We start from the raw sequence: 57,671 nt of genomic DNA on the forward strand, positions 1-57,671 counted from the left end.
CATTTCAACCGGGTCCTGCGGGGCAGTAAAACGCTCTAATCCTCTTTCTTTCAGCGGATTAATGGCGATTATCTTAGCGCCACGCTTAGACACCTCGCGTAATGAGGTTAGCATTCGCGGGTGGTTGGTTCCTGGATTATGGCCAATACAGATAACCAGGTCTGCTTTATCGAAGTCTTCTAACAGCACCGTACCCTTACCGATCCCTATTGCTGCGGCAAGACCCACACTTGTCGGTTCATGACACATATTCGAGCAGTCCGGGAAATTATTGGTGCCATATTCACGGGCAAAAAGCTGATAGAGAAATGCCGCCTCGTTCGAGGTTCTTCCCGAGGTATAAAATTCCACAACATTCGGATCGTCAAAACTTGCCAGTTGCTGACCAATTTGGCTAAAGGCGTCTTCCCAGCTGATTTCTTCGTAATTGTCGGTCTGCTGGTTGTACTTTAATGGATGTGTTAAGCGCCCTTCATTCTCTAAATCATAATCATTCCAGGACAGCAGTTCGGTCACCGTATGTTTCGCCAGAAACTCGGGGGTGGTTCTCTTTTTGGTGCTTTCCCACGCCATCGCCTTTGCACCATTCTCACACATGTCGAATGATGCGCTGTGCTTAGGATCAGGCCAGGCACAGCCAGGGCAGTCAAACCCTTGAGGCTTATTCATTTCGAACATGGCAATCAGATCATGCCCTTCATTCATCTGTCCGCGAATCGCTTCTGCAACGGCTTTGAGCGCTCCCCATCCCCCGGCAGGACCGGTATAGTTTTCTATTTTCTTATTCATTCTGCTTCCTTAATTTTATAATTAAGTGAGTAAACTAACGACATGCTATGTACGCAAAAATACTTCTCTGTTTAATACTATATCCAAAACCATGGGTTTTGCAGGGTAATATTTTTATTTTTGACAGAACAGGTAAATGAGATCAACTTCCCAACTGAAGATATCACTCAGGTATAATACTAAGCCGCGCAGTGATAATTAATGAGGAGCAAGCATGCTACGGATACTTATGGCAGCTATCATCGCTATGCTGACGGGTTGTCATTCCAGTGAGCGACCAAAACAGACGGAATTAACACCCTCTTGCTATAAATATCAGTTAATGATGACGGCTCCGATGCCAGAAGAGGCGATGCAAAGACTGAAACTGGAATGTGAAAACTCACATACCGATTAAAAATATCTATTTTTGTTGAGTGGAAACGGCTAAAGCCCCTAATCGTTGTGTAATTTAATATATAACGATTGGCTTTCTTGATGAGGTTCAGAATAAATTTATATAGTTTTTAGATAACAATAAAAATTATGTCGTCGATTATAGTCGTATTATTTGGGAGATTAGCGGCTGGGTACACTTGCCGAGTTGCATCAGTATGATTTGCTTCCCGCTTGCCAGAGATATGAACCAGGACGGCAGCTGCGCTTCTCTCGCAAATATCCATGTTTACAGCACCTCATAGATAATGGCGCGATCGCTCGCGCCATTATTGGATTTCACTACGTTAAGCTACAACCGGTATTCTATTTATGTTCAACGATATACATCGTCCGGCTATAGGCGATATCTTCTGGGTTGTTAATCGGGTAGCCTTTTAGCCAGGGCTTAATCAGTCGCCCATTGGTATATTGATAAATTGGCGCAATCGGTGCCTGTTCCAGCAATATTTTCTCCGCCAGATTGTAGTCTTGATTACGCGCCTTAGCGGTAGTTTCAATCGCGGCCTGGTTCAGTATTTTGTCGTAGGCGTCTGATTTAAAGCGTGAAATGTTACCGCTATGAGTCGACCCAAGCAGGGTTAAGAAAGTTGAAGGTTCGTTATAATCCCCAACCCAGGATGCCCGGATAACGTCAAAATTACCGGTATTACGGCTATCGATATAAGTTTTCCACTCCTGGTTTTGCAACTTAACGTCTACGCCCAGGTTTTTCTTCCACATTGCGGCGATGGCAATAGCTATTTTCTGATGGTTCTCTGAGGTGTTATACAGCAGAGTCAGATCCAGCGGTTTTTCCGGACCATAACCTGCGGCACGCAGCAGCATCTTCGCCTGAGAATTAAGCTCTTCCTGGCTCAAATTTTCAAAGGGTGAAGGCTCCGGTGTAAAACCGGCGGTGACTTCAGGCGTAAAGTGCCAGGCCGGTTTTTCACCCGTGCCGAGCACTTTATCCGCCATTAACCGGCGATCAATCGTCATATTTAATGCCTGACGAACCCTGACATCTGCCGTTGGCCCTTTCTCGGTATTGAACGCATAGTAATAGGTGCCGAGCTGCGGCGGGGTATACACTTCGCCAGGAATATCTTGCTTAAGTTTCTGATACATCGCTTTCGGGAACGACTCGGTAATATCGATATCCCCAGCCAGGTAGCGTTTTGTGGCAGCCGACTCCTGATTAACAGGAACAAAGGTGACTTTATTCAGTACCGTTTTATCGTTGTCCCAGTAATTAGCATTACGTACGGCCACTAATTTTTCATTAACAACGCGATCCTGCAAGGTGTAAGCCCCGTTACCCACCAGTTTTCCGGGCTTGGTCCACTCGGCGCCATACTGCTCAATCACATGGCGAGGCACAGGATAGAGAGAAGCATTGACGGTCAGACTTGGAAAGTAAGGAACCGGTTTATCAAGCTGAATTTGCAGGGTTTTATCATCAACGGCGGTCACACCCAGTTTATCCGCAGGCATTTTACCATCGATAATAGCCTGAGCATTCTGGATACCCGCAAGTGCAGCAAACCAGGCAAAGGATGACGTAGTAGCGGGGTCCACGAGCCGCTGCCAGCTATAGACAAAATCCTGTGCGGTCAGTGGGGTGCCATCAGACCAGCGCGCATCATCGCGTAAGGTGAAAATCCACGTGCGGTTATCATTGCTTTGCCAGCGTGAAGCTACACCCGGCACAATCTCCCCTTTCTCTGTTTGATTCGTCAGACCTTCAAACAAATCACGTATTACCTGAATTTCAGGCAGACCCACAATTTTAGCGGGATCAAGGCTTGCGGGTTCATCTTTAATATGGCGAACTAATTCTTGCTGTTTCGCAAGCTGGGTTCCGGGAGGAACATCTGCCGCCTGAGCTTGCTGAATAAACGCAGCCAAAGCCAGTGCACAACAACTAAACCGAAGGGTTATTTTCATCATTTTTCTATCCGTATCATAGTTATGCGCAAAAATTAAGTGTGAGTTAATGTACCGTGATTTGTTATTTTAATTCCAGGGAAACTGTCACATCTCGGAAAATAGCCAGAGTAAAACAGTATATACCCTAAATAATTCGAGTTGCTTGTAGGCGCAGAGTTCAAAGAGGTGATGAGCATAGACAAACTATGTGATTCGGCTCTTTGAACGAAGGCAACGCCCAGGCAACTTGAAGTATGACGGGTATAAATAGATTGATTTTCGGTATCCTTGACTTGCTCTCGTCACTTTTCTGGTAAAACATGATACAGATATGACACATCAGCTGGTTATCAATAAGGACGATTATGCCTCTCACCCGACCACGCCACCAACGCGGCCATTTTCATGCAGACTATAAACAGTATGGAAGCTCGGTATTAGGTGCGCCGTTACTCTATTTCCCGGCAACAGCCGTCAGCGATAATCCAGGGCTTATTATTGCCGGCACTCACGGCGATGAGAATGCAGCGATGGTGACGCTCTCTTGTGCATTACGCACGCTCAAGCCCGGCACGCCTCATCATCATGTGGTGCTGGCTGTAAATCCTGATGGCTGTCAGCTCGGGCTACGCGCCAACGCTAATGGTGTTGATCTGAATCGTAATTTCGCCAGTACTAACTGGCAGTCAGGGGAAACGGTTTACCGCTGGAATAGTCAGGCCACGGAGCGGGATGTCATTCTCTCTACCGGCCAGACACCGGCCTCCGAACCGGAGACACAAGCCCTGTGTCAGTTAATTGAAAACTTACAACCCGCATGGATTGTTTCGTTTCATGACCCTCTCGGCTGTATTGACGATCCCCGGCATTCTACGCTTGGGCAATGGCTTGCTACGAGCTTTCAGTTACCGTTGGTGACTGACGTCGGTTATGCCACACCAGGCTCCTTTGGAAGCTGGTGTGCTGAACAGGACTTACCCTGTATCACGGCCGAGTTCCCTCCAGTTTCTGCCGATGATGCCAGTGAGCGTTATCTCGATGCCATGATAGATCTGCTGCGCTGGTCAGACAGTTAAAGCGTGACCCTGCCACAGGAAAATGCCAGGCCTGGCTGTACATCATTTTTCAGCCAGGTTGGGCCATCAAGGTCGGCAAAACGCGCACTGACTGCAAGAGGCAGTACCGCATTAATTGCGCGAGAGCTACAGAGCATGCAACCGACCATAATCGTAAAACCCTGCTCGCGAGCAGCGTAGGCCAGCAGTAAGGCCTCAGTCAATCCCCCGGTTTTATCCAGCTTAATATTCACCATCTCATAGCGCCCGACCAGATCGGGGAGGCTGGCACGGGTATGGCAGCTTTCATCGGCACAAATCGGCAGTGGGTGGATAAACAGATCCAGGGCTTCGTCCTGTTGCGCAGGCAGAGGTTGTTCCAGCATGGCCACGTTTAATTCAGCCAGCCGCTGACAACGTTCCTCTAATCCTTCAGGTTCCCAGGACTCATTCGCATCCACTATCAGGGTTGCCTCAGGAACAGCTGCACGAATAGCTGTGATACGTTCGTTTACCTGATGGTTATCCAGTTTAATCTTCAGTAATGAGGCGCCTTTTTCCCATAACCGGGCTGCCGCTGAAGCCATCTGTTCCGGGCTGCCAATACTGACTGTCTGGGCGGTATTAAGCTGTGAGGGTAAATTGACGGCCAGTAACGAGGCGATATTTGTTCCCGCCTTCGCGGCTTCCAGACTCCATAACGCACTGTCTAGCGCATTACGTGCTGCACCCGCGGGCAATAGCGTTTGTAACTGTTCGCGATTCATTCCTTGTTCAAGTGCCGGAATAACGCGTTTAATCTGGTCCAGTACCCCCTGCTCGCTCTCTCCGTATCGGGGATAAGGCGTGCACTCTCCGATACCGGACAGGCCGTTTTCGGTAATTTCTACTACGACAACCCGAGCCTCATTTCTTACACCCCGAGCGATAACAAAAGGGGTATGCAGTGGAAAACCTTGCGGATAACAATTGATTGTTCTCATACGCCCTCTTTTGAGCGGAAAAAATGGCACATGGCCGAAGTTTTTATATTCATTCACTTAATCCTGGAATACACTGCCTCAGGTGTTAATTCAATGTAAAAGGAAAAGTTGACATGTCACAAACAGTTCATTTTCAAGGTAACCCGGTAAAAGTTTCTGGTCAGATCCCACAAACAGGAAGCAAAGCCGCTCCCTTTACCCTGGTCGCCAAAGATCTTTCCGACGTTGCTCTGAGCCAGTATGCCGGAAAACGTAAAGTCTTGAACATTTTCCCAAGCATTGATACCGGCGTTTGTGCGGCATCAGTACGTAAATTTAATCAGCTGGCTACCGAACTGGATAATACCATTGTTCTGTGTATTTCTGCTGACCTGCCTTTCGCTCAGTCCCGCTTCTGCGGCGCTGAAGGCCTGAGCAACGTGGTTACACTCTCGACTCTGCGCCATCCTGATTTCCAGCAGACCTACGGTGTAAGCCTGGAAGACAGCGCGCTGAAAGGCCTGACTGCTCGCGCAGTCGTGGTATTAAATGAGCAAGACGAAGTTATTTTCAGCGAGTTAGTGAATGAAATCACGACTGAGCCTGACTATGCAGCGGCTCTGGAAGCGCTGAAAGCATAAAGCAAAATGCCCCGTATTGACGGGGCATCTCATTGCTGACAAAAGGGGCGAAATTTATTTCGCCCCTTTTTGCATCATCAGTCTGTACCAAAAAACGTTAAGTATGACGGATATATTACTCTTCTGTTTTTTTCTGGCTCAGCCCATATTCACGCAATTTGTTTGCTACCGCAGTGTGTGAGACGCCTAACCGTTTTGCCAGTTTACGCGTGCTGGGATAACTGCGATAAAGCTGCGTGAGGACAGAACGTTCAAATCTGCCAATGATTTCATCCAGCGATCCTTGCACTGCCTCTTCACCAACTGCAATCTGTGCCGCATCAAAGTCAGGTAAAACAATATCCTGGGTACGTAATTCATAACCATTCAATTGAGTCAGTGCGCGATAAAGCGTGTTTTTTAACTGGCGAACGTTACCCGGCCAGCCATACTGGGTGAGCACGCTGCTCAAATCATTGGCCAGTTTAGGACGTTCAACACCTTGCTCATCGGCAAAGCGAGCCACAAAAAGCTCAGTCAGCGGCATGATATCTTGCGGACAGTCACGCAGAGGCGGTAGCACCAGCGTTAATACATTGAGTCGATAGTACAAGTCTTCACGAAATAGCCCTTTTTGCACCAACTCAACCAGATTTTTTTGCGTGGCACAAATCACGCGAACATCAACATTGACCTCATGATCTTCGCCGACGCGACGGAAGGTGCCGTCATTCAGAAAACGCAGTAATTTAGTCTGCATACGGGGTGACATTTCGCCGATTTCATCGAGCAAGACGGAACCGCCACTGGCCTGTTCAAAAAAGCCTTTTTTACCTTCAAGCGCGTTAGCATAGGCTCCCGCAGCATGACCAAACAGTTCACTTTCAATCACATCATCCGGAATGGAACCACAGTTGAGTGCCAGGAAAGGTTTTTGTGCCCGGGGGCCACTTTTGTGACAGGCATGTGCAAATAAGTCTTTTCCGGTACCGGTATCACCGATAATCAGGAGCGGTGCATTCAGCAACGCCAGTTTGCGTGCCTGCTCAACGATATGACGCATTTTTGGACTTACGGCAACGATTTGATTAAAAGCATCCATATCGTAGTGGGACAGAGTCTGAAGCTGACGCCCCATTCGCACTGTGGAACGTAGCATTACCACGGCACCTATCAATACTGGTACTCCGGCTTCGTCCTCAAGATTAACCGGGGTAATCTCCATCAGAAAATGCTGACCGTTAATTATCTGGTGTTCGGTATGAGACTCTTGCGGGGAGCTTTCCAGCCAGCGGGGAAAGTTAAAATCATGGATCAGGGTTGTTATCTGGCTACTACACAGACGCTCTTCCGACTGACCAAAAAGAGTGCAACTCGCCGGGTTAGCGCGTTCAATACGACTTTTTAAATCCAGAGATAATACTGGCTCTGGTAGTGCTTCCAGCAATGCACTCAGAGCCCGGTGTTCCAGTTCCGACGGCATCCAGGCACTGGTGCGGACATCAGTCACACCAGGAATACGGCGAATTTCAGCCATTAAACGGCTGAAAGATTCAAAATCAAGGGTCGAGAAATTAAGGTAGATACGCCCAATCGGATCAATTTCAATGCCGCGGAGATCAATACTGCGCAGCACTAACAAATCAAGTAACTCACGAGTTAAACCAAGACGATCCTGACAAAAAACTTCCAGACGCATGCAGGTGACCTTATTTCATACTAAAAATAGTTTGGATTAACTGATAATACTCCAGTTCACGCCGCGCAAAAAGCGGCGTGTCATGAATTGTTGACAGCAGACTGGAAATGAACGCATCCATTACAAAAACCTATGCTTGTTTAGCGAGGAATCTTTTCTGCTTCCACCGGTTCTTTAACCTTCGTCTTGCTAAATGTTTCTTTTATCTGCCCCAGAAGCTGTTTACGGAAATCGCCCATGCGCGGTTTATCATTTTCAAGCCAGGGTAGTGGACGGCATAGTTCCATAGCCTTGATCCCAAGACGGGCCGTTAGCAGCCCGACGCCCAGCCCCTGGGCTGCCCGGGTTGACAGCCGCGCAGTGATATCCTGGGACATCAGATCCATCCCGGCATCAGCTACAAATTCACTGGCACCGGCAACCGCAATATTTACCAGCACCATGCGGAACAAGCGAATTCGGCTGAAATAACCCAGCTCAATGCCATACAGCGCAGCGATACGATTAATCAGGCGGATATTACGCCAGGCAATAAATGCCATGTCCACCAGCGCTAACGGACTGACAGCAATCATCACCGCAGATGCCGCAGCGGAACGACTAATTTCCCTGCGAGCCTGTTCGTCAAGTACCGGCTGAACCCACTGGGCATAAAGTGTCACGACCTCACGGTCATTATGTGTTTCATGCAGAGCGCTCTGCCAGCGCTGTAAAGCCGGATGCCCCTGATCCAACCCCGCCTGCTGCGCCAGTTTTTCGCAAAACTGACGCCCTTTTCCGATCCCCTGGCTATCCAGCAGTTCACGCGCCTCGTCTCTTTCATCCGCTCGCTGACGCAAACGCCACAGTCGACGCCACTCACTGACCACTGAACCCACACCGGCAATAACGATCAGGCCGCCCGCAGCACCTGCACTCAGAGCAATCCAGTCCTGAGTCTCCCAGGCGCGGTACACCCATTGTCCACCCTGAGCGATAACACTCAGGCCAAATAATACCAGGCCACAGGCCACCAGGCGTCGCCAGAGGCTTCGTTTTGGCCGTAGTGCGTTAACAACGATGTCTTCACTCGGGTGTTTATCTGCATCTGCCTGAAGTTGTTCGGCGGTAAAATATTCTGACTCCTGCTCGCTAAATGTGCGGGCAGTTTTTCCACTTACCACTGGCTCGACATTTTGAGTCACAGGGAAGTCAATACGCGGTTTAATAGGCTGACTCATCGCAACTTATCTCCGATTAAAAATTCCAGGGCGGCATCCAGACGGATATGCGGCAACGGAGCATCCAATGCCATGGTCTGAGGGCGAAACTCCTCAAACTGGAATTGCTGAGCTTGCCAGAAGTCGGCCCCAGGCAAACGGGGGGGAACATCACCGGGATACACGGTTAATGGCATACCATCAGAGAGTCGTTCACCCCGTAATGCGGGGACTTTCTCTCCGTCGACGGTCACTATGCCACTTTGTGTTGCCTGTACCGAAGCAAGCCCCATACAATCCATGCCGATCCCTTCGAATGCCGCATGCTGTCGCGCCTCTTGTACCAGCTGCTGAAGCAGTGAAACCAGATTGCCATGCTGATCTGCGGTCACATGATCGGCCTTGGTCGCCGCAAACAGCAGTTTATCGATAACCGGTGAAAACAGGCGTCGAAACAAGGTCCGCTGGCCGTAATGAAAACTTTGCATCAACTGGCTCAATGCCAGCCGCATATCATTGAATGCCTGAGGCCCGCTGTTAAGCGGTTGCAAGCAGTCCACCAGAACAATTTGTCGGTCAAAACGGACAAAATGATCTTTATAGAATCCTTTAACCACCTTGTCGCAATAGTAATTAAAGCGGGCATTTAACATACCAAAATTAGTATTTTTATCAGCCTGGGCCAGTTTTGCTTCCCCAATCTGATCGATATCCGGCCAGGGGAAAAATTGTAGTACTGGGGCCCCGGCTAAATCACCGGGCAAAATAAACCTTCCCGGCTGAATAAAGTGCAGGCCTTCATTTTTGCAAACCTGGAGGTAATCGGTCCAGGCTTCAGCAATTGATGCCAGCAGGCCTTCATCGGCGGGCGCAAAAGGATCCAGTTTCGCACAGCGTGAACGCCACTCGGCACTCCACTCAACGCGCGCCCCCTGGATCATTTCGGTCATTTGTCGCGACCAGCTTAAATAATCCTGAGCCAGCATAGGTAAATCAAGCAGCCACTCACCGGGATAATCGACGATTTCCAGATACAGCGTTGACGTCTCTTTTATATGACGCAACATGCTGTTGGCCGAGCGATAACGTATTGCAAGCCGCATTTCACTCACACCGCGTGTGGCTGTCGGCCAGGATGGAGGGGAGCCGTAGAGCTGAGCTAATCCCTGGTCATAGGTGAAACGCTGTAAACCAAAGTCACGCTGGGCCACACGCTTGACCCCAAGCAGACGCCCTTCCCGTGCGGCACTGAGTAGTGGCAGGCGAGCGCCGGTATGGGTATTTAATAACTGGTTGACTAACGAGGTAATGAAAGCCGTTTTACCGCTACGACTTAGCCCCGTCACCGCCAGGCGTAAATGCCGGTCAACTCCACGGTTAACCCAGGCACTGAGTTCGTTTTTAATTCGGTTCATCGCTATCCTGGTTATCAAAAGAATAAATCTTCAGGTTATTAATAGTAATCAAAGCTGTGTCTGGCAACCATGAGATTAATTAAGGAGAACGAATTAAAAAGGGGCAACGCGCCAACCAGTTACGCTGACGCGCTATTTCCGGAATATTCAGAGTTTACGAAAATTACTGCGTAACGTGTAAGTGTCAGAAGTCACATAACGCTCCATCGCTCTCAGTCTCTGCTCCCCGGCAGCCAGTTCTCTGTCCGTAGCGTTTAATAAATCACGGGCACTGGGGTGACTCTTTTGCTGCTCGCTACCCGCGGGCATCGGGTCAAGTAAAAATGTCAGCGCTATGTATCCGACGATGACAAAAAACGCGAATCCGAGAAAGAAGGCCAGAATAGTAATCAGCCGTACCAGTTTTACCGGGACATCGAAATACCGGGCAATACCGGCACAGACGCCTTTAATTTTTCCCTCTTCCGGGATACGCCATAGCTTTCGGCCTTGAACGGATGTTCTCATCAATTATTCCTCCAGCCTGTATGTTCGGTATCAAGGATTTGCTCCAGGGACTGAATACGCTCCTGCATTTGGCGTGCTTCATCAGTTAACTGAGCCAGTTTTTGTCGTTCTCCGGAAGACAGCTGACTTCCGGCAGAGCGATTACTGTAATGCAGCCAGAGCCATAGAGGAGCAACAAAAAGCAAAAATATTGTCGTTGGTATCGCAAGAAAAAGCGCGGTCATAAGTACTCCTTACTTGTCAGTCTGACGGTAATGCGCGTCACCGTCAGACTGAGTGAACGGCATCATTAGTCGCGATCAGCATTCATTTTAGCTTTCAGCGCAGCTATCTGAGCACTAATTTCATCATCTGCTTTGAGTTCAGCAAACTGGGTATCCAGTGAAGTCGGTTTACCAAACCGCTGGCTTTCTGCTTCCGATTCCATCTGGTCAATACGGCGTTCAAATGATTCGAAACGGGCCATCGCCTGATCCAGTTTGCCATTGTCTAAATGACGACGCACATCGCGAGAAGAAGATGCGGCCTGGTGGCGTAAGCTTAACGCTTGCTGGCGTGCGCGTGTTTCAGTTAGTTTATTCTCAAGCTCACCAATTTCCAGTTTCATTCGCGCTAACGTTTCATCAACCTGACTGACTTCCTGTTCAAGCACGGCGATTAAATCCGTCAGTTTCTGTTTTTCAATCAGTGCGGCACGGGCCAGATCTTCCTTGTCTTTACGTAATGCCAGTTCTGCTTTGTCCTGCCACTCAAGTTGCTGAGTCAGAGCTTGTTCCACCCGGCGGACTAGCTGTTTCTTCTCAGCCAGCGCTTTGGCGGATGTGGAACGCACTTCCACTAAGGTATCTTCCATTTCCTGAATCATCAGGCGGACCAATTTTTGTGGATCTTCTGCTTTTTCCAGCAAAGTATTGATGTTGGCATTCACAATATCGGCAAAGCGAGAAAATATACCCATGGTGTTATCTCCTTAATCTGTCTTATTTATCGGTCATCAGTTCACTTATGAACTACATGACATAGATAAAGCAAAGACTGTGCCAATTTTTCATATATATGATTTTAAACAAAAAGTTAAATTTGACCCTTTTCAGGAAACTGATAGAGTAGGTCAATATAACTAACTATTGGTTAATTTAACTATGCGACAGGTAAAAGATAATCTGATAGGTGAAGCGAATAGCTTCCTGGAAGTTCTGGAGCAAGTTTCCGACCTTGCGCCACTCAATAAACCCGTACTGGTGATTGGCGAACGCGGCACCGGTAAAGAATTGATTGCCAGTCGCCTGCATTTTTTATCTTCCCGCTGGCAGGGCCCTTTTATTTCGCTCAACTGTGCCGCACTGAACGAGAATCTGCTGGATACGGAGTTATTCGGCCATGAGGCAGGCGCGTTTACCGGCGCACAAAAACGGCATCAGGGTCGTTTTGAACGCGCTGAAGGTGGCACGTTATTTCTTGATGAGCTGGCCACCGCCCCGATGCTGGTACAGGAAAAATTATTACGCGTCGTGGAGTATGGTGAGCTTGAACGGGTCGGAGGCAGCCAGCCACTCCAGGTTAATGTCCGTTTAGTCTGCGCGACCAACGCAGATCTCCCCTTACTAGCCCGGCAAGGAAAGTTTCGTGCTGATTTGCTCGACAGGCTGGCGTTCGATGTCGTTATGCTTCCTTCGCTAAGCGAACGGCGGTCAGACATTCTGTTGCTGGCAGAACATTTTGCTATTCAGATGTGCCGCGAATTAAATCTGCCGTACTTTCCTGGTTTCAGTGAACAGGCAAGCCAGACTCTGTTAAACCATTCCTGGCCCGGAAATATTCGCGAGTTAAAAAATGTGGTGGAACGTTCGGTGTACCGTCACGGGAACAGTGAAGAGGTTCTGGACAACATTATTCTTGACCCCTTTGCCAGTGTCTCCGCGCGTCTGCGTCCCCTGTTTCCGGTGCAACCGGGACAAATAGCAGATTCTCAGGATACCTCAGTGCCACAACTGCCTGTGGATTTGCGTCAGTTTCAGCATCAGCAAGAACGGGTACTATTAAAACAAAGTTTAGAGCAGGCTTTATTTAATCAGCGCCGCGCCGCTGAACTATTAGGGATCACCTATCATCAGTTACGGGCGATGATGAAAAAGCATCATTTGAATCCGGAGCAGCTTAAATAACCAGCACTTTTCAATTGATATTTAAGATTACATTGCTTTATTGACAGGAATTTTGGGAACCAGGCCAGAGTAAGATACAATTTGGCTTATCACCTGATAAAGCACAAATCCTTATGCGCGCATTACTGTCCTCTCTGTTAGTAAGTTTATGCTGTCTGCATGGCGCAGCTAAGGCTGCTGTGCCTGATGAAAAAACAGCGGATATCCGTGATAGCGGATTTATTTACTGTGTGAGTGGGCAGGTCAATACCTTTAACCCTCAGATGGCCAGTACCGGACTGACAGTGGATACTCTGGCCCCACAGCTCTATGACCGTTTACTGGATGTTGATCCTTATACCTATCGTCTGGTACCGGAGCTGGCAGAGCGCTGGGAAGTTCTGGATAATGGCGCGACTTATCGGTTTCACCTTCGACCTCAGGTTGAATTTCAGAAAACCCCCTGGTTCACCCCTACCCGACCATTAAATGCAGATGATGTTGTGTTCACTTTTCAGCGCATCTTTGATCGTAATAATCCCTGGCATAACGTCAATGGCGGTCATTATCCCTACTTTGACAGCCTGAAGTTTTCCGACAGTATTAAGAGCGTCCGTAAACTGGACCAGAATACCGTTGAGTTTCGTTTGAACCAACCCGATGCATCCTTTTTGTGGCATATGGCTACACATTATGCGTCTGTGATGTCTGCTGAATATGCAGACCAGCTCGCCCGGGAAGATAAAAAAGAACTGATGGATCGCCAGCCCGTTGGAACAGGTCCATTTCTGTTGGATGAGCATCGCGCCGGGCAATATATTCGTCTGGCACGCCATTCGGGCTACTGGCGAGGCGAGCCATTAATGCCGCAAGTAGTGCTTGATCTCGGTTACGGTGGCACCGGTCGGTTATCAAAACTGCTTACCGGTGAATGTGATGTTCTGGCCTGGCCCGCTGCCAGCCAGCTTAATATTTTACGCGATGATCCTCGCCTGCGCCTGACACTGCGCCCGGGAATGAACATTGCCTATCTGGCTTTTAACACCAATAAACCCCCACTCAATAATCCTGAAGTGCGCCACGCGCTATCACTGGCTATCAATAACCAGCGTTTGATGCAGTCGATTTATTACGGAACAGCTGAAACAGCAGCCTCTATTTTACCCCGGGCCTCCTGGGCTTATGATAATGACGCCCGGATTACAGAATATAACCCCGCTAAAGCGCGTGAGTTACTGGCGTCACTGGGAATTAAAGATCTTAAGTTACAGCTATGGGTTCCGACCAGTTCTCAACCCTGGAACCCCAGTCCGCTCAAAACAGCGGAACTGATTCAAGCTGATATGGCACAAATTGGCGTCAAAGTGACGATTGTTCCTGTTGAAGGGCGCTTTCAGGAAACACGTCTGATGGATATGAGCCATGATTTGACCCTTGCGGGCTGGTCAACCGACAGTAACGATCCGGACAGTTTTTTCCGCCCGTTGCTCAGTTGCGCCGCGATAGACTCACAGACCAATTTGTCCCACTGGTGTGACCCGCAGTTTGATGCTGTGCTACAAAAAGCGCTTTCGTCTCAACAACTCGCTTCCAGAATCGACGCTTATCACGAGGCCCAGCAAATCCTGGCGACTGAAATGCCAGTACTGCCTTTAGCTTCATCGTTACGCTTGCAAGCCTATCGCTATGATATTAAAGGACTGGTACTTAGCCCGTTTGGTAGTGCTTCGTTTGCCGGCGTATCCCGTGACGATGTCGAGGTGAAAAAATAATGATTATTTATACCTTGCGACGGCTATTACTATTGCTTGTCACATTATTCTTTCTGTCTCTGGTCAGTTTCTCATTGCTCTTTTTTACCCCCCATGCACCGCTACAAGGCGTTTCACTGTGGAATGCATGGAGCTTCTGGTTTGACGGGCTAATGCACTGGGATTTCGGCGTGTCGAGTATTACAGGTCTGTCGATTAATGCTCAGTTGCACGTCGTTTTTCCTGCAACGATGGAATTGTGTCTGCTGTCATTCTCACTGGCACTGCTTATCGGTATTCCGGTAGGTATTCTGGCGGGAATAATGAGAAATCGCTGGCAGGATAAGTTTATCAGCGCCCTGGCTCTACTGGGCTTTTCTATCCCGGTGTTCTGGCTGGCACTACTGCTAATCCTGTTTTTTTCGCTCACGCTGGGTTGGTTTCCGGTCTCCGGTCGCTTTGATTTACTCTATGAGGTCAAACCCGTAACAGGGTTGGCGCTGGTGGACGCCTGGCTTTCTGAATCACCTTATCGGCATGAAATTATCGCCAGTGTGGGTCGCCATATGGTGTTGCCAGTGGTGGCATTAGCGGTAGCACCTACCACTGAAGTGATCCGCCTGATGCGTATCAGTACTATCGAAGTTATTGAACAAAATTACATTAAGGCTGCAACCACTCGCGGTTTGTCGCGTTTTACGGTTATCCGACGTCATGTTCTTCATAATGCCTTACCTCCGGTGATACCTCGTCTGGGGCTTCAGTTTTCAACCATGCTCACTCTGGCAATGATTACTGAAGTGGTGTTTAACTGGCCCGGACTTGGACGCTGGCTAATTAATGCTGTTCGCCAGCAGGATTATGCGGCAATTTCTGCTGGCGTCATGGTGACTGGATCGCTGGTTATCGTGGTTAATATTCTTTCTGATATTATAAGCGTTATGGCTAGTCCTTGGAAAAATAAAGGATAAGCCCCTCTATATCTAAGTTTTAACCCTGCTCACTGTTCAGATTTACAGCAATTAAAAAGGTGGCCTGCGCCACCTTTTTGTTAAAAAATGTAGATTAGCTTTTGCAGGACTGGCCCTGTTTTTTCACCATCGTACCGAAATCATTACGCGCATCCAGTTTGCTCATATTTCCTGGCGCACCCTGCTGGACGGGGAATTTAGGATCCATCTGCCAGAGATTCCAGCCACCGTCATAAACCTGGCTGTGCTCCCAGCCCGCTAACTGGGTGATAAACCATGCAACGCTGGCTCGCCAGCCGGTTCCACAGTAAAAGGCAACCGCATCACCAGGTTCAATGCCCTGCTCTTTCCAAAGCGCAAAGATCTCATTTGGGTTACGCAGTGTGCCGTCCGGATCATAGTAGTCAGACATATCAGAAGAGTCTTTACCTGCAAAACCCCAGATTGCCCCTTCAGGTTCACCAGCCAGAGGAATGTAATCATAGCCACTGGTTTTACCGGTATACTCCTCCCAGGAACGATTGCTGATAAGTTTTAATCCTGCTGCCTGTTTTTCTAATGCTTCCTCTGGCATAGAGATATTAATTTGTGGGTTCGCGGGAATAGTGGTACCAAAGTCTTCAACCGGCACAGGAATATTCACCGCTGTTTCAACCGGTAATTCCGCGTCAACCCAGACATTTAAGCCGCCGTTCAGGTAGCGAACATCTTCAACACCTGCCCATTTTAGCGCCCATAACACGCGCAGAGCGGCCATCTGGTTAGCCGAATAGACCACAACCGGAGTATCTTTACTGATGCCATTCTTCAGTAAATTCGCTTCAATGACTTCAGGAGAAGACAGGTTCCAGAGCGGGCCATTTTCTATCCAGTCAGTATTAAAGTGATAAGCGCCTTTGATATGGGTATCGTAAGATTTTGAATCCGCAATTTCACCCCAGGATACCTCGAAGACAACCGGTTTTTTATCGCTGGTATAACTTTCTGGTTTTTCACCCTTTAATGCGGCGTTAAGCCAGTGAGGTGAAACACTCATCCAGTAATTAGGGAATTTATCGAGCGGATAATCAGAATTTGCATAATCAATATAATCACTATAGGCCTGAACTTTATACCCTTTTGCAGCAAATTCAGCGGTAACACGCTCTAAGTCATCTTGATTGGTATCATAAAAAACCAGAGTTTTATCTTTGGTTATTCCTCTGCTATTCAAAAAACCATCAAATTTATTGCTCTCGATAAAATCTAACCAGCCGGTGGTGAACTGCATCGCACCTTTAATATGCCCGCCTCTGTTAGCCTGGTTATCTTTAAAACCGAAATACAGGCTATCAGGACGTGTATCGATAATAACATATTCAGGATTATCTAAATTTTTCACCAAATCATCGGTGCTGATATTTTTGACAACGGTTTGATCACAACCCGTTAATATCATTGTCAGAAGCATCAGAGCTATTTTATTTTTCATTTTTTCATATCCTGCTTATAACCTAAATTTTACATTGTGTGTTTTTAACAAAATAGCTAACAAACCAAACACCGATCATGATGGCAAAAGTTGAAATCCAGCCCTGCCAGGAAAAATAGGCTGTGGCAACCAGTGAGTTAGTGACAGTACACCCGCCAGCAAGCGTTGCACCTATACCTAAAAAGACGCCACCCACTAGACGTTTAACGGCGGTTATGCCGTCTGGTGGTATTGTTAATGCGAATTCACCACGAATTTTGGCACTGATCATTGAGCCGATTAAAATACCCACTACAAACACGCTACCCCAGTTAAAATAACGTTGCTGCCCGGTGACAAGATATTGAATGACGTTAGCTGAAGGAACAGAAATCCCAAAGCCGAAGTTACGCCCATAATGGGCACTAACTACCCAGGCAACGATACCAAGCAAACCAATCAAGATGGCGACAATATTAAGTGGGATGCGCTTAAATTTGCCTTCTGCGGGTGGAGTATAACGGGGGTGTCTGTGCTGATAAAACAGCAGCAGCGCGGTTACTACGACGAATACAGCAATCAAAGCCCAGGGCGAGATATTGAAGGTGCCGTAAATAGTATCCATCTGGGTGGGCTCAATGAAAAGTGGCTCCAGCAGCTGTTTCAGGCTGCCTTTCTGGGCTGCTGCCAGGGTTATCACAAAGCTCAGTAACGCGAGCCATGTACCCACCATGCCTTCCCCGGAACGAAACCAGGCACCGCTCCCGCAACACCCTGCGAGTACCATACCACCACCAAAGAGAAATCCGCCTGATACAGTTGCTATAACAGGTAGATTACCTTCTGGGATCTGTAATAAATCCAACGCTTGTAAACTATAAAAACCGATAGATTGAATAGTTACCGCAATCATTAATGCAGTAAAAAAACGCGGATTTTTCTGATAGAATATATTGTGAAAACCCGAGACAAAACAGAATTTTCCGGCTTGCAACAGGATCCCAAATGAGATCCCTATAATAAAAGCGCTAATCATGAAAAGCCCGTTTATCAGAAGGTTAAAAACGACGAAGCCGTGAAATAATAAACATTATCATTTATATTAAAAAGCCATGTGATATTATTTAGAACAGCATGTTTGTTTAGTGTTAAATTCTGAGTAGATAATAAATAAATATTTTCTGGAAATAGCCAGTAACACTTCAATAAATACAGCAGAGTGTAAAATATAACATAGCCATTCTGATATTATTGTCTGAATTAAAAATAATTTTGAAAACTACTGTAAATGTTGAAAGTATATTAAATATGTGTTGGCTTAGTGAAGAGGTAAATTGATTAATATCAGAACCTGAGTTATTGGGGCAATAAGCCCCCCTTATACGGATTTATGCTGCTGTGCGGGAACGATGTAAGTACCGCCAGATTGCCAGCACAATTGCAAATATTAACGCAGTACAGACATGTAAGAAAAGCCAGGCAATCCATGCAGGGAGATAATACAGCATGGTTGGTGCATCCTGATCATCTAGCCACACCTGGTATCCCAAATAACTCCAAAGGAAAAATGTGGGTATTATCCATAGCACATACACCAACCATAAGTTTTTCTTGAGATAATTGAGCGTTTTGGCAGACACATCAACACCTTGTCTTTGTTTGAAATAACAATGGATTATTCAACAATTACGCCGTTCTCACAAACTAACTTATTGCTGATATCTAAAAATGAGTTTCGGTACGTAGTTGATAGCCTGAGGGGAGCCTGATGCTAAGGTCGTGAGAATCATATACACTTGAGTGTGCACATTATCTGTAAATAAAGTCGCTGAAAGACAACCCGAGCTAAACAGACGTAAAGCGCAAAAAGCCCGGAAACCCGCGCTGTGCCTGAAAAAACGAAGAGACATGAAGAATGATAAGCAAAGTTAACGCGGTTACATATGCCCTACGATAGCGTTTACCGGGAAAAGCGCACGCCCAGTACGCTGAACCTGACGTGGAAGAAGTTCTATGGTGATACCACCGCAATGGTCGGACTGTATGGCTGCAGTGCCTTGCTATTACTGTGTCTGCTGGGTGGCATTTTCTCTCCTTATCAGATAGACCAGCAGTTTTTAGGTTTTCAGTTACTTCCCCCTTCCTGGTCCCGCTATGGTGAGATTTCTTTCTTTCTCGGTACTGATGATTTGGGTCGTGATGTTCTGAGCCGTTTATTATCCGGTGCCGCACCCACCGTAGGTGGTGCATTGTTAATCACGCTGGCAGCGACAGTCTGCGGTGTGATTCTCGGGGTGATTGCGGGGGCTACACGAGGTTTACGCTCTGTCGTTCTGAACCATATTCTCGATACTTTATTGTTTATTCCTTCACTGTTACTGGCAATTATTGTCGTGGCGTTTGTCGGACCCAGTCTGAGCCATGCCATGTTTGCCGTCTGGCTGGCGTTATTGCCGCGGGTAGTCCGTTCTGTCTACAGTGCTGTGCATGACGAGCTAGAAAAAGAGTATGTGATTGCCGCACGGCTGGATGGAGCATCAACCCTTAATCTGTTGCGTTTTGCTGTAATGCCAAATACTGCCGCTACTCTTGTAACGGAGATAACCCGGACTTTATCTATCGCTATTCTGGATATTGCTGCATTAGGCTTCCTCGACCTTGGGGCGCAGTTTCCTTCCACCGAATGGGGGAGTATGCTGGGTGACTCTCTGGAGCTAATTTATGTTGCCCCCTGGACGGTGATGCTGCCGGGTGGGGCAATTATGGTGAGTGTTCTGCTGGTCAACTTGCTTGGCGATGGTCTGCGTCGTGCCATTAATGCCGGGGTACAATAATGCCACTGCTTGATATTCGTAATCTGACGATTGAGTTTATGACCGCAGAGGGTTGGGTCAAAGCAGTCGATCGTGTAAGTATGACGCTTAATGAAGGTGAGATTCGCGGCCTGGTCGGTGAGTCTGGTTCAGGAAAAAGCCTGATAGCAAAAGCAATTTGTGGTATTACCCGCGATAACTGGCGCGCTACCGCTGACCGTATGCGCTTTGATGATATTGACTTGTTAAGACTGTCTCCCCGCCAGCGCCGCCGCTTAATGGGTTATAACGTCTCAATGATTTTTCAGGAACCGCAATCCTGTCTCGATCCTTCCGAGCGAATCGGCCGTCAGCTAATACAAAACATCCCCGGCTGGACCTATAAAGGTCGCTGGTGGAGGCGTTTAGGCTGGCGGACTCGCCGCGCCATAGAACTGTTGCACAGGGTCGGGATTAAAGACCACCAGGATATCATGCACAGCTATCCTTATGAGCTTACGGAAGGTGAATGTCAGAAAGTCATGATAGCCATCGCTCTGGCTAATCAGCCGCGGTTATTAATTGCTGATGAACCCACCAATGCAATGGAACCGACCACGCAATCGCAGATATTCCGCCTGTTGACCAGGCTGAATCAGAATAATAACACCACTATCCTACTGATAAGCCATGACTTACAAATGCTCAGTCAGTGGGCAGATAAAATTAATGTGATGTACTGCGGTCAGACCGTCGAAAGTGCCACCAGCGAGGAACTGATTACCTCACCTCATCACCCCTATACCCAAGCGTTGATCCGGGCTATTCCTGATTTTGGCAGCCCGATGCCACATAAGAGCCGGCTGAATACTTTACCTGGTGCAATACCCGTGCTGGAACAACTTCCGATGGGCTGTCGTCTGGGTCCCCGTTGCCCTTATGCTCAACGTGAATGCATTGAAGCACCATGGCTTGAAGGGACAAAAAATCATTTCTATGCCTGTCATTTTCCACTCAACAGGGAAAGCAACTGATGCTCAATACCCTGCTTGAAGTCCGTAATTTAAGTAAAACCTTTCGCTATCGAAGCGGACTGTTTAAACGCCATCACCTGGAAGCTGTTAAACCACTGAGCTTCACGTTACGTGAAAAACAGACGCTGGCGATTATTGGTGAAAATGGCTCAGGAAAATCGACGCTGGCAAAAATGCTGGCGGGTATGGTTGAGCCAACCAATGGCGAGATTATCATCGATGACCACCCGCTCGAGTTTGGCGATTATGCCTATCGCAGTCAGCGTATTCGCATGATATTCCAGGATCCCACCACGTCGCTGAATCCGCGACAACGTATTTCACAGATCCTCGATTTTCCCCTGCGGCTGAATACCGAGTGGCAACAAGAGGAGCGCCAGCAGCATATTCTTGAAACCTTGCGAATGGTGGGGCTGCTGCCTGACCACGCTAGCTACTATCCACATATGCTGGCCCCCGGTCAGAAACAGCGTCTGGGGCTTGCCAGAGCGCTGATTTTACGCCCTCAGGTGATGATTGCCGATGAGGCTCTGGCGTCACTGGATATGTCGATGCGTTCGCAGCTGATCAACCTGATGCTTGAACTGCAGGAAAAACACGGTATTTCCTATATTTACGTCACGCAACATATTGGCATGATGAAGCATATCAGCGATCAGGTGATGGTGATGCATCAAGGAGAAGTCGTTGAACGAGGCAGCACGGCTGATGTTCTTGCCTCTCCGCTACATGAATTGACTAAACGGCTGATCACAAGTCACTTTGGTGAAGCTCTGACTGCGGATGCCTGGCGAAGAGATCGCTAGCAGCCAGGCTTAATCACGCGTTAATCTCAGTCAGTGGCCGGGGTGAGCACGGATAAACCAACGCAGCGCAGCTTGAATTATGACGTCCCCCTAAATAATTCGAGTTGCAGAAAGGCGGTGACGCAGGGAATCCTCGGGAGCTGACTCCAGTCAGTGACCGGGGTGAGCGAGGAAAACCAACGCACCTGCAGCTTGAATTATGACGGGGGGAAGTGGTCGGATTAACGTTTGACGTGAAGTCATGATAGAATTGCCGCCGATTTAACGCTGGCCGGGACACCTTTTAATCCACGGGCCGCAAACAATAATGACAATTAAGGATTATCGCTATGGGTTTTCTGACCGGTAAACGCATTCTTATCACTGGCGTAGCCAGTAAACTCTCCATTGCCTATGGTATTGCTCAGGCTATGCATCGTGAAGGTGCTGAACTGGCATTTACCTATCAGAATGAAAAACTGAAAGGCCGTGTTGAGGGTTTTGCTGCTGATCTGGGTTCAAACCTGGTTCTTCCTTGTGACGTGGCAGAAGATGAAAGCATTGAAGCATTGTTTACCGAACTGGCAAAAAGCTGGCCGAAGTTTGATGGTTTTGTTCACTCTATTGGTTTTGCTCCTGCCGACCAGCTGGACGGCGATTATGTGAATGCTGTGACTCGTGAAGGCTTTAAAATTGCTCACGATATCAGTGCTTATAGCTTTGTTGCGATGGCCAAAGTCTGCCGTGAGATGTTAAATCCGGGTTCTGCCCTACTGACACTCTCTTATTTAGGTGCAGAACGTGCTATTCCTAACTATAACGTGATGGGCCTGGCAAAAGCCTCGCTGGAAGCTAACGTGCGCTATATGGCAAATGCAATGGGTCCTGAAGGTGTGCGTGTTAACGCTATTTCAGCAGGTCCAATCCGTACACTGGCTGCATCCGGAATCAAAGATTTCCGTAAAATGCTGGCTCACTGCGAAGCTGTCACGCCTATTCGTCGTACCGTTACGACTGAAGATGTGGGTAACTCTGCTGCATTCCTGTGCTCTGACTTGTCCGCCGGTATCTCTGGTGAAGTCATTCATGTTGACGGTGGCTTCAGCATCGCAGCAATGAACGAGCTGGAATTAAAAGATTAATTTTTGATTTCTGATGAGGCGAACATCGGTCGCCTCATCGCTCTGATTTTCTATTCCATTCCGGTTATATCTTAAGCTTTATATCTTTCTGATATTTATTATCACCTATCATTCTTTGGTCTGCTGCCAACCTTGCGTCAGGATTAAACATGAATCCAAACCCAATTTTTGGGTTTGATAAACTGTTGACCGAGGAAACCTCATGGAACAACGAAGCTTTTCAGGTAAAAGCCAGTGGTATCATGAAACGCAGTCAAGCCAGAACCTGACCAATATCCAACCTTTAGTGCCGGAAGCAGCTGAGGTTGACGATCGTTTTTTACTTGATCTCAAAATATCTGATACGCATCTTACAGCCGAAGAGCCCTGGCTTAGCGTTGCGCGGAAACTTTCCAAAATATTGCTACCAGAGCAGGTCGAGAACAACCGACTCCAGACCTTAAGTCACTATGAACGATTAAGTACTGCGCTGAACGTCGCACAGGTTTTTGGCGTACAACGACTCTGTAACCACTATGCTGCACGTCTTGCTCCAGAATCGAGTAGTGATTCATCGCGTGAAACTAATCGTCGTCTCACACAAATAACCCAGTTCTCTCGTCAATTAGCCAGTCAACCCACGAGTATCAGTGATGCTTCACTGTCTCAGCTCGATGAATGCGGGTTATCAGTTGAAGATATCGTCATCTTTAATCAGCTTATTGGTTTTATTAGTTTTCAGGCTCGTACCCTGGCCGTGCTCCAGGCTCTGGAGAATCAGCCTGTACGACAGATCCCGGGCATCACCGGGCAACAAGATGCTGATGCAGATCTCTTCAGAAATCGTACAGCTAACTGGCAATCCAATCTGACTCCGCTTGAACATCGCTTTGCGAGTACAGAGCAACTCCAGGCTCTGGAACAAGGCCAGTCGTCGCCGTTACTCTACGATGTAGCCAATTTACTGGCTTCTGATGCATTAACACTGCAAACCCTGATGCAATTGACTCACCAACTTCTGCCAGCCGAAGAGGCGATGTGTGAGGATAATTTACTGGTGATAATGCTGGTTTCACGCATTAATGGTAGTCCGTCTTGTTTCAGTGATGCTGCAGCGGTATGGCAAGGCGAACAGGGTCTGCCGGATGCTATTCGTAATGGTGAACGAGCGTTACATGCCTGGAGTCATAACCATCCACGCGAGCGAGCAATAATTCAGGCCATTGGAGTACTGACACGCACACCGGAGAAATTTAGCTTCACACAACTCGCCCTGCTCTTTGAACAAGGTTTTACGGAACAACAAGCATTAAGACTATTAGCTGGTTCCGGACTAACCGGATGGGTGAACAGACTAAAGATAGGACTCGGTAATACGCATAATGAACCAAAAACCTTACCCGTATAAGGTAATCATCACTTGCCGCAAGGTACGGTTTCGCGTAAAACTGTCAACCGCTCCTTTGTCCACGAAAACTAAATAATATGCTTCAGGATAACCCGCTGCTCGCGCAGCTAAAACAGCAACTACACGCAAAAACTCCACGCGCTGAAGGTGTGGTGAAAGGTACCGAAAAAGGCTTTGGCTTCCTGGAAGTTGATGCTAATAAAAGTTACTTTATTCCGCCACCGCAGATGAAAAAAGTCATGCATGGTGACAGGATTAGCGCTGTTATTAATTCGGATAAAGACCGCGAGTCTGCAGAACCGGAAACGCTTATTGAGCCTTTTCTGTCACGTTTTGTCGGTCGAATTCAGAAAAAAGATGACCGCCTGTCAATCGTGCCAGACCATCCTTTATTAAAAGATGCGATCCCTTGCCGTGCTGAGCGCTCCGTCACGCATGATTTTCAGCATGGCGACTGGGCTGTGGCAGAAATGCGCCGTCATCCTCTCAAGGGTGACCGTGGTTTCTACGCTGAACTGACAGAATATATCACCTTTGCTGATGACCATTTAGCCCCGTGGTGGGTGACACTGTCACGTCATCATCTTGAAAGAGTCGCGCCGGACGGCATTACAACAGAAATACTGGATGAAGGCCTGACACGTGAAGATCTCACAGCCCTGGATTTTGTCACTATCGACAATGCCAGCACTGAAGATATGGATGATGCGCTCTATGCTGAGGCTCTGGATGATGGTCGCCTGCAACTTACCGTTGCCATTGCCGATCCAACAGCCTGGATAGCCGAAGACAGTCGCCTGGACGGTATTGCTCGCGTACGTGCATTCACCAACTACCTGCCAGGTTTTAATATTCCAATGCTGCCACGTGAGTTATCAGACGATCTCTGTTCACTACGGCCGCATGTTGTTCGTCCGGTACTTGCTTGCCGAATGACCATCAATACTGATGGTGCAATCAGCGATGATATTCATTTCTTTACGGCAAATATCGAGTCCAAAGCAAAACTTGTTTATGACGAAATATCTGACTGGCTGGAAGAACAAGGTAGCTGGACACCACCGGACGAATCTATTGCCCGACAAATTCGTCTGCTGCAGCGTGTCTGCCTGGCGCGTAATGAGTGGCGTCAACAGAATGCGTTAGTGTTTAAAGAGCGCCCTGACTATCGCTTTATTCTCGGTGAAAAAGGCGAAGTGCTGGACATTGTTTCAGAATCTCGCCGTGTCGCTAACCGTATTGTCGAAGAGTCGATGATAGCCGCCAATATGTGCGCTGCTATCGTTCTGCGTGAAAAACTTGGTTTTGGAATTTATAACGTCCATACAGGTTTTGATCCGACAAATACTGAACAGCTTGCTGAAATGTTAAAGACTCACGGTATCACGGTAGACGCACAAGAAGTTCTTAGTCTTGACGGCTTCTGTAAACTTCGCCGTGAGCTGGATAGCCAGCCAACCAGTTTCCTTGATAGCCGTATTCGTCGTTATCAGTCTTTTGCTGAAATTAGCATTGCACCGGGCCCGCACTTTGGACTGGGACTTGAAGCTTACGCGACTTGGACATCTCCTATTCGTAAATATAGCGATATGGTGAACCATCGTCTGTTAAAAGCGATTATCAAAGGTGAAACCCCTGCCCGTCCGGAAAGCGATATTACGGTACAAATGACCGATCGTCGTCGTCTGAATCGTATGGCTGAACGCGATGTTAGCGACTGGTTGTATTCCCGTTTTCTGAACAATAAAGTCGGTACGGAGCATCGCTTCGCCGCTGAAGTTATTGATGTCAGTCGCGGTGGCATGCGAGTTCGTCTGATCGATAATGGCGCAACAGCCTTTATTCCGGCGCCATTTATTCATGCCGTACGGGATGAGCTGGTCTGTAGCCAGGAGCAAGGTACCATTCAGATCAAAGGTGAAGTCGCTTATAAAGTGACAGATGTTATTGATGTTACTATTGCTGAAGTTCGCATGGAAACGCGCAGCATTATCGCCCGGCCTGCAGTCTGAGGTATTCTGAAGTGTAGATTAAGCCGGGTAAATACCCGGCTTTTTTGTCATCAGTATCAACGAATCTCAGCCAGGAATGAACCATTCATGAACACCAAAATTTATGATACCCGGGTATAAGTTATTCATAATTAATTGCGAAAATAACTAAAAAAAACATTTCTCAGCTTCTCTTTAGTGCTTTTATTTTGCATTATAGGGGCACTTCTATTTCTATTACAGGACCTGATATGTCAACGCTTGATCCACAACAATTAATCAAACGTATTGATACCGTACTGGATATCCTGGTCGCTAAAGATTATCCTTCTGCAATAAATAACCTTGAGATTCTGAAAGCAGAATTACTGGATGTATACCAGGATACCAGCACCACGCCTGGTGAGCAGAAAAAATCCCCCTGGGAAATATAATTTTCGCTTTTATCCGGTAACCGACTGGTACTCATCAAGTGATATCAGTCGGAACTTAAAAGTTCGATGAATCCATAAGTTCATTGATTATCAATAATAAATGAATAAACCTTGATATTTTTCGTTGCTAAAAAACGACATCAGTAATGATACCTTTTAACTGCTTTAAGTGTTATTTGATAGACTGCACATTATTTAATACCGGAGAATAAAGACACATTAGATATATCGTAATTCGGATAAAAGAATAAACATGATAACAATCAGTAGCTCGCTTTTTATTAATGGTTTACGCGAAATAGGTGCCTCTCTCAAAACACAAATTAAACATATTTCCTCCGTATTAGCACACATCGGCAGCGTGACGAATACAGGAACAGATTGTTACCAATCATCCGTGTCTTTTTATAAGCGAAATCAGCCCCCAGCTCCTGCCCAGGATACTCCATTCACTCGTATAAAGCTCGCGCATACAGGAAAGCCTCGGGCAACAGTTCCACTGACAGTAAAGATCAATCCCATGATAGCCGAGCTTCAACTACGCCCGGAAAGTCACCCTTCGAAAACGGATCATCGCATAGCATCAGTAAAGAAACGACGAGCCCCATTACCACCGTCACAGAATATCGGGCTGATACACGAAAATAAGTCGCCAGATGAGACCCGAGCTCGCCCAGTTAACGCAGTTGCCGGTAAAATTTCGAGAAAGTCGCATCGCGCGCCGCTTCCACCTCTGTCATCCACTCTGATTACACAGTTAGAACAGACGATAGAGAAAGATAAACAATCAGCAACCTGGAACGCGCGATTCAATAGCCCCAGTAGTCCTCTGACGCCGACGCGCCGGGCACCCTTACCCCCACTTTCAGAGCCGATGATAGAGAGGCTGGTACAGATGATAGAAAGTGACAGGCAGTCACCAGAAAGAACTCTGCTAGCGGATGCAAAACCAGTCATCAAAGATATTCAGTTTAATACTCTGATGCGTAAGGAAAAATAACGTTTTTCGCGTAGAGCTAAGCTGATGCAAGCAGGAGCTTCCGCTTGCATCAGCTGTATTGACTTATCCGCCAGCCAGTTTAACTTTCATTCCTTTGGCTTCCAGCAAGGATTTAAGCAGATCTCGCTTATCCCCCTGAATTTCGATGATGCCGTCTTTCACCGCGCCACCACAACCACATTTCTTTTTTAACTCTGCGGCAAGACTGGCAAGTGTTGTATCGTCGGCATCAATGCCGCTAATCAGACAAACACCTTTACCCTTTCTGCCACTGGTCTGTTTTTGAATACGCACGATACCGTCACCTTTTGGGCGCTGTACCCTGGCTTTTGGCTCGTCAATACGTCCAGTTTCAGTGGAGTAAACCAGGCGGTTATCCTGACTCATAGAGCCCCCAGTTTTAGTGATGTGCGAATATCGCGCAGTGTTAGTGCTGGGTTATCAGACTGCGTTATCGGGCGACCAATCACCATATAATCGACACCAGACTGCTGTGCCTGCAGTGGCGTCATTATCCGACGCTGATCTCCGGCATCACTTCCTGCTGGGCGGATACCCGGGGTAATCAATTTGAAATCCTGCCCCAGTTCCTGCTTAAAACGTACCGCTTCCTGAGCCGAACAGACAACGCCGTCCAGCCCACAGTCACGGGTCAGTGCCGCCAGACGCGCTGCATAATCCGCAGGTGCAATATTTAATCCCAGATCGGCGAGATCGCTGGCTTCCATGCTGGTCAGTACTGTTACCGCAATCAGCAGCGGCGCATCATTGCCATAAGGTAACAAAGCTTCGCGGGCTGCAGTCATCATACGTTTACCGCCACTGGCATGGACGTTAACCATCCAGACTCCCAGCTCGGCTGCCGCCGCAACAGCATGTGCTGTCGTATTGGGAATATCATGGAATTTTAAATCCAGAAATACGTCGAAGCCACGCTGCTGTAAGTCACGGACTAAGTCGGGCCCTGCCAGAGTGAATAATTCTTTACCGACTTTCAGACGACAATCACGAGGATCAATGCGGTCAACAAATGCTAATGCTTTATCACGACTATCATAATCCAGCGCAACCACAATAGGTGAATCGGTGACAACACGGGAGGAGCAAGCAATTGAATTCATAGCAGAGCCTTCTGACTGTTTAGCACCGATTGGCGCGGAAAGTTAAACGGCATGCATTCTACGCGGCAGTCTGAAAAATTGACAGTAACCTTGCCGTTTAATCACGATATTCTCTGAAAACGCCGTAAACCTTGCCAGACAACATACTGACTGATGACTCGGTAACTGAGTCGGGAGATTGAATACTAATTAGCATGTTGTAACTAATGTGAGCAATAAATCTATTACCCACCACTAACAGTAAGCTACTGACCATCAAGTCCACGAATCGGTTTTACGGTTGACCAGGCCCGGCAGGATGGGCAGTGCCAGTAAAGGCTAAACGCGGTGAAACCGCATTTTTGACAGCGATAACGAGGTTTAGTACGGATCTGTTCACCGACCATATCGCGCAGTATCATCAAGCTTTCTTTGGCTCGCCCTTCCTCTGCCTCATGAAGGTGATAATCCATCAGCCGATGAAATACCCGCATCGTCGGATGACGTTGTAACTGACGATTAATATAGATCTGGGCAGTATCGGCACCCTCTTTCAGTTCTAAAACCTCTGCCAGTAGCAGTTCAGCACTGGCACCGACATTCTCTTCTACGCAGCGACGCAGGAAACTTTCCCACTCTTCGACTTTATCCAGCTCCCGATAGCAGGTATGCAGCATATCCAGAGTTTCGCTGACTAATTCGCTATCCTGCTCTATCACACGGGATAATATTTCAGCAGCTCGAGCATATTCGTTCTTCTCTATAAATATACGCCCCATCATAATCGAGACTCTGGCGCTGTTTTTATCTGCAGCAGCCCCTTTTTTCAGCAATGCCAGACCTTTATCAAGCGAGTCGCTCCCCATACTCAGGAGCGCCAGCTCACAGTAGAAATGGGCGATTTCTACTCGCTGGGCATCTTTACCGAATTTAACGAGTTTCTCAGCGACATCGATGGCTTTCTGCCAGTCACTGGTGGCCTGATGGATCTGCAGGAGTTGTTGCAACGCACTGATGCGATAGTCAGTTTCATCAATCAGCTGACTAAACATATCTTCCGCGCGATCGTATAAACCTGCCGCCATATAGTCACGGCCCAGTTGCTGGACCGCCAGCAGCCGCTGGTCATAATTGAGAGAGGCGCTTTCCATCAAGGTCTGGTGAATACGGATAGCTCTGTCAACTTCTCCGCGCTGGCGAAATAGATTGCCCAACGTCAGATGTGCTTCAACCGTCCCGGTATCCTCTTTCAGCATTTCCAAAAACAGGTCTACCGCTTTATCTTGCTGGTTTGAAAGTAGGAAGTTTACACCGGTAACATAGTCACGTGACAGGCGACTGGCCTCCTGTTGCTTATCTTGCTGCGCGCTTCGACGCCCCATATACCAGCCGTAGGCAGCTGCAATAGGTAACAACAAAAACAACAGTTCCAACATGGCGGTTTATTCCTTCACAACCGGCGTAATCGGTGTATCAGATAAAGATACAACCTGTTGCTCAAGGCGTTTAACTTTCCGCTCAGAACGTACCAGGGATAAACGAACACGCAGCCAGAACAGACTGCAAATCAGCCAGCCAAGGATAAATCCGCCAGCAAACAGTAGCGCCAGTAATGTTGAGACACGATACTCGCCTTGCACTATCAGGAAATTGAAATTAACGACCTGATCGTTTTGTGCACCCAGTGTGATCGAGATAACAAAGATGGCGAGCACTAATAAGAAAATGAGTAAATACTTCACATTACGTCCCGTTGTGTGTGAAAGGTAAACAGTAGTACCCGGATGCTATTTGATGATAGCACTTACAAGGTGATATCACGAAATCCATTACCTGAGACAGGTCTTTTAAAAATGGGGGTTAAAATAAGAAGATCAACCCTTACCCTAATGTTCAATCTTTCAGGACCATCAGCCTTACTAAACCTCTGACGAACATCCTATTGTCATAGCATAACATCCCTGACAAAAAAGTTGTTGCTCTCCCCTCACAATCGCTGACTCTGAGATATTATTCCTCATTATCATTAACAGATTTTTGATTAAGGCGACATTAAGCTAAAAAACAGAGTACAGGCTAAAACTGCACAGATCGGTAAAGGAATTTTGTTCAGGTCAGGGAAAATGGTGCGCTAATCAAGAGTTAAGGCGTACGGTGCCATGTTGTGGCAAAATAGTCCGTTATACTGCATTAGCTGTCTGGCTTATCCTTATGCCAAATCAAGTACCTGGAGAATCACATGCAACTTAAACGGGTGGCAGAAGCCAAACTGCCAACACCATGGGGAGATTTCCTGATGGTGGGTTTCGAAGAACTGGCAACCGGCAAAGATCACGTAGCCCTGGTGTATGGTGATATTACTGGAAACAGCGCCGTACTGGCACGTATCCATTCAGAATGTTTAACCGGTGATGCCCTCTTCAGTCTGCGCTGTGACTGTGGCTTTCAGCTGGAAGCAGCCCTGGCTCAAATTGCTGAAGAAGGTCAGGGTGTGCTGCTTTATCACCGTCAGGAAGGCCGTAACATTGGTCTGTTAAACAAAATACGCGCTTATGCTTTACAGGATCAGGGCTATGATACTGTAGAAGCGAATCATCAACTCGGTTTTGCTGCCGATGAACGCGATTTTACGCTCTGTGCTGATATGTTCAAATTACTCAATATCGATGGTGTTCGCTTGCTGACCAATAATCCGAAGAAAGTGGCTATCCTTAGTGAAGCCGGGATTAATATTGTCGAACGCGTGCCCTTGATTGTGGGTCGTAACCCCAAGAATGAGCATTATCTGGATACTAAAGCAGAAAAAATGGGCCACCTGCTTTCACGGTAGTAGTCAGCAGTCATACTGACGTTAGTTATCAACCAGGACTGGAAAGTAAACCGTTTTATTCTCTCCAGTCTGACTCACTCAATCAGTACATAAAAGGGCGCGGTAACACCACGCTCTCAGATATATCGCCTGAAATTCATTGTATCGGGCTTTTTCTCTTTCTACGATTCGACCAATAGAGATGTCTTATATATTAATAAGAGAATATCCTGAAAGGTATTTTCTGATAGATTTTACCGAACTCTACTTATAATATCCCTCCTGCATTAGATTTTCTCTATAAATCATATACTGCTTATTTCTTTATTATATCAGCTTACCCAACAAAACCAGGATATACCAATGCCAGACAATATATCAAATAGTACCCTTCCATCTTTAAATGCACCCATTTACATCCAACAGCAACTAACATGCGGCAATCAGGGAATCATCAAAAATATAACTAAATTAGCTAATCAGGCGCTGTCATGCACGCTATCAATGAATAAAATGGAAGATGTTATATCTTATTCAGCAACCAAGCGTAAGAATTCCGAAAATGAATACCCTGGTGATGTGAAAAGAAAACATGGGCCAATATGGGAAGGGAAAATGATCGACTCACTGACTAATGCAGCGGGTTTTGCTACTCAGCAACAGTCTTCAAGCAGCCATAAAAACATTGTCAACAATCCAGATAAAGTATCTAATCAGCCATTATCGTTCGAAAATCTCCCTGCAGAATTAATACAGAAAATTGCATTTAAACTTGATGCCAGAAACTATTTTAATTTACGTTCAACCTCGTATGGAATGAGAGAAACACTGCCATCCTTCGAGAGCATCAACAAATCCTTCATAAACAAAAACTCGAGAAAAGTAAAGTGTAACTATATATCAATATATAATAAAACAATTTTACTGCAGCTCGAAAAGGAAAGGAATCATGACCTGTTAAACACCCTAAAAAGTATTTCTGTTATTTCCTCTACCCATTGCGAGCAATTTACTGCTCCTTTTCTTTCAATAAAATTTATAACTTGCGACTCATTAAGGTCAAGCGATCACGTAGACCATGAAGAGTCGGAGTCAGATTCTGGCTCTGATATCTCGGAAAGATCGGATCTCGATATTTCAGAAGGGGTAGATTGCCATATTTTAAATGAGTGGTGTGGCATGGTAACCGAAGATGATAATTATAAGGAGTTAAATACAAAGGTACATCATGAAAATTATTCACCGGGAGATGAATCCTTTGCATACGATACAATACGTTTCTTTTTTGATGCAAATAAAATAGACAATAAATATTTAAAACTGTTTATTGACTCATTTAAAGTCTTGTTCATTGAATACACAGACGAAGAAAGACTTATACTGGCAATGACTGCCTACAGACTGATCGAAGCCTTGAAGACTAATCCCCCCATAAATATAGTTAAAAATGATATCATCCAGTACGAATCTCAATACCCCATACTTTTTGGTCTTGGTGCTGCTCTAGACAACTACCTAAAAACTGCAAGTCAGGGTATTTCCTCTGATTACTTTGAGCATCCTGACTATAGGCATTAATCATTTACTGAATTAACACCTGGCACCTCATAAATCCACTTCATTACATGTGAATAGCATATTTTAATCATAAAAATGCCCAAGACCATTATTTAATTAAAGAGAAACTATAAATGATAAACGATACATCAAATAGCATACCAAACTCTTCCGCCCTAATTTTGACCCACCAAAATTCGCCTTTAAAAAGTAATGACTGTAATATTTCCAGCAATATAGCTCAAGCATATAGCCAGCCGTTATCGTTCGAGAAACTCCCAATCGAAAAAATACAAAAAATCGCCTTTACACTTGACGCAGAAAGTTACGCTAACTTACGTTTAACCTCACGTAAAGTGAAAGATATCTTACCTTCTTTTCAAACCATGAGCGGCAATTTAAAGAGTGGATGCTCAGGAGAACTAAAGAAAAATTATGAATCAATATGTAAATCAAGATATGAAAAATTTATTGTTGAACAGCTTAACAATAAAACAGATGATGACACATTATTGGCGATGAAAAATATTGCTGTTGTTTATAGCAGTTCATTTATTTTTGGTAATAAAGATATCTGGATAAGTTTATGGAATGACAGCTTAATACACAAACAACGGGATAAAAATATTTTATCCTCTTGCCACTGCAGAATACTTAAAAACTCCTGCGAAAAAATAAATACTTACCACTCTTCCGGCAGCGAAAATTATTATGGGGAATCAAAAAAAAATCTCACATTGGGTATTGACCATAAACATATAAACCAAGACAACGTCAATATTATCTTCAAATCATTCAATGATATATTCACTAGAAATAGCACCCGTAGTGACGACAAACTAATAGTGGCGCTAATATCTCACAAATTGAGAGGTTTTTTGATTGATGAAGAAACTAATGAGATAAGTGAAAATAATATTACAGAGTATATATCTCAATATCCAGCACTGTTTAAAGCAGGTGAGATAATTGCCAATCACTTATTAACCCAATAATAATTACTTATCGAGAAATCACCCTGTCTGGGATGATTAAGTTAACGTTTGCTGTAGCAATCTGGTCTCAGATAAACCATGAAAAATAGATCATATCAATATTTTATCTTAACAAAACACCCTGAACATTTTTTGGTGAAGCCTTCAGGGCTGCTTTAATGTTACCGTTTTTTTCATTCATTATTTTACTTATATCGGATATATATATGATAAACAACATATCGAATAGCCCAGGCACGCCCTCTCCTTTAACTTCAGTTGTTAATACCCAGCGAGCTGTTAACAGCCATAAAAACATCATCAGAAATATAGATAAAGTATACGGTCAGTTATTATCGTTAGAAAAGCTCCCGACAGAGATCATACAAAAAATTGCTTTTGATCTTGATACTGGTAGCTACGATAAATTACGCGCAACCTCGAATGAAATGAGAAGTATTTTGCCTTCTTACACAACAATGAAGGAATGTGTAGAAAATGGATTCACTGGGGAACAAAAAAAACGATATGAGTTAATGCTTGAAAATAAACTCGTTGATACACTCACTAGTAAAATAGACTTCGATACGCTGATTGAATTAAAATACGTTTCTGTTTGTCAAAAAAGATCCCACAACCATTGCGGTCAGGTAATTGCTATTAATTGTCTTAACAACCATGATCAAGATATCACATTCAAAGCGGGCCATTTCGATGGGTTCAATGAAACAATAACAGACCATCCGAATATATCCTCAAGTACCTATACTGAACTTTTTATGCACGGCTATGCAAAAAATACTCTCGAATTGGGTGATTCCGCGTATCTTAATCGAGGTCTCGACTTAAACATTGAAACTATTGATATTGTCTTCAAATACTTAAACCAAGAAACAGAAAAAAATAAATTAGTCATGGCAATGAGCGCACATAAACTAATGACGTATTTAAAAAATACAACACCCGGAGGTATCAGTGCAAATGATCTTGCTCAGTGTGAATATAAATATCCAGAGTTATTTAAAAAAGGCGAGATAATCGCTAATTACATATCGAAACTTATCGTCGAACATCCATTCCTTGATCGTTAATATTGCCTCGATAACCTTGATATCCTCAGGGGATAATGAAGTCCCCAGAAGCCACTTACAAAACTCATGAGATAACACCTGATGCAAGGTATCAGGTGTTATTATTCTGGAAAATATCAATCGCGATAAAAACAGATTCTCTGTTCAAAAAGAAAATTCTATTTCAGCATATTACGAATCACATACTGCAAAATGCCGCCATTACGGAAATAGGTTAGCTCATTGCCGGTATCAATACGGCAACGGCAGAGCAGTGTCTGTTTACTGCCATCCGCCAGCGTCAGAATCACCGGGATATCTGTGCCTGGCTTCAGACTGTTAAGCGACAATACATCTATCTGTTCTTCCCCTGTCAGCGATAACGTTTTACGCGTCACACCCACAGGGAATTCGAGCGGCAGGATCCCCATGCCTATCAGGTTAGAACGGTGAATACGTTCAAAAGACTCCGCAATAACCACTCGTACGCCGAGTAAGTTAGGCCCTTTGGCCGCCCAGTCACGACTGGAACCTGAACCGTACTCTTTACCCGCAATCACCGCCAGTGGCAGACCCTGTTGTTTATAATGCATCGCAGCATCATAAATCGACATCACCTGAGTTCCCGGCAGCAGACGGGTCATGCCCCCTTCAATACCCGGCACCATTTCATTACGAATACGGATATTGGCAAAAGTCCCGCGCACCATCACTTCATAGTTGCCCCGTCGTGACCCATAGGAGTTAAAATCGGCCTCCACGATGCCATGTTGCTGAAGATAACGTCCCGCCGGGCTATCGAGCTTAATACTACCTGCTGGTGAGATATGATCCGTCGTGACAGAGTCACCCAGCATAGCCAGAACTCTTGCTCCTTGAATATCCACCAGCGCTTCAGGTTCAGCTTCCATCAGATCAAAAAACGGTGACTGTCGAATATAGGTTGACTCATTCTGCCATTGATAGGTTTGAGAGCTATCAACAACAATACTGCGCCACGCCTCAGTACCGGCAAAAACTTCGCTATATTCCCGGTCAAACATCGAAGTCGAGACCTGTGCCACCGCCTGAGCGATTTCTTTACTGTCAGGCCAGATATCTTTCAAGTAGATAGCCTTGCCGCTATGGTCATAACCTAATGGGTCATGAGTCAAGTCAACGTGCATATTCCCCGCCAGGGCATAGACCACAACCAGCGGCGGTGAGGCCAGCCAGTTGGTTTTAACCAAGGGATGAATACGGCCTTCAAAGTTACGGTTACCTGAAAGTACAGCAGCAACGGTCAAAGACTGGTCTTTGATCCCCTGCTCAATCGCTTCCGGTAAGGGACCCGAGTTACCAATACAGGTGGTACAGCCATAACCCACTAAGTTAAAGCCAAGTCTGTCGAGATACTGGGTCAGGCCTGCTTTGTCCAGATAATCGGAAACAACTTTTGACCCCGGGGCTAACGATCCTTTAACCCAGGGCTTGGCTATTAACCCTGCCTGTACCGCTTTTTTCGCCAGCAAACCCGCGGCCATCATCACCCCCGGATTCGATGTATTGGTACAAGAGGTAATGGCCGCAATCACAACAGCGCCATCAGCAAGTTCATTTTCCTTGCCTGCAGATTCAGCCCCCTTAACGTCGGTCCGGGTATTTATTTCAAGCTCTTTGCTCGCAGTGAACGCATCAGGAACCGCACTCAATGGCACCCGGTCCTGTGGGCGTTTGGGCCCCGCCAGACTGGCCTCAACATTCTGCATATTCAATTCTAGAGTACTGGTAAATACCGGCGCATCTCCGGTATGACGCCACAGTCCCTGCTCTTTTGAGTAAGCCTCCACTAAAGCAATCTGCTCTTCACTGCGACCACTCAGGCGCATATAGTCGAGCGTAATGCTGTCGACCGGGAAAAAGCCACAGGTGGCCCCGTATTCCGGTGCCATATTAGCGATAGTCGCGCGGTCAGCCAGTGGCAGGGAATCCAGGCCGTCACCGTAGAACTCAACAAACTTGCCCACTACCCCATGTTTACGGAGCATCTGAGTGACGGTAAGCACCAGATCGGTGGCCGTGATCCCTTCAGATAATTTACCTTCCAGTTTAAAACCCACCACATCCGGGATAAGCATTGAGACCGGCTGACCCAGCATCGCGGCCTCTGCCTCAATGCCACCGACACCCCAGCCTAATACCCCCAGAGCATTGATCATCGTGGTGTGGGAATCGGTACCTACCAGCGTATCAGGATATGCGACCGTTTCATCACCCTGCGGTTCACTCCAGACCGTTTTGCCCAGATACTCGAGGTTAACCTGGTGGCAGATACCAGTACCCGGAGGGACAACGCTGAAATGGTTAAATGCCTGCTGGCCCCAGCGTAAAAAAATATAGCGTTCATGGTTACGCGCCATTTCCAGATTAACGTTTTGCTCAAAGGCTTCCGGGGTACCAAAATTATCAACCGTGACAGAGTGGTCAATCACCAGATCAACCGGGGTCAATGGATTAACACGAGTGACATCGCCCCCTAGTCGCCGGACCGCTTCACGCATAGCCGCCAGGTCAACCACCGCAGGAACACCGGTGAAATCCTGCATCAGCACACGGGCGGGACGATAAGCAATTTCTCTCTCCACATGGGCATGGTCAAGCCAGTCTGCAAAGGCCTGAATATCTTCCAGGGTGACGGAGTCTTCATCCTGCCAGCGGATAAGGTTTTCTAACAAAACTTTCAGGGATTTGGGTAGGCGATGAATATCGCCAAGCTGCTCAGCGGCGCGCGCCAGGCTATAGATATGGTAAGTCTTATTGCGGACTTTTAGAGTATTTTTACTGATAGTCCTCAGTGCTGACGACATAGCTCCTCCTTCGTAAAAAACAGGGATTGCGTTACCCTGAATAATTGCAGGGTCTCCAATAAAGATAACACAAGCTGAAGACCGTGAGCGAAAAAGGGGCTGTTTAAGATATATCTGTCACAGACGTGACAGAATAAAATTGAGGACAATAAATGGATAAATATCAGATATCAAGCCGTGTAACCGCCATCAATTGCCAGCACTGCGCCGGTAATAAACCAGGCCTCCTCCCGGGCAACAAATTCAACTAATCCAGCAATATCTTGTGGCATAGCCAGCTTCTTAATGGCACAGAAAGAGAGCATCTGTTGCACGGCGGGAGAGTTATCGTCCCCCAGCATTCCGGTTCTGGTCGGGCCAGGATTGATAAGATTTACGGTAATGCCCTGCTCCGCATAATCATGAGCCATGGCCTTAGTCATACCCACTAATGCTGATTTTGTTGTGGCATAGGCTACGCGACTTTGCCGTGGTACTCTTACTGCATTGGTGGTACCTATTGAAATAATACGCCCACCTTGCATCATATGCCGTGCTGCGGCCTGAGCGGCGATAAAAGGTGCACGCAGGTTAACGGCAATCGCCTTGTCCAGTTCAGTTAATGTGATATCAGCCGCCAGAGTATTATTGCCAATGGCCGCATTACTCACCAGAATATCCAGACGACCAAACTGTTTCACCACACCATCAACAACCGCAACGATCTCATCTGGATCGGCAATATCAAGCTGTAATGCCAGAGCTTTACCTTGTGGCGCGCCCAGTTCATGTGCCAGCCGCTCTGCTTGCTCAGCACTCTCAGCGCGATTATGTGTCAGTACAACCGTTGCACCTTCAGCGGAGAGTCGGCGGGCAATGGCCTCACCAATCCCACGATTTCCGCCAGTGACGATAGCGACTCGGTTCTGCTGTGTTCCACTCATACTCTTTGCTCCTCAATGGTTGAGTAAAATTTTTCCTTTCCCGGTACTGAAGACAGCAGTAATCGGGTGTATTCATGCTGAGGCCTGGCGAAAACGTCCGCCGTAGGTCCTGACTCCACAATTTTGCCACTCTTCATGACGACCAGGTCATCACAGACTTGTGCTGTGACGCGCAAGTCATGGGTAATAAGGACAATGGCCAGCCCCAGCTCATCACGTAGCCGAATCAGTAATTGCAGGATCTGCGCCTGGATAGACACATCTAAAGCGGATACCGCTTCATCAGCGATAAGAATTTTGGGGTGAAGGGCCAGGGCTCTGGCAATCCCGATACGCTGGCGTTGTCCCCCGGAAAATTCATGGGGAAAACGCGAAATAGCCTTCACATCCAGTCCGACCAGTTCCAGTAACTCCAGCACCCTTTCCCGGGCTTGTTCAGGCGCAATACCGCGTATTGTCAAAGGCTGAGAAATAAGCTCTCCCACCGTGCGCCGGGGATTGAGCGAGGACCAGGGATCCTGGAAAACCATTTGCATCTCCCCTGCATGCTGACGTAACTGTGTCGACGATAAGGCGGTATAGTCGAGGTTACCGAAGTGAATTTTGCCGCTGTCAGGTTCGGTTAAGCGCACTAGCGTTCTTGCCAGGGTTGATTTGCCTGAGCCGCTTTCGCCGACAATACCTATTGAACGCCCTGCCGCCACTGAAAAATCAATCCCCTGCAAAGCATGAACGACGCGGCCGCGCCCAAAGAAACCAGGCTTACCAAAGGTTTTCTTAATATCACTGACACTGAGCAAAGGAGGAGCCGATGTAGCGGTACGATAGGCTGGAGGGGTCAGACTGGGTACGGCATTAATCAAGGCGCGGGTATAACTATGCTCAGGAGCACCCAGCACCTTCCCGGCAGATCCTTGCTCAACGATATGCCCCTGTTTCAGCACCACAACTCTGTCTGCAATATCCGCTACCACGCCAAAATCATGAGTGATAAACAACACACCGGTTCCATTACGTTGTTGTAACTCGCGGATCAATTTTAGAATTTGTGCCTGAGTAGTCACATCTAACGCGGTGGTCGGCTCATCGGCAATCAATAAATCGGGTTCAAGCGCCATCGCCATGGCTATCATTGCTCGCTGTCTTTGCCCGCCGGAAAGCTGATGCGGATAAGCCATATAAGCTTTATCGGGGGAGGCGATATGAACATCATCCAGTAATTGAATCACCCGCTTTCGTCTGGCGCCGGACGAGAGCCGCAGATGCAGACATAGCATCTCTTCTATTTGCCGTCCAATACGCTTGAGCGGATTCAGTGCCGTCATGGGCTCCTGAAAAATCATCCCGATCCGCGGACCTCGGACTTTTCGCATCTGTTTTTGACTCAGCGCCAGCAGATTTGTCTCTTCCAGTTGAATACTGCCTTGGGTTATCTGCACCCCATCAGCCAGCAACCCCATGATGGCACTTGCCGTCATGGACTTACCGGATCCACTTTCACCCACTACACAGACAATTTCGTTGCGGGCAATATTCAGGGACAAATCAGAGAGCGCAAATTCACGATCGCCACTTGCCGGAAGTGCAATAGAGAGTCCGGTTATCTGTAATAACGGCTGAGCATCACTTTTGATATGACTCATCTGACCGCCTCCGACGACAGGCTGGAATAGCCCGAAAATTCAGAGTGCTCAAATGATTCAAGACCACCAATAAAATATTCCGCATCGGCCAAATACAATGACTGCACTATCCCTTCAACTATGCGGGCGCTTGAAAAAGAGCAACCATTAATACCCACGGCACTGGGCCCGGCACTGACGGTGGCTGCACTATTGGCAATAATCAGATTAGAGACGATGTTATCCGCTTCGCTTGAACGTCCACGACATTCAAAATACGGTCCCAGGTAAGGATGACGACCAATGCTCTTGTCGATAGCATCATTTCCCAGCGTCACAACATCCCCCCAGCGCTGAATATCCTTATTGATGTCATGAAGATAGTCCACCTGGCTTAAATCAGTCTCAAACCCGGTGCCTAAAATGATGAAATCAAAACGCTGCTCCTCGCCACTGGTTAAGGTAATGATAATTTCATTCCCTTCCTGACGTAGCGAACGCCATCCTAATCCCATACGCAATGTAAAATTGTCATATGCCGTACAGCGCTCTATCGACCAGAGTGGAGGAGGAACGGCATTTTCTATTGCCACTCTGGCGACCTCCAGCCGGAGTTCATCCGCCATATGGATAAAACTTCGATATAAACCAGAAAACTCCAGATAGCGCATAATGTTACGCTCAGGGTGCTGTGAACGGCGAATAAACAAATCGACTTTTACAGCACCGGCATCTAATGCCGTGGCAGCATTATCGAGCGCGGAAGCAGACCCGCCAATGACTGCCACCCGCTTACCCTGCATTGGTAAGAAATTAATTTCATCCCGGCTATGGAACCACAAATCCGGATGAACGCCTGACATATCAAAGGGCACACGCACGCCACCCGCACCCGCAAGACCGGTGGCAGAAATGACTTTCCGGGTGACAATACTGCGCTGCCCCTGAGCATCTTCAAAAAACACGCGAAAGCCATATTCATGGGGGGTAAGTTTTAGCACCCTGGTATTGTTGACTACGGGCAAATCAAAAACATGCCGTAACCAGATAAGGTAAGCCATCCACTCCTGTTTAGGGATCAGCGCTAGTTCGGCGTAATTCTCGGCACCATACTGCGCTTCATACCATGCCCGAAAGGTGGCTGAGGGAAAACCGCCATCAGGACCATGAAGGCGCTTATCTGTTCGCAGGGTTAGCATACGGGCATAGGTTGCCCAGGGGCCCTCCTGCCCGGCGGGGTTTTCATCGTATAATTTGAAATTGGCAACCCCCATTCTTAGCAGACGAGTCGCAATGGAAATACCAGCAAGTCCGGCACCGATGATAAGCACATCCAGCACCACTTCCCCCTGCTTATCCACCAGAGTGCGGGGCCAGACACGGCCGGGGTGAACCATGGTTTCACGTTCCCATATCAGCCGTTCTTCCAAATCATGCAAGCCAGTGTTCATCATTTTGTACCCTTTAAAGTGAAGCAGTGGAACGCCATTTAACGACCGCGTAATCTGGGGTTTAACCTGTCGTTCACCCCTTCACCCACGATATTGATACTCAAGACCAGCATGAAAATAGCCAGACCGGGAATGATAGAGAGATAGGCCGCTGAACGAAGCATCGGCTTCGCCTGAGCGACCATGCCTCCCCAGGAGACAATATTCGGGTCGCCCAATCCAAGAAAAGAGAGTCCCGCTTCTATCAATACTGCGGAAGCCACCATTACCGAAGAGATGACCACCACAGAAGAGAGGCAATTGGGCAGGATTTCAGTAAAAATGATACGCGAGGGACGCATCCCTATAAGACGGCAGGACAGCACAAATTCACGAGTGGATAAGGTCATAAATTCGCCGCGCACTAAACGCGCCACCGGCGGCCAGGAAACAATGGCAATTGCCAGAGTGATGGTATAAATCGTCGGCGTAAGAATGACCATCAAGACAATGACAAACATAAAACTGGGTATCGTCTGAAATATTTCGGTAAAACGCATCAGAGCATCATCGAACCAGCCTCGTGTATACCCGGCGACGGCACCAATCAGTACACCAAGCAAAACGGCTGCGGTGGTTGACGCCAGGCCAATCATCACTGAGACGCGAGCACCGTAAGCTAGCATAGCCAGAATATCTCGTCCCAGCGCATCTGTCCCGAGCACCACACCTGACTGAGTAAAGGGTGCAATCAGCGGTTCTGCGACCTGAATCCAGGGGCCTTCTGGCCAGATAAAACCTGCGCTGAGTGCGGCTAAAATGAGGGTTAACAGAATAACCACACCGCACAATGTCGCCGGTCGCCAGCGCAGTCGTCTGATGGTTTTTCGCGGTAGAATTTCGCTATGATCACTCATTATTTCAGCCCTATACGCGGATCTACCCAGTGATAAAGCAGATCAATGATAAAGTTAGTCACCACAACACAAACCGAAGAAAAAAACAGGATCCCGAGCAGGAGCGTCACATCGCGGGAAAAAATCGCGTCATAGGTAAGTCGACCAAGTCCGGGCCAGCTAAAAATGGTTTCAATTACAACGGAACCGCCAAGCATACCGCCTATCTGTAAACCAAGCATGGTCAGCACCGGGAGTAAGGCATTCGCACAGACATGATGGAGATAGACCCGGGACTCCTTCATCCCTTTAGCGCGGGCGGTACGGATATAATCCTGAGCAATCACCTCAATCACTGAGGCACGCATCAGGCGAACAAAAATAGCAAGATAGAAAACCGCCAGGGTAGTAGCAGGCAGAATCAAATGTCGGGCAATATCCAGCCATTGCTCATGCCAGTCCCCCCGCATACCAATGGTTTTCATTCCCCCTGAAGGAAGCCAGCCCAGATGGATGGTAAACAGCAAGATAAGCAACAGCCCGAGCCAGAATAGCGGCGTGGCATAACCGATCAGCGCCAGCAGAGAAATCAGCGTATCGAGTGTCTTACCCACATGACTTCCGGCAAGAGTCCCCAGTATCACTCCCAGTACAAAAGCCAGCAGGATAGCCACCCCCATCAGTAATAAAGTTGCCGGGAGCCTGTCGAGAATCGCCTCCAGCACCGGCATATTCCGGGTAAATGAATACCCGAAATCAAATACCATTAGATGCTGGATATAACTGATAAACTGAGTAAATAACGGCAGGTCGAGACCATATTGTTTACGCAGATCCTGGGTGAAGCTGGCATCCCCTCCTCCTTCCAGACCAGCCATGACATCTGCCATATCACCAGGTACCAGATGCAACACCACGAAATTAACAACAACGATACCGACGATTATCAATAATGACTGAACCAATCTCCGGCTCAAAAAGCGCATATATTCAGACATACAAACCCCATACCGCGTCGATATATATCGGCTCAGCCTTCAATATAGGCATTCGAGAAACTCCCCCCGAAACCAAACGGGCTAACTTCAGCATTTTTCAAACGGGTATTACGAACCGCGAAATAAGGGGCATCGACAATCGGCAATATCGGTAAATCCGTTGCCGCCAGCACCTGAAATTCATTGAATAAGTTAATCCGCTTTTCGGGATTAGGTTCGGCAGCGGCACTTTCCAGCAGATTATCCATCTGTGGGTTGTTATAGCCGGAGCCATTTGAAAAAGGCACACCGGACACAATATTTTTTGACCAGAAGAAACGCTGCACGCCAATAGTAGGATCGGTCAGAGCAGAGGCTCCCGCAAAGGTCAGGTCAAAATCATAATCACCATAAATACGGCGGTAATAGGTGGCAATATCGTTGGCGCGAATTGTAACGTTAATACCTACTGCTGCCAGTGCTTGTTTCATATAAGCCGCAGCTGCAGAATAAACATCTCCGAGAGGGAGAGGATCGATTGTCAGACTCAGGCGTTTACCACTGGCATCTGCCGGGAATCCTGCCGCTTCTAATAATGCTATCGCTTTTTGCGGATTGAAATCGTATTGCGGTACATCCGCGGTATAGAAGTTTTTCATTGTTACCGGAATCGGTCCGGTTGCTGCTGTCGCAAAATCAAAGTAGACATTCTTCAGCATAAAATTGCGGTCGATAGCATGGAGTAATGCCTGACGAACACGGACATCTTGCAGATAAGGACGCCGTAAATTCACCTCAACAAAGTGGTTATTTCCATAGGCTTCATTTCCGGTGGTCGGCACTTCAATATAAGGTAATTTCGCCAGGCGTCGGGCATCAGCCATTGAAACCGGCATTCCTCCTCCAGCGTCCACCTCTTGCGCTTCAAAAGCCACCGCACGGGCTGAACTATCCTGAACCAGTAATACGACAATTTGGTCAGCATAAGGCTCATCCTTAGCCCAGTAATGCGGGTTTTTCTCCAGTAGAATATATTCACCCTGCTGCCATTCAACAAAGCGGAACGGACCCGAACCTATTGGCGCAGTATTGGCTGGGTTCTTCAGAATATCTGTCCCCTTATAAATATGCTCAGGAACGACCTGAGCCTCAGAGGAAAAGAGCGCATTCATGACAAAAGCAGAAGGCTTATTAAAGTGGAAGATACTGGTTAAATTATCGGGGGTGTCAACACGTTCAAGAGCAGCATAAGTAGAACGCCCACGTGAGTGAAATTTTTTCCATACTTCCATAGCAGAAAAAGCCACGTCAGCCGAAGTAATGGGTTTTCCATCGTGCCATTTTAAATCGTCACGCAACACGATAGTTAATGTTCTGGCATCATCCGATAATACAACTGAATTCGCCATCCGTGGTTGCGGGAGCATATTCTTATCATACTCAACTAATCCATCGAATATTTTCGGTGATATTAATGCTGTTTGCCCGGCGGAACTGATAGCACTTACCAGTACCGTAGGATCGCTGAGAAATATACGAATAGTACCACCTTTCACAGGTTGAGATGTCTGAGCAAAGGCCTTTCCTGATACGTCACCGAATGCTGAAAGAACAGCAATAGCCCCGGCACTTAATACAAATGACCTGCGAGAGATATTCACGTTATATATTTCCATGGCAAATGAAATTTTTTTAATTGTATGCAACCAATTAATTACATTCAATTTCTTTCAATGCCGACTTTATACTTTCATTATCTTTATATATCTAAAAAAAGCAATTGTAATTAAAACCAAAATAACAACACAGAGAATACCGTTAATTTATACAGGCAAGAAATAATAGAACTGGAGATAATGATGGAGGGATATCGGTGTCATGCAGAGTGGGCTGGAGAAAAACATTATAGCAACAATAGCTAAAAACAAGGGTATCTTTATCGATTTAAAGATACCCTGCTCGGTTATTTTTCCGGTAATTTGATATCTTTAAACATCTCTTCAATATCTTCATTTGACCGTAATGCTACTGCGGTATCGACCACATCGCGAGTTAAGTGTGGTGCGAAACGCTGGATAAAGTCATACATATAGCTGCGCAGGAAAGTACTACGTCTGAAGCCTATTTTGGTGGTGCTGTGGCTGAATATCCCCTGAGTCTCGATACGAACCAAATCCGGGTCAGTGACAGGATCAACCGCCATACTGGCAATCACTCCAACCCCTAAACCGAGACGAACGTACGTTTTAATGACGTCAGCATCGGTTGCCGTAAAGACAATACGCGGCGTTAACCCGGCACGGTTAAAGGCGGTATCCAGTTCTGAGCGTCCGGTAAAACCAAAGGTATAGGTCACCAGCGGATACTGAGCCAGTTCTTCAATGCTTACCGACGTTTTAGACGCCAGAGGATGGTCTGGAGTGACCACAATCGAGCGATTCCAGTGATAACATGGCAGCATCACTAAGTCGTCGTACAGGTGCAGTGCCTCAGTTGCGATAGCAAAATCCGCATTACCTTTTGAGACCGCTTCTGCTATCTGAGTCGGTGAGCCTTGATGCATATGCAAAGAGACCCGCGGATAGCGCTCAATAAAGCCCTTAATCACGCCCGGCAGAGCATAACGCGCCTGAGTATGCGTGGTGGCAACATATAACGAACCTTTATCAGGCCAGGTGTGTTCTCCGGCAACAGATTTTATCGCTTCTACCTTTGAGAGTACTTCGCGCGCAATGCGAATAATTTCCGCACCGGCAGGCGTCACCTGGGTCAGATGCTTACCACTGCGGGCAAAAATTTGGATCCCCAGCTCATCTTCCAGCATGCGCACTTGTTTACTGATACCTGGTTGGGAGGTATAAAGCCCTTCCGCCGTCGAGGACACATTCAGGTTGTGATTGACGACTTCAACAATATAACGAAGCTGCTGTAGTTTCATGATTGGGTATCCAGAGTCAAAAATATTTACCGTAACGATGGGGCGGCAAAGCAGCATCGTGAGTACAAAATAAAGAGATCTTTATTATAACCGTCAGACTTCGAATCTCCCGGACCACCGGGCCGCTGTAAATATGACGGGTAGATATCAATATATAGCCAGTTTTTATATATGCAACAAAAAAATAATAAACAGGTTATATAGAATGATAAAAAAAACCGGAGATTTTGTCCCCGGTTTATGGTGTCACCTGTAACAGGCTACTTTTTACCTTCGACCCATTTACCATCAATGAAGAAGGCTGACCAGCCCGTTGCTTTTCCGTCTTTCTCAGAAGAAACATACTGCTGTTTGGTTTTACGGCTAAAGCGGACTACCGATTTATTGCCTTCGGCGTCAGCTTGCGGCGCATCGGCCAGGTAACGTAACTTTTCCGGAAGACGATCGCGGAAACGGTACAGTTCTTCAACCAACGGCGCGCGAGTTTCACGAGATTTAGGGAAAGTATTCGCCGCGAGGAATACGCCGGCTGCCCCGTCGCGCAGGACGAAATAAGCGTCCGACTTTTCACACGGCAATTCAGGTAACGGCACCGGATCTTCCTTCGGCGGTGCAACTTCACCGTTACGCAGGATCTTACGGGTATTTTTACAGTCTTCGTTAGTACATCCCATGTATTTACCGAAACGCCCCATTTTCAGATGCATTTCAGAACCACATTTTTCGCACTCGACGATCGGGCCGTCATAACCCTTAATGCGGAACTCGCCCTCTTCGATTTCGTAGCCATCACAGGTTGGGTTATTACCACAAACATGTAGTTTACGTTTCGGATCGATTAAGTAGCTGTCCATAGCGGTGCCACATTTCTGGCAACGACGCTTGGCGCGCAAGGCGTTAGTTTCTGCATCATCACCTTCGAGAACATTCAGAACTTCGTTCTCAGCCACCAAATTAATCGTCGTTTTACAACGCTCTTTTGGAGACAAGGCATAGCCAGAACAACCTAAGAATACGCCAGTGCTGGCAGTTCGAATGCCCATTTCCCGTCCGCAGGTCGGACAGTCAATGCTGGTCAGTACCATCTGATTTGGACGCATTCCTCCCTGCTCAGGATCCTGCTCGGCCTTTTCCAGTTGAGCACTGAAATCACTGAAGAAACTGTCCAGAGCCTGTTTCCATTCAGCTTCATTTTTGGCTATCTGGTCGAGATGGTCTTCCATCTGAGCGGTAAAGTCATAGTTCATCAGCTCACGGAAGTTCTCTTCCAGACGGTCGGTGACAATTTCACCCATTTTTTCCGCATAGAAACGGCGGTTTTCAGTGCGGACATAACCGCGGTCCTGAATGGTTGAAATAATCGAAGCATAGGTGGAAGGACGACCAATACCGCGTTTTTCCAGCTCTTTAACCAATGAAGCTTCACTGAATCTGGCCGGTGGCTTGGTAAAGTGCTGAGCCGGGAGCAGTTCCAGTAATGACAAGGTATCGCCAGGATTAACTGCGGGTAAAATCCTGTCCTCGTCACCTTTACGCAAGGCTGGCATCACTTTCGTCCAGCCATCAAAGCGTAAAATACGGCCACGGGCTTTAAGACGATAGTCACCCGCTTCAACCGTTAAGGTGGTGGCATCGTACTTCGCTGGTGTCATCTGGCAGGCAACAAACTGACGCCAGATTAACTGATACAGTTTCTGTGCATCCGCTTCCATATCCTTGAGTGCTTCTGACTGCACCTGGATGTCGGTTGGACGGATAGCTTCATGCGCTTCCTGCGAGTTGTCTTTACTGGCGTACTGGTTTGGCTCTTTTGGCAGATATTTCGCACCAAAACTGTCAGCCACGTAATCACGCACCATGGTGAGCGCATCCTGGCTCAGGTTGGTGGAGTCAGTACGCATATAGGTGATGTGACCTGCTTCATAAAGACGCTGAGCCATCATCATGGTCTTTTTCACCCCAAAGCCCAGACGGGTGCTGGCTGCTTGCTGGAGTGTCGAGGTAATGAAAGGTGCACCTGGCTTGCTACTGGTCGGTTTATCTTCACGATCACGTACCTTGTAGCTCGCTTTTTCAAGCAATGCCACGGCCGCCATAGTCTGGTCACGGTTAACCGGACGGAACGGTTTATCCAGATGGTGGCTTACCTCCATCGACAACGCATCACCTTGCGGTGTATTCAGGTTAGCATCAATTTCCCAGTACTCTTCCGGGACAAACGCTTTGATTTCACGTTCACGCTCAACTACCAGGCGTACAGCAACAGACTGAACGCGTCCGGCAGACAGGCCACGGGCAATTTTTTTCCACAGCAGTGGGGAAACCATATAGCCCACCACACGGTCCATAAAGCGACGTGCTTGCTGCGCGTTAACCCGGTCAATATTCAGTTCACCGGGTTTTTCAAAGGCCTGTTGAATAGCATTTTTGGTGATTTCGTTAAAAACCACACGACTGTACCGGGTATCATCTCCGCCGATTACTTCCCGCAGGTGCCATGCAATGGCTTCCCCTTCGCGGTCAAGGTCGGTTGCGAGATAGATATGATCCGCATTTTCAGCCAGTGACTTAAGTTCAGCAACGACCTTCTCTTTACCAGGCAGCACTTCATAGCGTGCGTCCCAGTTATGCCACGGGTCAATGCCCATGCGATTGACTAACGCAGCTCGCTCGTCCTTTTTGACTTTTTTCGTCCCTTTAGGGGCCGCAGTCTCACTACTTTTTTTGGTGGCTGATCCACTGGTCGGCAAATCACGAATATGACCCACGCTGGACTTAACCACGTAGTCATTTCCGAGATATTTGTTGATCGTTTTGGCTTTTGCCGGGGACTCAACGATGACGAGAGCTTTACCCATATTCACCTTTACCTATTTAATTCTTCCAGGAATACGTCGCTGGTTTCACCATCCACTGGCGACGTGCCTTACATATTGTGGCCACGTCGGATGAGATCAACCCTTTTCATTTATCAACTGCGCCATGATCCACGACACAGTAAGGTGTTGAACGTTCAGGCTTTCGTGCAAGTGCTACAGCACGACGGATATTTGGTTGAATGTCAAGCAATTCTGTTGTCAGATTCGCGAAAGGGTCACACTCTACCTGATAAAATATGTTACGCAACTTTATTAATACGCATTCTTAGCGAGTGCCAATTTGGTTAACATCTTAAAGTCACCAATAGTACAGGGTTATTTGCCCCGAGAGGAAAAATAGACGTACACTAGTCTGATTTTTCATAAGAGGCAGATTACACATGCAAACTCAAACCATCGATAGCGCGTCACTGCTGGCTGAAGCCAATACAATCATCCGCGAACATGAAGACTTTATACACGGAATGGCTGTCATCAGTGTAGAACAGAAAAATGGATTCCTGATTTTTAAAGGCGATTATTTTCTCGATGAACAAGGGCTACCGACACCCAAGAGCACGGCCGTGTTTAATATGTTTAAGCACCTGAGCCATGTACTTTCTGAGAAATATCAGCTCATCGACTAAAGTAGCCGCTAAATGTAAAACGGGGTCCGCAGACCCCGCATTGAATTTTACAGTAAGGGTTTCTCTCCACGCTGCCACCAGCGCAGCAGGAGCCTGTCAATACTTTTTGCCGCACTGCCGGTGAACCTGTCCATCACTTTTTTCCGTTTCGCGTAACGAACGTGAAGGACATCATACTCCTTCATCAGATTAAGGATCAGGTCATCACTAGTCGAGATATCATCCACGAGTCCTTTTTCCAGGGCCTGGGTACCGTACCAGTGCTCACCGGTAGCTACAGCCTCAATATCAAGCCCTGGACGCATCTCCTGCACAAACTGCTTAAATAACAGGTGCGTTTCATTTAAGTCTTCACGGAATTTTTCGCGCCCCTGTTCGGTATTCTCACCAAATAAGGTTAACGTCCGTTTGTATTGTCCGGCGGTATGCAATTCCACATCGACGTTATGACGCTGCAGCAGGCGATGGAAGTTTGGCACTTGGGCGACCACACCAATCGAACCGATGATAGAGAATGGTGCGGCAACAATGCGTTGCGCGACACAGGCCATCATATAGCCACCACTGGCCGCGACTTTATCGACGGCAACAGTGAGCGGGACCTGCTTTTCACGTAAACGTTGCAGCTGCGATGCAGCCAGTCCGTAACCGTGAACCACCCCGCCAGGACTTTCCAGACGCAATAGTACCTGATCTTTGGACTTAAAGACCGACAGGACAGCCGTTATTTCTTCACGCAGGGAAGTGACTTCATGAGCATCCATACTGCCTTTAAAATCAAGTACAAACAGACTCGGTTTGCCTGAGCTTGCGGTTTCGCCCCGTTTGGCTCGCGCCTTAGCCTCTTTGGCCTCCAGCTTATGCTTCTTTCTTTCTCCTTTATGCCAGAGCTTTTGCTGATGGCTGTCGAGCATAGCAACATGCATCTCTTGTTGCATATCTTGATATTGTTCACTGAGATGCGTCACCTTCAATTCACCGCGCGCACTGCTTCTGCGTAAGGCAAGATTAGCAATGATTATCGCAATCGCTGCAATCGCCACCACGACGGTAACGATTTTAGCGAGGAAGAGTCCATAATTAGCAAGTAGATCCACAGGTTCCGCCTTTATCACTAACATTATTTGTCTGGATGATTGTACCCGACCCAATACCCTTCCGTCTGTAAACCAGGATAAAGGTTAATCCCGGTTGAAGGATAAAAAGAGGCTGAAAAAGATGACGTTCGGCAGCGAAAACCACGACATAACGCAAAAGCATTGAAATAACTTGAATTTTCAGGCATAAAGCCTGTCAGTAAGGAATTAATTAATCGCTAAAACCATCTGTATTATCTCCAGAAAAAGAGCTCAAATAGCAAAAAAGCAGGCGTCAGAGTCTGTAGCTTGATATCCAGGGAGTCTATTTTGCTTTATCAACCAGCAGATAATATTTTAGAAAAACGCATTATTCTGGTCACCGGTGCCAGTGATGGTATTGGTCGTGAAGCGGCAATGACCTACGCACGTTTCGGTGCGTCTGTGGTTCTGGTTGGCCGTAACCGGGATAAACTCAATATCGTTGCCCGGCAGATAGAGGAGCAAGGCTTTCCTCAGGCTGAGATTCTGTTGCTGGATTTTGCCCGTGCGACATCTGCTGATTGCTGGCAGCTGGCAAGCCAACTGGCAAATAAAGTTCCGCATCTTGATGGTGTCTTGCACAATGCCGGTATTCTCGGTGACCGTGCAGTGATGACTGAACAAGATGCTGAAACCTGGCAAGCGGTGATGCAAATTAACGTCAATGTAACTTTTTTTCTGACCCAAGCCCTGTTACCTCTCTTACTCAAAGCTCAGGAACCTTCGCTGGTATTTACCAGTTCCAGTGTCGGGCGACAAGGGCGGGCGGGCTGGGGAGCCTATGCAGTATCTAAATTTGCTACTGAGGGTATGATGCAAACCCTGGCCGATGAATATCAGCCTCAGAATTTACGGGTTAACTGTATCAATCCGGGGGGAACGCGTACCGCTATGCGCGCCAGCGCCTTCCCGAGCGAAGATCCCGGCAAGCTTAAAACCCCTGCCGACCTGATGCCCCTCTATTTATGGCTGATGGCGGATGATAGTCGCGGTCAGACCGGCCAGAGTTTTGATGCTCAACCACAGCGTAAACCAGGAATAGCCCAATGAGTGACTCCCGTTATCAGCAGCGTCAGCAACGTCATAAAGAGAAAGTTGATGCCAGCATTGCCCGTGCTCAGGAAGAACGTGGAATTCTGATTATCTTTACCGGCAACGGCAAAGGCAAAACTACCGCCGCGTTCGGGACTGTGACCCGTGCAGTGGGGCATCAGAAAAAAGCGGGAGTGATTCAGTTTATCAAAGGGACATGGCCTAATGGCGAGCGTAATTTACTCGAACCACTGGGTGTAGAATTTCAGGTGATGGCGACCGGGTTTACCTGGGAGACACAAAACAGGGAAACCGACTCCAAAGCCTGTCAGGAAGTCTGGCAGCATGCTTTGCGAATGCTGGCTGATGAGAGTCTGGATCTGGTGGTGCTGGATGAACTGACCTATATGGTCACTTATGACTATCTGGCGCTCCAGGAGGTGATTGCCGCCCTGAAAGCACGTCCGGCTCATCAAACCGTCATCATTACCGGTCGTGCCTGTCATCGTGATTTGCTGGAGCTGGCTGATACGGTGAGCGAGCTACGTCCGGTAAAACATGCTTTTGAGAGTGGTGTCAAAGCTCAACAAGGAATTGATTACTGAAAGGATTGACGAGAAGAAGAGATTCGGGAATAAATCAAAGGGAAAATTTCTCTTCCCTCTGATCAAATTAAAAGCATAGGTTAGCTGGAACGCCCGCCTGAGCTTTTGCCTGAACGTCCACTCGCGCGTCCGCCAGCACTTTCACCGGTACGTCGGCTCGGGCGTCCACCCGACTTTTCACCCGCGCGTGGGCGTCCGCCAGCGTTTTCACCGGTACGGCCACTTGAACGGCCACCTGCGTTTTCGCCAGTGCGTCCACCTGGACGGCCAGTAGTGTTTTCACCGCTACGTCCGCCTGGACGTGCCGCAGTGTTTTCACCAGTACGTGTGCCTGGACGGCCACCAGTAAGTCGTGCAGTGGAACCCTCAGCAGAACGCTCATTGTTCCCCTGGCCATGACGTTTCACCGCACGACGAATCTGATTCGCTTTCATCGGACGCCTGTCTTTCTCAACTGCAACCTTGCTGTTGGTTTCTACATCTAATTCAACCAGTGCACGCAAGTAGTTAGTCGGGCCCAGATCGAGTTCGGTGTAACCACCTCGAGGCAGGCCTTTTGGCAACTGAATATCGCCATAACGTACGCGGATCAGGCGGCTGACCTGCACTCCGACTGCTTCCCAGAGCCGACGAACTTCACGGTTACGTCCTTCGGTCAGGGTGACGCTATACCACTGGTTAATCCCTTCCCCACCGGTAAACTTGATAGTTTTAAAGGCAGCCGGGCCGTCTTCTAACTGCACACCACGGGAAAGTTGCTTGATTTTATCGTCGCCGACTTCGCCAAAGACACGCACAGCATATTCACGTTCAACTTCGCGGCTCGGATGCATCAGGCGGTTAGCCAGTTCACCATCGGTGGTGAACAACAGCAGACCACAGGTATTTACATCCAGGCGTCCGACTGCAATCCAGCGCGCACCGCGCAGTTTAGGTAAACGATCGAACACTGTCGGGCGACCTTCAGGGTCGCTACGAGTACAAAGCTCGCCTTCAGGCTTATAATAGGCCAGCACCCGGCAAATCTGATCAACGGATTCTTTCATTGAAATCAGATGACCATCGATACGGATTTTAAGTGCCTGAGTAACTTCTACACGGTCACCCAGTTTTGCTATTTTGCCGTCCACGCTTACGCGGCCAGCAGAGATAATGGTTTCGATCTCACGACGAGACCCATGACCGGCACGCGCCAGTACTTTTTGTAGCTTTTCGCTCTTTTCGCTCATTGAGCTTCCTCGGTGTCGCCTTCACAGGCGTCTGAATACTTATAAAACAGCGAGTTGACTAAGAAGTTAACTCGCGGTCAGGTAACTGTTTCATGGTATAGAGCATGGCAGATAATAATCTCGCACAGGCTGCCACACACAATGATTCGTGGGCGTACATTCTACACTAAATTTTATGTGAAGGGGGCAGCAAGTTTTATTCCGGCTTTTAAGTCATCAAAAGCTAGTGACATGCAGAATATCCAGGAAAGGGATAAATACGACTTAGTTAAACCGGCAACTTCTTCCCGATGGTGAACCAATAAAGAATCTCATTTTTTCACAGGTAATGCTGACAGTCTGCCCTTTTCTCAAACGGGAGGCTTGGGATTTTTCAGAGTCCTCCATACCAAAGCGCGCAGGCATATAATCATTATCACTTTGAAGTGATACCACCACACTGTCGGTAAAATCCTTATCAATACTTTGAACAACACCCGTCACTTCAACTTTCCGGCCACCTATTTTATCGTCTGCTGCGACTTCGTTTTCATCATACATTTCAGCTAATGCTGTCGCCGTAGTCCGGTAAACACGCTTATCCGAACCATCATTACCCGATTTTGTCCTGACAGGTTGTTCTGGGGTGTTTAAATCTGCAGCGAATCCAGAAATCGCGCCCCTCCGATCGAGATAACTCACGAATTCACCGCAGGTATGAATGACGACCTTATCTTGAGTGATGGTTTTTCCCTTTTCCTTTAAGTTCTGACCAACCGCCGCGCCGAGCAGAACGGTATCATGGATTATAGAATAGGCTTTGGTGCCTTTCTCCATCCCCTGCGTCACTCGGCTTACCACTCCAGTAATAGCCTTATCAAGCGGGATGTCCGTTTTGATGTCACCTTTTAAGGTTAATTCACAGGTGGCGTTAAACAAATTACTGATATAGTCCTCGGCCGAGGAACGGTAGGGTTGCAGATTTTCAGAATTGAGCGATTGTTGGTTGTTCGCCAATGTACTGAAGGAGCAAACAATCAAGGACAGCGCGATTATATTTTTCATACCCATTCCTGAATAAATATTTAAATGAAAAGCAGTTAATTCCAAGCTGTGTAGCAAGAACAGATTATTCTATAAGCGGTTAGTTAGCTGAGCGTCTTTAACAATAAACAGGGTAAAAATTGATCAACCAGAAAGAAGCAGTTAAATTAATAAAAAAGAATTTTTCTTCAGCGCATTAATTAATTCACTGACCGAAAAGCCGGCGTTCAGTATAATTGGCTAAAGTATTAAGGGTTTCCCCAGCCGCAGAGCCCGCTAAAATAACTGGTTTGCCCTCAGCTACCCAACGCTGATATTCAACCCGCTGTTTTTGATTTAATACTCTGTCCACCCAGACTACAATATGATCGGCTTTTATTTTATCAAGCTCCGGCATGGTTATAACATGGGGTAAAACTTCCACCCGAAACCCGTCACTCGCATAGCGAATAGACTCCAGCCAGATATCTACGCTGTCGTTAAGTGACATAGCAATAATGCACATGCTGCTGCCATAACGCTTACGCCCACTGGCGAGAACAAATGTCGCATATTCAATTAATGCGCCATCTAATGCGGCTCGCGCCATGGTCATTCCGGAACGACTATCAGCACTCATCCACAAACGTAGAGGGCGGATCATTTCATCGATAAAAATAGCCGGTGGCAGCTCACGTCCATAACGCCATATTAAGCCGCGAAGTTTGGCGTACTGCTGCTCCCGGCAATGGGAAATCAAGACGTCCTGTATCGCAAACCAGCCGGAATCACGACGTAGCGCCTCACCATTAAGTAAAGCGAGTATATTGCATACCGGAACGCCCTTTTCCAGCCAGCTGACAATTTCATTGACACGAGCACAATGGTCTATATCAAAAAAGCGATGTCCCCGCTCATCAGCATGCGGTTTGATTAAACCATAACGCTGCCAGCTACGTATATTCGCTGGTGTAACACCGCACTGGGAAGCAAAAACGTCAATGTTGAAGCGCGCCATATAATTCCTCTAAAGGAAAGGTGCCACATCACCCGCACCCTCGCGTAATACAACCGGGGTATCTTCAGTCAAGTCAATCACGGTAGTCGGTTGCTGCCCCAGATATCCCCCATGAATAATCGCATCCACGACTTTTTCCAGACGGTCTTTGATCTCTTCCGGATCCGACTCGGTAAAATCACTCCCCGGTAGCATCAGGGAAGTTGACAGCATGGGTTCATCTAAAGCCTCCAGTAATGCCTGGGCGATAGGATTTGAGGGGACTCTCAGACCAATAGTTTTACGCTTTTCTTGTAACAGTCGACGGGGAACTTCTTTGGTGCCCTTAAATACAAAGGTGTAGTTGCCCGGGGTGTTATTTTTTATCAGGCGAAAGGCGACGTTATCAACAAATGCATAGGTGGATAATTCGGATAAATCACGACACATCAATGTGAAATTGTGACCGCCTGGTAGCTGGCGAATACGACAAATACGCTCCATCGCATTCTTTTCTTCCAGTTTACACCCTAAGGCATATCCTGAATCGGTGGGATAAACAATAACCCCGCCTTTACGAATAATCTCGACAACCTGACTAATCAGACGTGGCTGTGGATTATCCGGATGAATATATAAAAACAGACTCATATTTTTCTCTCTTTACTGTGGGGAGTTTGCCCAGCGCTGCCATACTGGCTCAACACCACCAGGTAGCCATAATTTACGTCCAAGCTCAATCCACGCGCAAGGCTGATGGAAATCAGAGCCTTGAGAGGCCAGTAAATTAAACTGTTGAGCATAACTTGCCAGCAAAGTACGTTCATTCGGCGCTTGCTGACACTGTGCCACTTCCATGGCATCACCGCCACATTCGGCAAAATGTGCCAGTAATCTTTTTAACCATTTAGCGCTCAAATCGTAGCGTGCCGGATGCGCCACTACCGCCTGACCGCCTGCACGATGAATAATATCAACGGCCTGTTCTATACTACACCATTGAGGAGGTACATATCCTGTTTTCCCTTTTGCGAGATACTTCTTAAAAACATCCGCTATATTATTGGCACGTTTTTCTTCAATTAAGAAACGGGCAAAATGGGCTCGGGTAATCTCTCCGCCTTGCGCGTGTTTCATTGCGCCTTCTAATGCACCGGGAATTTTAGCTTTCTCAAGACGTTCCGCAATCAGTAAGGCACGATGCTGTCGACGTTCACTCTGCGCCTGTAAAAATGCGTTTAAGGGTGCATAACTCTCATCGATATTCAGTCCGACAATATGTATTTCATGATTCTCCCAGAGTGTGGAAATTTCCACTCCGGAGATAAGCTGCAATGGCAAGTTAGATTCAGTAATCGCTTTTCTGGCAGATGCCAGCCCGCTAACAGTATCATGATCGGTAATTGCCAGCACATTAACCCGCATATCGACTGCGCGGTGTACCAGCGCTTCTGGCGTTAACATGCCATCGGAAGCGGTAGTATGGCTATGCAAATCATGAATGACCAGTAATCCTGTTTCGTTCAAAATATCTCCAGGTGACTAAAAAGGCTAATGAGACCAATAAG

50 protein-coding genes and 1 pseudogene (1 of these 51 cut by a window edge) are annotated in these 57,671 nt (G+C 47.2%); 21 read left to right on the forward strand and 30 right to left on the reverse strand.

What is annotated here, in order from left to right:
* Window positions 1-789, reverse strand: partial view of an FdhF/YdeP family oxidoreductase gene (locus tag M2387_RS03055; protein ID WP_259047079.1) — the 5' portion only. Its footprint begins 1,527 nt before the window's first position; 789 of the gene's 2,316 nt are visible here — the first part of the coding sequence; its start codon is at window positions 787-789; its stop codon lies off the left edge, out of view.
* A 214-nt stretch (window positions 790-1,003) separates the two neighbouring features.
* On the opposite strand from M2387_RS03055, the gene M2387_RS03060 reads away from it, so the two are divergent.
* Window positions 1,004-1,186, forward strand: coding sequence for a hypothetical protein (locus M2387_RS03060; protein ID WP_259047081.1), 183 nt, complete (start codon window positions 1,004-1,006; stop codon window positions 1,184-1,186).
* A gap of 344 nt (window positions 1,187-1,530) precedes the next feature.
* Here the strand turns inward: M2387_RS03060 and M2387_RS03065 are convergent, their stop codons facing one another.
* Entirely contained in the window at window positions 1,531-3,153 is a 1,623-nt protein-coding gene (locus M2387_RS03065; RefSeq protein ID WP_259048268.1) for a peptide ABC transporter substrate-binding protein, read from the reverse strand.
* 347 nt (window positions 3,154-3,500) lie between these two features.
* Here M2387_RS03065 and mpaA point away from each other — a divergent pair, with 347 nt between their 5' ends.
* Complete coding sequence (gene mpaA / locus M2387_RS03070) at window positions 3,501-4,211, forward strand: murein tripeptide amidase MpaA (RefSeq protein WP_259047083.1); 711 nt, start codon at window positions 3,501-3,503, stop codon at window positions 4,209-4,211.
* Here mpaA and ycjG read toward each other — a convergent pair.
* Entirely contained in the window at window positions 4,208-5,173 is a 966-nt protein-coding gene (gene ycjG, locus M2387_RS03075; protein WP_259047085.1) for an L-Ala-D/L-Glu epimerase, read from the reverse strand. The two genes, mpaA and ycjG, sit on opposite strands and share 4 nt — an antisense overlap.
* A 113-nt stretch (window positions 5,174-5,286) precedes the next feature.
* Here ycjG and tpx point away from each other — a divergent pair, with 113 nt between their 5' ends.
* Complete coding sequence (tpx, locus tag M2387_RS03080) at window positions 5,287-5,793, forward strand: thiol peroxidase (protein ID WP_259047087.1); 507 nt, start codon at window positions 5,287-5,289, stop codon at window positions 5,791-5,793.
* Between the two features lie 115 nt (window positions 5,794-5,908).
* Here the strand turns inward: tpx and tyrR are convergent, their stop codons facing one another.
* The 6 genes from tyrR to pspA form a co-directional block, all read right to left on the reverse strand.
* Window positions 5,909-7,471 carry a transcriptional regulator TyrR gene (tyrR, locus tag M2387_RS03085; protein ID WP_259047089.1) on the reverse strand — a complete coding sequence of 521 codons (1,563 nt, stop codon included), beginning with the start codon at window positions 7,469-7,471 and terminating at the stop codon, window positions 5,909-5,911.
* A gap of 140 nt (window positions 7,472-7,611) precedes the next feature.
* Window positions 7,612-8,691, reverse strand: a complete 1,080-nt coding sequence (locus M2387_RS03090; protein ID WP_259047091.1) for a YcjF family protein — start codon at window positions 8,689-8,691, stop codon at window positions 7,612-7,614.
* On the reverse strand, window positions 8,688-10,085 hold the full coding sequence (locus M2387_RS03095) for a YcjX family GTP-binding protein (RefSeq protein WP_259047093.1): 1,398 nt from the start codon (window positions 10,083-10,085) through the stop codon (window positions 8,688-8,690). The genes M2387_RS03090 and M2387_RS03095 overlap by 4 nt, the downstream gene beginning before the upstream one ends.
* A gap of 147 nt (window positions 10,086-10,232) precedes the next feature.
* Entirely contained in the window at window positions 10,233-10,592 is a 360-nt protein-coding gene (gene pspC, locus M2387_RS03100) for an envelope stress response membrane protein PspC (RefSeq protein ID WP_259047094.1), read from the reverse strand.
* Entirely contained in the window at window positions 10,592-10,816 is a 225-nt protein-coding gene (gene pspB / locus M2387_RS03105; protein ID WP_259047095.1) for an envelope stress response membrane protein PspB, read from the reverse strand. Before pspB ends, pspC begins: the two co-directional genes overlap by 1 nt.
* Window positions 10,817-10,881: 65 nt before the next feature.
* Window positions 10,882-11,550, reverse strand: coding sequence for a phage shock protein PspA (gene pspA / locus M2387_RS03110; RefSeq protein ID WP_259047096.1), 669 nt, complete (start codon window positions 11,548-11,550; stop codon window positions 10,882-10,884).
* 184 nt (window positions 11,551-11,734) lie between these two features.
* Here pspA and pspF point away from each other — a divergent pair, with 184 nt between their 5' ends.
* From pspF to sapB, 3 genes are all read left to right on the forward strand, one after another.
* A complete protein-coding gene (gene pspF / locus M2387_RS03115; protein ID WP_259047097.1) occupies window positions 11,735-12,757 on the forward strand; it encodes a phage shock protein operon transcriptional activator in 1,023 nt (340 codons plus the stop codon).
* A gap of 113 nt (window positions 12,758-12,870) precedes the next feature.
* A complete protein-coding gene (gene sapA / locus M2387_RS03120) occupies window positions 12,871-14,508 on the forward strand; it encodes an ABC transporter substrate-binding protein SapA (protein WP_259047099.1) in 1,638 nt (545 codons plus the stop codon).
* Complete coding sequence (sapB, locus tag M2387_RS03125; protein ID WP_259047101.1) at window positions 14,508-15,458, forward strand: putrescine export ABC transporter permease SapB; 951 nt, start codon at window positions 14,508-14,510, stop codon at window positions 15,456-15,458. The genes sapA and sapB overlap by 1 nt, the downstream gene beginning before the upstream one ends.
* Window positions 15,459-15,552: 94 nt before the next feature.
* Here the strand turns inward: sapB and M2387_RS03130 are convergent, their stop codons facing one another.
* Both M2387_RS03130 and M2387_RS03135 read right to left on the reverse strand, forming a co-directional pair.
* Entirely contained in the window at window positions 15,553-16,929 is a 1,377-nt protein-coding gene (locus M2387_RS03130) for a rhodanese-like domain-containing protein (RefSeq protein ID WP_259047104.1), read from the reverse strand.
* Between the two features lie 22 nt (window positions 16,930-16,951).
* On the reverse strand, window positions 16,952-17,944 hold the full coding sequence (locus M2387_RS03135; RefSeq protein ID WP_259047106.1) for a YeeE/YedE family protein: 993 nt from the start codon (window positions 17,942-17,944) through the stop codon (window positions 16,952-16,954).
* A 907-nt stretch (window positions 17,945-18,851) separates the two neighbouring features.
* On the opposite strand from M2387_RS03135, the gene sapC reads away from it, so the two are divergent.
* From sapC to M2387_RS03175, 8 genes are all read left to right on the forward strand, one after another.
* Window positions 18,852-19,742 carry a putrescine export ABC transporter permease SapC gene (gene sapC, locus M2387_RS03140; RefSeq protein WP_259047108.1) on the forward strand — a complete coding sequence of 297 codons (891 nt, stop codon included), beginning with the start codon at window positions 18,852-18,854 and terminating at the stop codon, window positions 19,740-19,742.
* Window positions 19,742-20,734 (forward strand): putrescine export ABC transporter ATP-binding protein SapD, encoded by a 993-nt coding sequence (sapD, locus tag M2387_RS03145; protein WP_259047110.1) that lies wholly within the window; start codon window positions 19,742-19,744, stop codon window positions 20,732-20,734. Before sapC ends, sapD begins: the two co-directional genes overlap by 1 nt.
* Window positions 20,734-21,540, forward strand: a complete 807-nt coding sequence (gene sapF / locus M2387_RS03150) for a putrescine export ABC transporter ATP-binding protein SapF (protein WP_259047112.1) — start codon at window positions 20,734-20,736, stop codon at window positions 21,538-21,540. Before sapD ends, sapF begins: the two co-directional genes overlap by 1 nt.
* A gap of 329 nt (window positions 21,541-21,869) precedes the next feature.
* A complete protein-coding gene (gene fabI, locus M2387_RS03155) occupies window positions 21,870-22,661 on the forward strand; it encodes an enoyl-ACP reductase FabI (protein WP_259047114.1) in 792 nt (263 codons plus the stop codon).
* 202 nt (window positions 22,662-22,863) lie between these two features.
* Window positions 22,864-24,048 (forward strand): CMD domain-containing protein, encoded by a 1,185-nt coding sequence (locus M2387_RS03160; protein ID WP_259047115.1) that lies wholly within the window; start codon window positions 22,864-22,866, stop codon window positions 24,046-24,048.
* 77 nt (window positions 24,049-24,125) lie between these two features.
* The gene (locus tag M2387_RS03165; RefSeq protein ID WP_259047117.1) at window positions 24,126-26,060 is read left to right on the forward strand and encodes an exoribonuclease II; all 1,935 of its coding nucleotides are present in this window, start codon (window positions 24,126-24,128) and stop codon (window positions 26,058-26,060) included.
* Window positions 26,061-26,290: 230 nt separating this feature from the next.
* Complete coding sequence (gene yciZ, locus M2387_RS03170) at window positions 26,291-26,473, forward strand: protein YciZ/DeoL (protein ID WP_259047119.1); 183 nt, start codon at window positions 26,291-26,293, stop codon at window positions 26,471-26,473.
* A gap of 520 nt (window positions 26,474-26,993) precedes the next feature.
* Window positions 26,994-27,473: a hypothetical protein gene (locus M2387_RS03175; RefSeq protein WP_259047121.1), complete on the forward strand. Its 480-nt coding sequence runs from the start codon at window positions 26,994-26,996 to the stop codon at window positions 27,471-27,473.
* A gap of 63 nt (window positions 27,474-27,536) precedes the next feature.
* Here the strand turns inward: M2387_RS03175 and yciH are convergent, their stop codons facing one another.
* The 4 genes from yciH to M2387_RS03195 all read right to left on the reverse strand — a co-directional run bounded on the left by yciH (window position 27,537) and on the right by M2387_RS03195 (window position 30,315).
* Window positions 27,537-27,860 (reverse strand): stress response translation initiation inhibitor YciH, encoded by a 324-nt coding sequence (gene yciH, locus M2387_RS03180; protein ID WP_259047122.1) that lies wholly within the window; start codon window positions 27,858-27,860, stop codon window positions 27,537-27,539.
* Entirely contained in the window at window positions 27,857-28,594 is a 738-nt protein-coding gene (gene pyrF / locus M2387_RS03185) for an orotidine-5'-phosphate decarboxylase (protein ID WP_259047123.1), read from the reverse strand. Before pyrF ends, yciH begins: the two co-directional genes overlap by 4 nt.
* Window positions 28,595-28,839: 245 nt before the next feature.
* On the reverse strand, window positions 28,840-30,009 hold the full coding sequence (gene lapB, locus M2387_RS03190) for a lipopolysaccharide assembly protein LapB (protein WP_259047124.1): 1,170 nt from the start codon (window positions 30,007-30,009) through the stop codon (window positions 28,840-28,842).
* A gap of 6 nt (window positions 30,010-30,015) precedes the next feature.
* Complete coding sequence (locus M2387_RS03195; protein WP_259047125.1) at window positions 30,016-30,315, reverse strand: LapA family protein; 300 nt, start codon at window positions 30,313-30,315, stop codon at window positions 30,016-30,018.
* 497 nt (window positions 30,316-30,812) lie between these two features.
* Between M2387_RS03195 and ribA the strand changes: the two genes are divergently transcribed.
* The 4 genes from ribA to M2387_RS03215 all read left to right on the forward strand — a co-directional run bounded on the left by ribA (window position 30,813) and on the right by M2387_RS03215 (window position 35,004).
* The gene (gene ribA, locus M2387_RS03200) at window positions 30,813-31,403 is read left to right on the forward strand and encodes a GTP cyclohydrolase II (protein ID WP_259047126.1); all 591 of its coding nucleotides are present in this window, start codon (window positions 30,813-30,815) and stop codon (window positions 31,401-31,403) included.
* Window positions 31,404-31,745: 342 nt separating this feature from the next.
* Window positions 31,746-32,960 (forward strand): hypothetical protein, encoded by a 1,215-nt coding sequence (locus M2387_RS03205; protein ID WP_259047127.1) that lies wholly within the window; start codon window positions 31,746-31,748, stop codon window positions 32,958-32,960.
* A gap of 113 nt (window positions 32,961-33,073) precedes the next feature.
* Window positions 33,074-33,934, forward strand: a complete 861-nt coding sequence (locus M2387_RS03210) for a hypothetical protein (protein ID WP_259047128.1) — start codon at window positions 33,074-33,076, stop codon at window positions 33,932-33,934.
* 206 nt (window positions 33,935-34,140) lie between these two features.
* The gene (locus M2387_RS03215) at window positions 34,141-35,004 is read left to right on the forward strand and encodes a hypothetical protein (RefSeq protein WP_259047130.1); all 864 of its coding nucleotides are present in this window, start codon (window positions 34,141-34,143) and stop codon (window positions 35,002-35,004) included.
* A gap of 158 nt (window positions 35,005-35,162) precedes the next feature.
* On the opposite strand, the gene acnA is transcribed toward M2387_RS03215, so the two are convergent.
* The 9 genes from acnA to topA all read right to left on the reverse strand — a co-directional run bounded on the left by acnA (window position 35,163) and on the right by topA (window position 49,473).
* The gene (gene acnA, locus M2387_RS03220; RefSeq protein WP_259047131.1) at window positions 35,163-37,829 is read right to left on the reverse strand and encodes an aconitate hydratase AcnA; all 2,667 of its coding nucleotides are present in this window, start codon (window positions 37,827-37,829) and stop codon (window positions 35,163-35,165) included.
* A gap of 170 nt (window positions 37,830-37,999) precedes the next feature.
* On the reverse strand, window positions 38,000-38,752 hold the full coding sequence (locus M2387_RS03225) for an SDR family NAD(P)-dependent oxidoreductase (protein ID WP_259047133.1): 753 nt from the start codon (window positions 38,750-38,752) through the stop codon (window positions 38,000-38,002).
* A complete protein-coding gene (locus M2387_RS03230; protein ID WP_259047135.1) occupies window positions 38,749-40,395 on the reverse strand; it encodes an ABC transporter ATP-binding protein in 1,647 nt (548 codons plus the stop codon). The genes M2387_RS03225 and M2387_RS03230 overlap by 4 nt, the downstream gene beginning before the upstream one ends.
* On the reverse strand, window positions 40,392-41,828 hold the full coding sequence (locus M2387_RS03235) for an NAD(P)-binding domain-containing protein (protein WP_259047136.1): 1,437 nt from the start codon (window positions 41,826-41,828) through the stop codon (window positions 40,392-40,394). The genes M2387_RS03230 and M2387_RS03235 overlap by 4 nt, the downstream gene beginning before the upstream one ends.
* A 35-nt stretch (window positions 41,829-41,863) precedes the next feature.
* Window positions 41,864-42,721 (reverse strand): ABC transporter permease, encoded by an 858-nt coding sequence (locus M2387_RS03240; RefSeq protein WP_259047137.1) that lies wholly within the window; start codon window positions 42,719-42,721, stop codon window positions 41,864-41,866.
* Window positions 42,721-43,698 (reverse strand): ABC transporter permease, encoded by a 978-nt coding sequence (locus M2387_RS03245; protein ID WP_259047139.1) that lies wholly within the window; start codon window positions 43,696-43,698, stop codon window positions 42,721-42,723. Before M2387_RS03245 ends, M2387_RS03240 begins: the two co-directional genes overlap by 1 nt.
* A gap of 32 nt (window positions 43,699-43,730) precedes the next feature.
* The gene (locus tag M2387_RS03250; protein WP_259047141.1) at window positions 43,731-45,338 is read right to left on the reverse strand and encodes an ABC transporter substrate-binding protein; all 1,608 of its coding nucleotides are present in this window, start codon (window positions 45,336-45,338) and stop codon (window positions 43,731-43,733) included.
* Between the two features lie 302 nt (window positions 45,339-45,640).
* Window positions 45,641-46,615 (reverse strand): HTH-type transcriptional regulator CysB, encoded by a 975-nt coding sequence (gene cysB, locus M2387_RS03255; RefSeq protein ID WP_259047143.1) that lies wholly within the window; start codon window positions 46,613-46,615, stop codon window positions 45,641-45,643.
* 260 nt (window positions 46,616-46,875) lie between these two features.
* Complete coding sequence (topA, locus tag M2387_RS03260) at window positions 46,876-49,473, reverse strand: type I DNA topoisomerase (RefSeq protein ID WP_259047144.1); 2,598 nt, start codon at window positions 49,471-49,473, stop codon at window positions 46,876-46,878.
* Between the two features lie 401 nt (window positions 49,474-49,874).
* On the opposite strand from topA, the gene M2387_RS03265 reads away from it, so the two are divergent.
* Complete coding sequence (locus M2387_RS03265; protein WP_259047145.1) at window positions 49,875-50,120, forward strand: YciN family protein; 246 nt, start codon at window positions 49,875-49,877, stop codon at window positions 50,118-50,120.
* Window positions 50,121-50,167: 47 nt separating this feature from the next.
* Here the strand turns inward: M2387_RS03265 and sohB are convergent, their stop codons facing one another.
* Window positions 50,168-51,217, reverse strand: a complete 1,050-nt coding sequence (sohB, locus tag M2387_RS03270) for a protease SohB (protein WP_259047146.1) — start codon at window positions 51,215-51,217, stop codon at window positions 50,168-50,170.
* A 309-nt stretch (window positions 51,218-51,526) separates the two neighbouring features.
* Between sohB and M2387_RS03275 the strand changes: the two genes are divergently transcribed.
* The gene (locus tag M2387_RS03275) at window positions 51,527-52,288 is read left to right on the forward strand and encodes a YciK family oxidoreductase (RefSeq protein ID WP_259047147.1); all 762 of its coding nucleotides are present in this window, start codon (window positions 51,527-51,529) and stop codon (window positions 52,286-52,288) included.
* Complete coding sequence (cobO, locus tag M2387_RS03280; protein WP_259047148.1) at window positions 52,285-52,875, forward strand: cob(I)yrinic acid a,c-diamide adenosyltransferase; 591 nt, start codon at window positions 52,285-52,287, stop codon at window positions 52,873-52,875. Before M2387_RS03275 ends, cobO begins: the two co-directional genes overlap by 4 nt.
* A 350-nt stretch (window positions 52,876-53,225) precedes the next feature.
* Here the strand turns inward: cobO and rluB are convergent.
* From rluB to rnm, 5 genes and pseudogenes are all read right to left on the reverse strand, one after another.
* Window positions 53,226-54,104: pseudogene (rluB, locus tag M2387_RS03285) on the reverse strand (23S rRNA pseudouridine(2605) synthase RluB); the annotation flags it as partial.
* A gap of 264 nt (window positions 54,105-54,368) precedes the next feature.
* Complete coding sequence (locus tag M2387_RS03290; protein WP_259047149.1) at window positions 54,369-55,148, reverse strand: OB-fold putative lipoprotein; 780 nt, start codon at window positions 55,146-55,148, stop codon at window positions 54,369-54,371.
* 184 nt (window positions 55,149-55,332) lie between these two features.
* On the reverse strand, window positions 55,333-56,124 hold the full coding sequence (locus tag M2387_RS03295) for a MerR family transcriptional regulator (protein ID WP_259047150.1): 792 nt from the start codon (window positions 56,122-56,124) through the stop codon (window positions 55,333-55,335).
* Between the two features lie 9 nt (window positions 56,125-56,133).
* Window positions 56,134-56,754 carry an L-threonylcarbamoyladenylate synthase gene (locus M2387_RS03300; RefSeq protein ID WP_259047151.1) on the reverse strand — a complete coding sequence of 207 codons (621 nt, stop codon included), beginning with the start codon at window positions 56,752-56,754 and terminating at the stop codon, window positions 56,134-56,136.
* A gap of 12 nt (window positions 56,755-56,766) precedes the next feature.
* Window positions 56,767-57,630, reverse strand: coding sequence for an RNase RNM (rnm, locus tag M2387_RS03305; RefSeq protein ID WP_259047153.1), 864 nt, complete (start codon window positions 57,628-57,630; stop codon window positions 56,767-56,769).
* Window positions 57,631-57,671: the final 41 nt, after the last annotated feature.

The organism is Klebsiella sp. BIGb0407 (genome assembly GCF_024807845.1).
Lineage (GTDB): Bacteria > Pseudomonadota > Gammaproteobacteria > Enterobacterales > Enterobacteriaceae > JGM124.

Coding starts and splice junctions, on each gene's coding strand:
- M2387_RS03060 (WP_259047081.1), top strand. CDS start 1,004: ATGCTACGGATACTTATGGCAGCTATCATCGCTATGCTGACGGGTTGT.
- M2387_RS03065 (WP_259048268.1), bottom strand. CDS start 3,153: ATGAAAATAACCCTTCGGTTTAGTTGTTGTGCACTGGCTTTGGCTGCG.
- mpaA (WP_259047083.1), top strand. CDS start 3,501: ATGCCTCTCACCCGACCACGCCACCAACGCGGCCATTTTCATGCAGAC.
- ycjG (WP_259047085.1), bottom strand. CDS start 5,173: ATGAGAACAATCAATTGTTATCCGCAAGGTTTTCCACTGCATACCCCT.
- tpx (WP_259047087.1), top strand. CDS start 5,287: ATGTCACAAACAGTTCATTTTCAAGGTAACCCGGTAAAAGTTTCTGGT.
- tyrR (WP_259047089.1), bottom strand. CDS start 7,471: ATGCGTCTGGAAGTTTTTTGTCAGGATCGTCTTGGTTTAACTCGTGAG.
- M2387_RS03090 (WP_259047091.1), bottom strand. CDS start 8,691: ATGAGTCAGCCTATTAAACCGCGTATTGACTTCCCTGTGACTCAAAAT.
- M2387_RS03095 (WP_259047093.1), bottom strand. CDS start 10,085: ATGAACCGAATTAAAAACGAACTCAGTGCCTGGGTTAACCGTGGAGTT.
- pspC (WP_259047094.1), bottom strand. CDS start 10,592: ATGAGAACATCCGTTCAAGGCCGAAAGCTATGGCGTATCCCGGAAGAG.
- pspB (WP_259047095.1), bottom strand. CDS start 10,816: ATGACCGCGCTTTTTCTTGCGATACCAACGACAATATTTTTGCTTTTT.
- pspA (WP_259047096.1), bottom strand. CDS start 11,550: ATGGGTATATTTTCTCGCTTTGCCGATATTGTGAATGCCAACATCAAT.
- pspF (WP_259047097.1), top strand. CDS start 11,735: ATGCGACAGGTAAAAGATAATCTGATAGGTGAAGCGAATAGCTTCCTG.
- sapA (WP_259047099.1), top strand. CDS start 12,871: ATGCGCGCATTACTGTCCTCTCTGTTAGTAAGTTTATGCTGTCTGCAT.
- sapB (WP_259047101.1), top strand. CDS start 14,508: ATGATTATTTATACCTTGCGACGGCTATTACTATTGCTTGTCACATTA.
- M2387_RS03130 (WP_259047104.1), bottom strand. CDS start 16,929: ATGAAAAATAAAATAGCTCTGATGCTTCTGACAATGATATTAACGGGT.
- M2387_RS03135 (WP_259047106.1), bottom strand. CDS start 17,944: ATGATTAGCGCTTTTATTATAGGGATCTCATTTGGGATCCTGTTGCAA.
- sapC (WP_259047108.1), top strand. CDS start 18,852: ATGCCCTACGATAGCGTTTACCGGGAAAAGCGCACGCCCAGTACGCTG.
- sapD (WP_259047110.1), top strand. CDS start 19,742: ATGCCACTGCTTGATATTCGTAATCTGACGATTGAGTTTATGACCGCA.
- sapF (WP_259047112.1), top strand. CDS start 20,734: ATGCTCAATACCCTGCTTGAAGTCCGTAATTTAAGTAAAACCTTTCGC.
- fabI (WP_259047114.1), top strand. CDS start 21,870: ATGGGTTTTCTGACCGGTAAACGCATTCTTATCACTGGCGTAGCCAGT.
- M2387_RS03160 (WP_259047115.1), top strand. CDS start 22,864: ATGGAACAACGAAGCTTTTCAGGTAAAAGCCAGTGGTATCATGAAACG.
- M2387_RS03165 (WP_259047117.1), top strand. CDS start 24,126: ATGCTTCAGGATAACCCGCTGCTCGCGCAGCTAAAACAGCAACTACAC.
- yciZ (WP_259047119.1), top strand. CDS start 26,291: ATGTCAACGCTTGATCCACAACAATTAATCAAACGTATTGATACCGTA.
- M2387_RS03175 (WP_259047121.1), top strand. CDS start 26,994: ATGATAGCCGAGCTTCAACTACGCCCGGAAAGTCACCCTTCGAAAACG.
- yciH (WP_259047122.1), bottom strand. CDS start 27,860: ATGAGTCAGGATAACCGCCTGGTTTACTCCACTGAAACTGGACGTATT.
- pyrF (WP_259047123.1), bottom strand. CDS start 28,594: ATGAATTCAATTGCTTGCTCCTCCCGTGTTGTCACCGATTCACCTATT.
- lapB (WP_259047124.1), bottom strand. CDS start 30,009: ATGTTGGAACTGTTGTTTTTGTTGTTACCTATTGCAGCTGCCTACGGC.
- ribA (WP_259047126.1), top strand. CDS start 30,813: ATGCAACTTAAACGGGTGGCAGAAGCCAAACTGCCAACACCATGGGGA.
- M2387_RS03205 (WP_259047127.1), top strand. CDS start 31,746: ATGCCAGACAATATATCAAATAGTACCCTTCCATCTTTAAATGCACCC.
- M2387_RS03210 (WP_259047128.1), top strand. CDS start 33,074: ATGATAAACGATACATCAAATAGCATACCAAACTCTTCCGCCCTAATT.
- M2387_RS03215 (WP_259047130.1), top strand. CDS start 34,141: ATGATAAACAACATATCGAATAGCCCAGGCACGCCCTCTCCTTTAACT.
- acnA (WP_259047131.1), bottom strand. CDS start 37,829: ATGTCGTCAGCACTGAGGACTATCAGTAAAAATACTCTAAAAGTCCGC.
- M2387_RS03225 (WP_259047133.1), bottom strand. CDS start 38,752: ATGAGTGGAACACAGCAGAACCGAGTCGCTATCGTCACTGGCGGAAAT.
- M2387_RS03230 (WP_259047135.1), bottom strand. CDS start 40,395: ATGAGTCATATCAAAAGTGATGCTCAGCCGTTATTACAGATAACCGGA.
- M2387_RS03235 (WP_259047136.1), bottom strand. CDS start 41,828: ATGATGAACACTGGCTTGCATGATTTGGAAGAACGGCTGATATGGGAA.
- M2387_RS03240 (WP_259047137.1), bottom strand. CDS start 42,721: ATGAGTGATCATAGCGAAATTCTACCGCGAAAAACCATCAGACGACTG.
- M2387_RS03245 (WP_259047139.1), bottom strand. CDS start 43,698: ATGTCTGAATATATGCGCTTTTTGAGCCGGAGATTGGTTCAGTCATTA.
- cysB (WP_259047143.1), bottom strand. CDS start 46,615: ATGAAACTACAGCAGCTTCGTTATATTGTTGAAGTCGTCAATCACAAC.
- topA (WP_259047144.1), bottom strand. CDS start 49,473: ATGGGTAAAGCTCTCGTCATCGTTGAGTCCCCGGCAAAAGCCAAAACG.
- M2387_RS03265 (WP_259047145.1), top strand. CDS start 49,875: ATGCAAACTCAAACCATCGATAGCGCGTCACTGCTGGCTGAAGCCAAT.
- cobO (WP_259047148.1), top strand. CDS start 52,285: ATGAGTGACTCCCGTTATCAGCAGCGTCAGCAACGTCATAAAGAGAAA.
- M2387_RS03290 (WP_259047149.1), bottom strand. CDS start 55,148: ATGAAAAATATAATCGCGCTGTCCTTGATTGTTTGCTCCTTCAGTACA.
- M2387_RS03295 (WP_259047150.1), bottom strand. CDS start 56,124: ATGGCGCGCTTCAACATTGACGTTTTTGCTTCCCAGTGCGGTGTTACA.
- M2387_RS03300 (WP_259047151.1), bottom strand. CDS start 56,754: ATGAGTCTGTTTTTATATATTCATCCGGATAATCCACAGCCACGTCTG.